This is a genomic window from Shewanella sp. NKUCC01_JLK, assembly GCF_019345615.1.
GTDB classification, from domain to species: domain Bacteria; phylum Pseudomonadota; class Gammaproteobacteria; order Enterobacterales; family Shewanellaceae; genus Shewanella; species Shewanella oncorhynchi.
The window spans coordinates 1-57,671 of the sequence record NZ_JAHKRD010000005.1; the positions used below are offsets into that span (position 1 = coordinate 1).

Consider the following 57,671-nt stretch of genomic DNA (forward strand, 5'->3'; position numbering starts at 1 on the left):
GGCATGATTACCCCATATCAGCAGATAATTTGCTTTGTGCTGCGAAGAAACTAACTGAACTCTCATTAACTCATGGTTGTTGGGGTTATGAATTATGAGGGGATCCTACAGTGCTCGACCGCCCCGTCCATGGGTCGGACGGTCGTCTCGTCAAACACCACGGCGCACCTTTTTGGCATTTGCGTAGCCTGCAGGTTCAGAAGATTAGAGACTACGTTTAACGGTTTTACTTTGATTTTTTAGCGTTGTCTGTGCAGCGCTAAAAGCAAAAAATCTGTGGGTGTTCGGTCTTTTCGATGTATGATGTATATAGCATTTATTATCAATAACTTATTTTTTGACGGCTTGAGATAATAGGTTTGGAAAACGCGCATGCGCGTTTTTCCTGATGATATATCTAAACAAAAGCTGATAAGTTCCTTTTATTACAGTTAGTTAACCATGCGCGTTTTTACTGGTCTAATGAGGTAAACGCGCATGCGCACTATACAAAGTTAGGCTCTAGGTTCACGATATTTGAGTCTCATACAGAAACACTGAGTGCAGTAAAGGAGCACTTTAAATATGGTGGAGGACTTTACTGGAACCCAAAAATTCAGACCAGTGTAATCCTAGAAGTGACGGAAGCCTAACCAAGCTATGTCATTGACGTCAAAAAGTTACGTTCGCTTCACTTACTCCACTTTTTGCCGCAATTGATAGCGGCGTTATAAGCCAAATTGAATATGATAGATATATTGTTGTTTATTGTAGGAATCATAATCTACCTAGCCACGATTACATTTTTGGTTAAATTGCATAAATCTATGAATTTGCGCTTTGGATGGCCTAAACCACGCGGCATCGGCAACATTCTTATTTGCTACTTTATTTCTGCATTGTTCATCGTCACTGTTATCCCTATTGGAATATTTTTCCCGTTATGGCTAAACTCTGTCTTTCAAGCTATCCCTGACACCGAAAATACCAGAGTTTTTCTTTTGCTATCAGGGTGTATTGTTTTAGGTTATGTCATGTGGGCAAATTACAGGCATGAAAAATTGTTGTATTAATGTGGGATGCTTCTTACTAGAAATAGGAAGGCGGGTGACTGGGGAAGCAATGAAAATTAATATTAATTATTTTGTCGTCAGTTAGCTTTTAGTTAAGTAAATCATCTATCCAGTTATCGACAAATCCACCCATAAAAACGCCTGCTACTGCAGGCGTTTTGTTTATATTTATTCGTTTTGCTTTTACGCGCTAGAGCCTTAGAAAGCGGACTACTTTTTAATCCATTTGCCTTTGGCATCTTGCACATAGTTGCCTTTATCTGTGGCGGCTATGGCTTTTTCGCCTGCGAGTTTAGCAACATCAGCGGGGGAGAGTTTGTTCTTCTTGGCGATGGTTTCGTAGTGGGCGCGGCGTTTGTTATTTACGTCGTCCATCACGGCTTTGGCTTCGGGATTGGCTTGCACTAATCCTAAGTAGCCGTTGGCTTGTTCGCCTAAATAGCCCTGTGATTTAGCTTCTTGAAGTGACATGGCAAAGGCGCTTAGGCTTAAGATGCTGAGGGTTAATAGCAATAATAACTTTGTTTTTAGTCGGATTGATTTCATGGTGATTCCTCAATTCTTATTTAATTAGAACAGCTTATCGTCTGACAGGAGTTGGTCTAATTCCTTATCCACTTTGATCCGTATCTCATGTTCAATTTTCACATTGAGATTGATAACGATAGGTTTATCCGGCGGTTCTATTTTGACTGTGGGCGTACAGCCCTGCAATGAGGCTAGGGCTACCAATGCGATAAGTGCGCTTCGGGTACCTATGCTAATTTGCTGTAATTGAATTATCTTCACTGAGGTTTCCTTGTTACTTCACTGATTTTTCGATTCTGTCCTGCAAGTCATTACCAATTTGCAGACTTCTAAATAATTGCAGCATGTTCTCTTCGTGGGAGTAATTCAAGTGGATAGGGCGTTCAATCCCTTCACCGCGGCCTTTTACTTCGACGAGTAGTTTAGCATCACCAGCTTGGTCCATATCAAAACTGCTTGATAATTGGCTGTATTGTAAGTGTTCTAACGTTGAAAAGACAAAGTCTAGATACGGTTGGGATTGGCGCATCTGCTCAACGGCGGGGTTGCCTGAGATAGCGATGAGGCCGCCGGGTGCGCGCGCGGCTAATTGCCCGCCAGTGATCGACACTTTGCCGTTGATTAAATCGACGGGCAACACGCCATCGAATATGCCGTCGGCATAGATGCCAATTTGTGGTTGAATGCGCAGGACCTCTTCCAGACTCATGGCCTGCAGCAGCAGATAGGCATGGGATTTATCCTGCAATTTAAGATTAAATTCTGGCAGCAGAAACTGGCCGCTGAGCACTTTGCCTTTGGCGGTCATGGAAACATCGGTGTCACTTAAGCCTGTGAGTTGTTGTATCCAATTGTCGGGCAATTTCTCGGCATCTTTGCCAAGGACGATATCGGCTTCCACTTCAATATCAGTCAGTGGGAAGCCAGGATCAAATAAGTTAAAGGTCATCAGCGTCTGCGGGCAATTGAGCTTACTGAGGCTGCTAAAATAGCCTTTATCCTGCGGCTTGTTATGAGACTCTTTTTTATAAGATTGCCCCCAAGTGAACTCACATTGCGCTTGCAGTTTTCCCCCCTCAAAAATGATGTCTTTATAAAAGCCTTCAAGTTCTGTCATCGATTGAGTTATTTGCATGGCAAATTGGGTCTGATTGCGCCTTTGCGTTAGGTTAAACTGCGCCTGTAATTGGTTATTACCTGTGACATTAAGCTCAGATGGTAAGGGTTGGGTTTGATTGAGCAAGGCCAGCGCCTCGGTCATGCTAGTGTTGACTACCCATTGGCCCGTTAACACTAAGGGATTGTTCGAGGTGGCAAGGTTCAACTTGTGTTGGCTTTGCAGCTCAACTGTGCCCACTTGCCAATGCTCATCACCAAAGAGCGTGTTATTTTTCCAATCTAAGCTTTGTGCCAGCGTTAACTTGTCCAGCTTAAGTACGGTTTCTTTGCGGCTGCGGCCTTTGCTGCTGAGCTGTTTTTCGATATTTAGCTGACTGGCTTGCCATGCGAGTTGATTATGCCAAGTGGTAGCGAGCAGCGAGTCGAACAGCGCTTCGATATCGGGTTTAAGTTCGAATGACATGGCTTTTTGTAATGCAATCGAGAAACTGCCCGCATTCATATCGGTTTTCGTTATGATGCTAGTGCTCGCATTTTTATCCGCATTAGCCTCAGTGACTACATCATCTGTCACTAAAGTCTGTTTGGTCTGCGAAAAATACAGTTGCTCCAGTGCTAAGGTTAAAGGCGGTATGGCAAGGGTTAACCTGTTTGCGGTATCAGATGTGGGCACTGAGCTTTGCGCTGGACTGGCTTTTTGAATACCAGAACTCTGAGTATGAGTGCTTTGCTGCGAGCTTATGTTCAGCGGCGCGAGGGCATTTATCGCGATACTACCAAGGCTAAACTCTGCATGTTTAGCCGCATTTTTATTTTGCATGCTAATACGCTTAAGCTCACCCACGGCGAACTGTAGCGTGTTGCCAGTATTTTGTTTTGTTGATTGAGTCAGTTCAGTCGATTTGGTAGCGGCAGTGATAAATTGCCAATCGGTTGAACTTGGCGTCTGAACTAAGTTAAATGTGCCTGCTGTCGTTAACTGACTATTATTCCAGCTATAGTCCTGCGGCGGATTTGCCCACAATTCAGATAATTGCATTGAGCCTGTTTGCCTCGTACTAAGGCGCCAATCTGTTTTGAAGGACAGTGCTTCGGTTGATTTTGTGATTTCAACATTGGCCAAATCGACTTGGGTATCTAGCTTACTGCCTAAGGTTTTAAGCTTCACTTGAGGAAGTTTAATCGAAAGGGGATTAGCCAAGTGCACATCTTGCGGAATTTGAGTCAGCGGATAGTGCAGGGCTTCAGGCAATGTCAGTGCGATCCCTACTGGTGCATCTGTACTTTTGAGCCCCGATAGCAGCTTAGCGATTTGACTCGCTAGCGGATCAGGCACTTGCTCAGCTATCGGTTGAGATACTGGTTCAGATACTGATTGAGATGAAGGTTTAGCTAGTGATGCATTGAGCAGCTGCATCAATCGCTGTTGCTGGGCGGTATTGGGGCTCACAGCTAAGCTAAAGGGCTCTAGTTTTAGGTCAAGTTCGGCTAAATGCCCTGCAATCTTAAATGCGAGCTCAGGTTTTGGCGCAAGCTCGGGTTTAGGTGCAAGTTGCAGCGCTGCCAACTGATTAAAGGTCAGCTTTGGCTCGATTAACTGATGTTCACTGATAAGCTCGCCTGAGGTTAATGTGATACTGCTGTTGGATACCAATTGGCCTTGTAAATCAATTGCTAACGCTTGCCACTCTTTATCAAGCTCAGTTAACGGACTCAGTACACTGTCTTGCGCTTGCCTCAGGCTGATTTGATGTAAGCTTGCAAGCAGCGGCGCGAGCTGGATTTGACTCATGAGTTGCCATTTGTTGGTTTCGAGTGTGGCTTTAAGTGTGGCTATGCTTTCGCCTGCGTGACTAAACTCGCTGTTGATTTCCCCCGCACCGTTGAGGCTCAACTTGTCCATCACCAAACGATAGGCGGGTAAATCATTTTGGGTGTTGAGATGCTGGGCTTTGAGAATAAGACTGGTTTTTCCGATATCGATGAGTGGTAATGATTTGATATCTAAGACCAATGCGGGGCCTTGTTCATCGATGGCATTTCGATTGGGTAAAAACAGTGATTGCCCTAACTCGACTTCAATATTACCTGTGGATATTTGGGTGATTTTTTGAGTGAGGTAAGAGGCTTGGCTGAACTGTTTCAGTTCGGCAAAACTCTGTGGCCAGTCAAGTTTTAGCTGAATATTCAAATCATTAAGCTTGATATGGCTATCATGCACCCTCAGATTGGCAGAGGTAATTCGCCAATGTTCTAACTGACTTTGCCCTAATTCAATGTCAATCAGTTCGCTGTCCATACCTGTGAGGGCAAAATTTGCCGCCCGTATGATGAGTTGTTCAGCCTGGGTATTCACAATCCAAACAGTTAACGCCACGCCCGCCAAGATGCCCGTTAAGCTGGTCGCCAATAAGGTTTTTTTTAGGGGGAATTTACGGCGATTTTGCGCAGCAACATGAGTATCCGTTCCAAAATCTAAAGCACCACTGCGAGGGCCTGCAGATATCTCCGTTGCCTCGTGCTGAAGTGCCTTGCTATCAGAGGCATTGCCACGGCTTGGCTTGTTGTGGATTGGCATTGGGTTTGATATTTATCCTTTATTGAAAGAGCCCTGATCAAACTCGTGCTTTAGCAGTGCAAAAATACACGAATGTGTATATTTCATTGGCACTTTTAATTTGTTCGGTTACTTCGGAGCTTTTATATCGCGCACGAGCACCTGAGGCAGTTTAACACTCACGGGCTTAGCTGACTAATGTGAAAGGATCATTGAATAGACAAGCGCCTGCTGTCAATAGTTGAGGTTTTACAGGCTCTTGTACTTCATCTTTTATTCGAGCTAGCGAACTTTTGGTTAACTCACTCTTGGTGAGTGAATTGCGGCTAGCTAAATATCTGGGCGGCGATCACCACAATTCCGCAAAGTGTGGCGAGCATTAAGGCTAACTTTCCGCCCGCAACGCGGTAACCCATCGGCATATTGGCAGCGTCTCGCATCTGGCGTTGTGTCCACACCATGGTCACAGGTAAAAAGATGGCGAGGATCACCAGCGCAATCGCCGCGTAGCCTAGGGCGGCGATAAAACCTTGAGGGTAGAAGAGGGCAAAACCTAAGGGCGGTAAAAAGGTGATAGCCGCGGTTAAGCTTCGACCTGTTGCATTATCTTCTTGCCTTAAGCTTGAGGCCATAAAATCGAACAAACCTAAACTCACCCCTAAAAACGAGGTCGCAAGGGCGAGATCGGCAAATAGACTTATAGCGCTACTTAAGTATTCACTGTGCAGTACGCTCGCCAGTTGATTGATAAAGCTTGATAAACTCTGGTTTTCGAGCAATTGACTTTGGCTTAATACGCCTTGACTGCCCAGTTGCCACAAAAGGTAAATAACTAATGGCAAAGCCGAGCCAAACAACATGATCCTTCGCAGGGCTTTGACTTCAACGCCCAAGTAGCGCACCACTGATGGAATCGAACCGTGAAAACCAAAGGAGGTAAAAATCACCGGAATAGCCGTGATAATTAGGCCTTGGTTGAGCGGGAGTTCGAGCAAATGTGGGCTTTCAACCTGCGGCAGTAACAAGGCCAACATAAGCAATAATGCCAATAGCTTAAGGGCAAATAAACCGCGATTGATGAGATCCACACAGTGGGTTCCCATGCCCACAATGGCGCCAACCAGCAGGGTGAATAGGATTGCACCCGCCTGCGGTGGCAAATTTAGTCCTAGCCAAGTGCTCAGCTTTTGGTTCACTTGCTCACCGCCACCAGCAATGTAGGCGGCGCAGAGGGCGTACAGTAAAAACATCAAGGCGCTATTGGCGATCAACTGGCCCTTACGACCCAATAAGCGCTGCGCTAAGTGATTAAGACTGGCATCGCTGGGGGCGAATTGGTGGATTTCCACCATTAGCAGTGCCGTGTAGGCCATCAGCGCCCATAGGATGAGCATAATGGTGGAGGAGGTGCCAAAACCGAGTCCAGCCGATGCGATAGGCAAAGCCAACATGCCCGCGCCGATTGTGGTGCCGGCGATAAGCAGTAAACTGCCGAAAATTTTATTCTGTGTCATAACATGATCTCAAAAGCGTGTCGCAAGAAAAAGAGATAAAGACTTGATCCTAAAGCAACTGTCTTAAAGGATTTTGATGCGATTCAAGCACAAAATGATTTAAGCAAATGAGACAGTGGCGCTCAGCGGATCCGAAAGGATATGGCCACAATGGAAGGTCAGGCGAGGTGCCTATCTATGCCATTGCGGCTACAGATAGGGATAATAAAAGGGTGTGAAACACATAAAACTTGCCTTAGCGTGTGTTGAGTAAAAACGGATAAGTGTTTTGATGCTTTGCCTTAATAACCTAACGGCAACGGAGGTTACCATAGGGAACTGAACTGTACTTGTCAACCATTACAACAGTATTTTGATTATTTTTTGTCACAGGATTAAGGGGCAAGATATTCATTGCTCACACTGCGACAATGGCACTTGAGGGAATCGCGCGATAAAAAATGCCGCCGACTTGATTTAAGCGGGCGGCATTTTTAGCGGTAAAATCGATAGTAAGACATCAGGAACAGTAAGCAGATTATGCTTTGCTCTCTAGCGCCTTTTCATGTCTTGCCAGCAAATTTGCTGTGATGTCACTGAGGCTTAAGTTTTGATCTTCAAGCAATACCAGCAAGTGATAGATAAGATCTGAGGCTTCGTTAACCAGCTCTTCCTTATCGTGGGTCGCGGCGGCAAGGGCGGTTTCAAGGCCTTCTTCGCCAACCTTTTGGGCGATACGTTTTGTGCCGCGCGCAAACAAAGACGCCGTGTAACTGGAATCGGCATTTTGCCCTTTACGTGAGGTGATTAAGCTCGCGAGGTTGTTCAAGAAAGGGTGCGCATTGTCATCTAACCAGCAACTTTCGGTGCCTTTGTGGCAGGTTGGGCCGTTGGGGATCACTTGCACTAATAGGCTGTCGTTATCGCAGTCCTTATCGATAGCGACCAACCTTAGCGTATTCCCCGAGGTTTCACCTTTAGTCCACAAGCGCTGTTTTGAGCGGCTGAAAAAGGTGACATCACCTGTGCTCAAGGTTTTTTCCAGCGCGGCCTTATCCATATAACCGAGCATTAATACCTTGCCCGATAAGTGATTTTGGATAACGGCAGGAATAAGCCCATCCTGTTTGTCCCAATCCAGCTCGCTAAAATCCGATTTAGTGTGTGTTTGCGTTGACATAGTGTTCACTCTTAATTTGTTGATGCTTTTTAGCGACGTATTGTGGTTGCTAGCTCTTACTCATGCTCTTACTGTAGCGGTAGGCGCCATTAGCTCGCTATAAACGATTGACCGCGAGCGGCTAATTGCAATAGCTAGCGCCTAATCGCAATGCCTTCGGCCGCTAAATAGGCTTTTAACTCACCAATGTTGATAATCGCCTTGTGGAATACGCTCGCTGCCAGCGCCGCATCGACCTTGGCTTCAATAAACACATCACGGAAATGCGCCATAGTTCCTGCACCGCCCGAGGCAATTAACGGCACGTCGCAGATGGCGCGAACAAGACTTAACTGCTTGATATCATAGCCGCCGCGCACGCCGTCTTGGTTCATCACATTGAGCACGATTTCACCACAACCTCGTTTCTGTACTTCTTCAACCCAGTCTTGGGTGAACCACTGCGTATCCTTAGTTGCCGCTTCATCGCCGGTAAATTGCTTTACCTTATAGCTGTTGCTGGTGGCATCGAAAAAGGAGTCGATACCAATCACGATACATTGGCGGCCGAACTCGTCCTGCAGGCGCGAGATCAGACTCGGATCAGTTAAGGCGGGCGAGTTAATCGAAATCTTATCCGCCCCAAAGGCTAATAATTCACGGGCTTGGCTAATGGTTTTAATACCCCCTGCCACGCAGAAGGGAATATCAATCTGCTCGGCCACGCGGCTCACCCAAGATTTATCGACCACACGTTCATGGGCGCTGGCGGTAATGTCATAAAACACCAGCTCATCGGCGCCTTCTTCGGCATAACGCGCGGCTAAGGGCACGATATCGCCGACAATTTCGTGATTACGAAACTGCACGCCTTTCACTACTTTGCCATCTTTCACATCTAAACAGGGGACTAGTCGTTTGGCCAGCATTGGATTGCCTCCGCCACGTTAAACTGATTGATAAGCAAGGCTTTACCGATAATGATGCCCGCAGCACCGCTGTCTCGCACGGCGCTCACATCATCAAGAGTTGCAATACCGCCGGAGGCTTGCCAAGCGATGTTGGGGAAGCTTGCTGCAATTTCTTGATAAAGCGCGGTATTGGCGCCCGTTAAGGTGCCATCACGGCTAATGTCAGTCACTAGCGCATGCTTTAAGCCGACAGTGCTAAAGGTTTCTACAAGGGATTCTAAACTCTTACCGCCGCCACTTTGCCAACCGGATACGGCGACCATTTTCTCGCCGCTCTGGTTGATATTGACATCGAGTGCGAGGCAAATCGCTTCGCTGCCGTACTTGATAAACCATTGTTTAACTAACTCAGGTTCTTTCACCGCAAGTGAGCCAATTACCACACGTTTTACACCGATAGCTAATAATTCAGTGACTTGTTCTTCAGTACGAATACCGCCGCCCACTTGAATATTGGCGTTTAGTCCTGCCACTAATTCACTGATAAGGCGAGTTTGGCGTTTAGCGGGATCCTTCGCGCCGGTTAAATCAACGATATGCAACCAGTTAGCGCCTTGTGCCTCGTAGGATTGCAGCTGCGCCAAAGGACTTAAATCAAAGGTGGTCTGCTGGTCGTAATCGCCCTGATAGAGGCGGACGACATTGCCATCAATTAAATCAATCGCAGGAATAATCATAAGCTCATATCCTTGATTGATTTGTTTATAAGTAATTTATTAATAAATACTTTTTTAATGAGTAATTTATTCATTGGTCAGCCTTCTTTACACCAGATTGGCCATCAGCAGAGTTGCTTTGCAGCGCTTTGTTCATCAGCGCTTTGTTCATCAGCGCTTCGTTCATCTGTAACTCGTCCATCAGTAAAAAGTTACGCAGAATTTGCGCACCCACGGCGGCACTTTTTTCGGGGTGGAACTGCACGCCCATAAAGTTGCCTTTGCCGATGGCGGCGCTAAAGTCTTCACCATAGGAACATTGGGCTAAGGTAAATTCACTCAACGGCGCGCGGTAACTGTGGACGAAATACACATAACTGCCATCTTCAATGCCCGTAAACAGCGGGTGAACGTTAGGGATTTTGGCTCCTTGTGAGTTTGTCGTAAGCTTAAGTTGGTTCCAGCCCATGTGCGGTAAAGGTAGGCTTTCAGCTTTGAGCAACTGCGTATCCAGCTCGCAAATGTCGGTCGGGATTATGCCTAAGCACTCGCAATCTTGACCTTTTCCGCCGCGCTCCTTAGAAATTGCCGCCAACATTTGCATGCCAAGGCACACGCCCAGCACAGGTTGAGTCAGGCCTTGAATGAGTTCGACCAAGCCTTTTTCATGTAAGGACGCCATGGCGGCTCCCGCCGTACCCACACCCGGCAGCACCACACGTTTTGCTGCTTTGATTTTGGCTTTATCGTCTGTGACCAACACCTTAGCGCCTAAACGCTCGAAGGCGAAACGTACTGAGTTTAAATTGGCACAGCCCGTGTCTATGATGACGGTTTCAGCATCTGGTGATGCATTTGCTGTTAATTGCGGGCTAGCTGTTAATAGAGTGTCTTGTTGCATCCTAACCTCTTAAACGATTTATGCTGATGCCTTAAAGCACGCCTTTGCTCGATGGCAGAATATCGCCTTCAACTTTAATTGCTTGACGTAGCGCGCGGCCGAGTACTTTAAACAGGGCTTCAACCTTGTGGTGATCGTTATCGCCTTCGGTCGACACATGCAGCGTACAGCGCAGGCCATCGGCAAAGGAGCGGAAGAAGTGCGGTACCATTTCAGTGGCCATTTCGCCGACGTGCTCACGCTCAAAATCGGCCGAGAATTTGATAAAAGGGCGGCCAGAGATATCCAGCAGACATTCACCCTTGGCTTCGTCCATCGGCAGACTAAAGCCGAAACGGGCAATACCGCGTTTGTCGCCGAGCGCTTGGCGCAGGGCATCACCTATGGCCAGCGCAGTGTCTTCGACGCTGTGGTGATCGTCGATTTCCAGATCGCCATCGACTTTCACATCCATTCTAAAATTACCGTGGGTAGCAATTTGATCGAGCATGTGGTCGAAAAAGCCAATGCCAGTGTCGATTTTGCCTTTAACAGGGCTGTCGAGATCCACTGTCACGCGTATATCGGTTTCTTTGGTGGTACGCACGACCGTGGCGGTGCGGCCTTTATTCAGCAGTGAATCGGCGATGGCGTTCCAGCCCAACGTTTCGCGTTGATATTTCAGGCTTTTAATGCCCATGGCATTGCCGAGTTCCACATCGGTCTCGCGATCGCCAATCACCGCCGATTGGGTGAAATCGATGCAGCCTTGGGTGAGATAGTCTTTTACTAGCCCAAGCTTAGGTTTACGGCAGCTGCAATTTTCATCATTAAAGTGCGGGCAAATCACCACATCTTCAAAGTTAACCCCTTGGCTTTTGAGGATTTGCATCATCATATTGTGGGGCGCGTCGAAATCTTCCTGCGGGAAAGACGGTGTGCCAAGGCCGTCTTGATTGCTGACCATGACTAAACGAAACCCAGCCTTTTGCAGACGTAGCAAAGCGGGGATCACCTGTGGCTCGAACACTAATTTCGCTAGACTATCGACCTGTTTGTCGGTGATGGGCTCTTCAATCAAGGTGCCATCGCGGTCGATAAACAGAATTTTTTGTGCAACGTTCGGGATAAATTGTGGGTTCATGGCTCTACCTTCAAATTCAATTCGTTTAGCTAATGCTTAACCTGATTTAACTTTCAGCGCCGCATTCGCTTTTTATTAGTTTTTTATGATCAGAGATTTATTATCAGTGACTTATTATTCGTTTTCTGATGACTGCTCAGTGCGTTGCGATTCAAATAAATTCACTAACACATCGGTATCCGCCTTTGAACTAAAGCTAAAGCGGATAGCTTTGGCAAGCCTTGGGTCTTTGTAAGCGCGGGCGACAACACCGCTGCCTTGCAGTAACGCAGCGACCTTGGCGACATCATCAAATTCAGCCAGTACATAATTGCCGTTAGGCTTAAGCACGCGGGCGCGGGACTCTGAACTATTCGATTTTGAACAATATGCGCTGATCGCCACTGTGAGTCTGGCACCTTGTTCATTCAATTGTGCGACTTGCACTTTCATCCTTGCAACGCCTGCGCTCGATAGCGCCTGGGTGGCGACTTCACTCACGGGCAGCGGCACTGGATAGGGGGCAATCACGCGCATAATGATTTCGACCACTGCCTCGTTTGCCAGCATAAAACCACAGCGTGCGCCGGCGAGAGCAAAGGCTTTTGACAGGGTGCGCAGTACCACCAGATTCGGATAGCTTTCCAGCAAATCCGCCACACTGTATTCGGGGCAAAACTCAATATAGGCCTCATCGATCACCACAAGCGCATCGGGCAGGGCTTTGATTGCTTGCTCGATAATGGCTTTGTCGATCACAGTCCCGGTTGGATTATTGGGATTGCAGATAAACACCAGTTTTGCGCCGCGAACGTCCTCGGCATAGCTTGTCGGTAAGCCATATTCTGCACTGAGATTTAACGCTTTAACGCCCACATTAAAGGTGTTCGCGCTGATGGCATACATGCCGTACGTCGGGCCAAAGCAGGCAATGCTGTCGACGCCTGGTATACAAAAGGCGCGAATTAACAGTTCAATCGCTTCATCGGCGCCGCGGCTGGCAACTATCTTGCTGGCGCTTACGCCGCTGTATTCGCTGTAGGCACTGATAAGTTGCGGCGGTTGGCATTCTGGGTAACGATTCAATTTTGATAAATCGAGCGCTGCCGTATCGACATTATTGAACGGCGATTCGTTGGCATTGATCCAAATATCACCACGGCCGCCCAGTCTGCGGGCACTCTGGTAGGGCGTTAAATCCAGTAATTCAGGGCGCGCTAGGCGCTCAGCTAACGTTAGCGGCGCCGGTGCTAACGTCGATGCTAATGCTACGGGTTCTGCTGTCTTTTCCATGCTGCTCACTTGGCTCATTTTCTTCACTCACATCTCATTAAGCGGATCATTTCTCTAGGCTAGCTAAACGTACTGCGACGGCATTTTTGTGCGCATCGAGCAATTCGTTACTGGCTAACGTCATGACCGCTTGCCCCAATCCGATTAAGCCCTTAGCACTGAGTTCCTGCACGGTAAAGCGGCGGCTAAAGTCGGCTAATGACAGGCTCGACACGGCGCGGCTGTAACCGTAAGTCGGCAGCACGTGGTTGGTGCCACTGGCATAATCGCCAACAGATTCAGGTGTATAAGCGCCTAAAAATATCGACCCCGCGGCGCGAATATTTTTCAATACCTCACGGGGAAAGCGCGTTTGGATGATCAAGTGCTCAGGCCCATATTGATTAGAAACCTGCGCGGCTTGCTGCATATCGTCAACAACAAAAGTGCGACTGCTGAGGAGCGCCGTTGCCGCGATATCACAACGCGGCAGTGCAGCGAGCTGTCTTGTCAGTGCGTCATTCACGCCATCGGCGATAGCTTGCGAATCCGTTACTAAAATCACTTGTGAATCAGGGCCGTGCTCAGCTTGTGAAAGCAAATCGGCGGCGATAAATTCGCAATTGGCGTCGCTATCGGCAATCACCAACACCTCAGAAGGACCAGCCGGCATATCGATACACACAGTGCAGCGGCCATCCTGTGACACTAAGCGTTTAGCTTCAGTCACGTAGCGATTACCTGGGCCAAAAATCTTATCGACCGTGGGAATCGTTTCTGTGCCAAAGGCCAGTGCCGCAATGGCCTGCGCGCCACCCACTTGATAAATTTCAGTGATCCCGCAGGCATTGGCGGCATAGATAATGGCATCGTTGATCGGCGGTGGGCTGACCAATACTCTTTGTTCGCAGCCGGCGATCTTGGCGGGCAGGGCGAGCATCATCACGGTAGAAATTAATGGCGCGCTGCCACCGGGGATATATAAACCCACTTTTTCAATCGGTTCGCTACGTAGCTCGCAGCGTACTCCCGCCTCGGTTTCCATATCAATCGGACGAAATTGCTGGGCGCTGTGAAACACATCTATATTCGCCATGGCTTTGGCGATCGCCGCTTTCAGCTCTGGTGATACCCGTGCGCTTGCTGCAGCAATCTCGGCTTCACCCATGCGCAGCTCGCCACTTCCTTGTCCATTTAATTTTTTGGTCGCGCTATTGAAGCCATCAAACTTTTGATTAAATTCGGCAATGGCGGCATCACCCCGCGTTGCCACTGCATCGATAATGGCGCGAACGCTTTGCTCTAAGCCGCTGTCACCAATTAAAGGCGAGCGTTTCAGCGCCGTTTTTTGCTCGGCGGTTGATAAGGTTGACCAAGTTAGGATTTCCATACATTACCCCATCATTTTTTCGATTGGCATCACCAGAATCGAGCTGGCACCGAGTGCGGTCAGCTGTTCCATAGTATCCCAGAACAAATCTTCGGTACTGACGGCGTGGATAGCAACGCGGTTAGTATCATCATTTAATGGCAATACGGTTGGGTTTTCCGCGCCGGGCAGCAGGGCGACGATTTGATCTAAGGTCTCGGTTGGCGCGTGCAGCAGGATATATTTGCTCTCACGGGCGCGGATAACGCCATTGACGCGGGACAGAATTTTGTCGATGAGTGCTTGTTTAGTCGGTGTTTGGGTTTGGGTCGATTGAATGATGCAGGCCATAGAGCGGTAAATCACTTCAGTTTCGTATAAACCGTTGGCCTCTAAGGTGGCGCCCGTTGACACGAGATCACAAATCCCATCGGCAAGGCCGGCACGCGGGGCGACTTCAACCGAGCCTTTTAACATACAGTCGCGATAAGTTATGCCTTTTTGTTGCATAAAACGGCGCAGAAGGTTCGGATAAGAAGTGGCGATGCGTAATCCTTCTAACGAGGAGGCATCGGCGTAACTGAATTCTGTTGGTACGGCTAACGAAAGGCGACATGATCCGAAATCTAACTGACGCAGTTTGAGACAATCTGCGGGTTTGTTCAGAGTTTGACGCTCGATTTGTTCTTCTTCGAGCACGTTTTCACCTATGATCCCCATATCGACTACGCCGTCCATCACTAGACCTGGGATATCGTCATCACGAACGCGCAGTAAATCGATAGGCATATTGTCAGCATGAGCGATAAGGCGTTGTTCATTAATGGAAAATTTAACACCACAGCTTTTTAGTAGCTGCTGAGAATCAGTAGAAAGACGGCCAGATTTTTGGATGGCGATGCGTAAACGGTTCGATTCAGTCATAGTGTTATCTCGCTCAAAAGTATCAAAATTAAAAGATTCAAAAGTGTGTGTTTAATCGGTTTAATACGCCTTGCCATTCAATGGGCTCTAGCTAAGGTCTTTAGTTAAGTGCTCTTTGCTAACGTATTGATAATTTATTAAATATCTAAAGTTGCTTATTTAAATTAAAACCCAAATTAACGCCTAAATGCAAAAACCCCCGGAATTCCTTCCAGGGGTTTATGATCATCTTGAATCAGTCCGCCAGAAGGATATAGTCCTCCGGCAGTGAGCGTCCGAAGGCTACCGCATATGGTGGTGATGGTGGTGGATAGCGTTCAGTAGTTGGCTCATTTTACTTTCTCGGTATTTAACTTTATTGACTTAACTGCTCGAAATACAGTGAAGCGCTGAATTCGTTGTTACGGACGTCTATCCGTATAAGTGGATTTAAACTAACCGCTTTTATGAGCCTTTGCAACAGTCAATTTGAATTAAATGAGAATATTTATGCGTTTTTGTGAAAGGTAGAGGGTTATCGTTAAATAAAGTTATTGAGCATTTTTGTTGGGGGGATGTTGAAAGTGGATGGAAATGTGTTGGAAGTCGTGCAGGGGAACTGTAACTTGAGTTGTGAGCATTTGCTGATATTCATTAATACAGGCTTGCCATGGTGTTCACTCACCGACTCGCAGCCAGTCCGTCCTTGGATGCTCGACCGCCCCGTCCATGGGGCGGACGGTCGTCTCGCTAATCACCATGGCCTACCTTTTTAGCATTAGCATAAACTATAGGTTTTAAGGAGACACGCAGCACGCTTTTGGACAAAAGCGCGGAAGATCTATTACTCACAATCGTCTAGTTCACATTACGATAAGTAAGTATGGCGAAGGTCAAAAAACGTAGACATTGCTGAGGTCAATTCTAACTAGATGGCCAAATTAACCGTACCACTACAAACAATGGGTGGCTTAGAAAAACTTGAATAACATCGATTGTTAGATGTGTTCATTTATGATGAATGTATAAAACGGCGTAGTTTCATCCTCGATTAACTCACGTACTGAATTAAGCTGTAATCGTTTTGATACCGCTTTAAAAAAGCGCAAAGCCAGTTCATTTTCTTTGAACGTAGCGACCAGTATTGGTGTGCTAATCTGCTCAAATATTTGACGGACTACTTCGAGCGCAATCCAACCACCGCGATATTTAGGAAGAATAAAGAGGTCAGCCAGTTCCCAGATAAGCCTTTTTTCATCTTCAACCCATTCTAGTAGAACAAAGCCTATCAATACTTCATTTACCCAAATGAGGTAGGCTTTTGCCTCTTGTGAGTTAACATAGGATTCAAGATCTGAGGCTGTAGAGCCATCATATAACCCATCAATGCCTATATCTTCTTTACTCCAAGATGTTGAATCAAAATAATAAAGTTGGAGCAGACGTTGTAGCGTTGTGGTGTCACTTGTTTTTAAATTGATAAGACTAACGTTTGACATCATTCATCCTGATTACCTGCGTCTTAGTATTGATGCTTGGGCACTGAAACATCCTGTTATCGAGCGTATATAATGGTATAGAGTTTTGCTTTGCTGAGGTAGCTTATTTATTTCAAATGGTTAGTGGCAGGCTGAAATCGACAGAAGTTTGCGAACCGTTACAGCTAGCGCACATGCTTTGGCGGATGCTAGCAAATACCGACGTTTAAATTGGCGTTAATTACGCGGCTAACTTGTAGTCTTATCTCAAATCAGCATAATGCTTCGAGCTGTTAAGCTTAACGCTATTGTTTACGGCAGTGGCATGCGGTACTAACCATTGTTTGTGCTTATAAAGTTTCACTATGCATTCGCTCAGTAATTTATTGTGTGGACTTGCAGTACTGTTTTCACTGACGTTCCTAACACCTTGATAAAGGATTGATTCTCCCTTTGACTCGCTCCCGCCAACCGACATCAAAGCATGTTTCCTCTAAAGAAACTGTCGCTAAGCCTTCTGCTTTAAAAGGCGCCGCTGCGGTGAGTCGACTCGCGTCCGAAGTGCAACGCGCATTTTTGCCCGATGGAGTATTGTCTAAACATATTCAAGGATTTAGTGCGCGAACAAGCCAGATGCAGATGGCACAGGAAGTGAGTGAGGCGATAGCGGCGAAGGGGAATGTAGTAATTGAGGCGGGTACGGGGGTAGGTAAAACCTTTGCGTATTTGATCCCCGCGATATTGAGCGGTAAGCAAGTCATCGTCAGTACGGGCAGTAAAAACTTGCAAGAGCAGTTGTTTTTTAAAGACTTACCCGCGCTGGTCGCCATGTTGGGGATTGAGCCTAAACTGGCTCTACTAAAGGGCCGCAATAATTATCTGTGCCAGTGGCGACTCGATAAGCAAATGAGCGAGGCGACACATATCGATGCGCGTTTGTTGGATGATTTGTTGAAAATCAATCAGTGGGCGAGCACCTGTAAAGATGGTGATATTGGCGGTTTAACCTCAGTGCCTGAGAATTCTTCGGCGCTGCCACTTGTGGTCAGCACTAAGGAAAGCTGTATTGGTAAGCGCTGCGATTTTTACGATGCCTGCTTTACCCGCAAGGCGCGCAGCCGTGCTCTGGATGCTAAAATCATTGTGGTTAACCACCATTTATTTTTCGCCGATAGCGTACTGAAAGACACGGGCTTTGCCGAGTTATTACCCGATCCTGATATGGTGATTTTCGATGAAGCGCATTTATTACCCGATATTTGCGTTAACTATTTTGGCCAGCAATGTTCGAGTCGTACTATCGATGATTTCATTCAAAAGCTACTCGCTATTTATCAGACTGAACTCAGTGATACTGGGCAACTCGCCCAATTTTGCCAGCGTTGCCTCGCTAAATTAAGTGATTGGCATAATCAGTTATATTCCTGCGGCGAATCCGATTGGCGTTTAGTGCTGGGCAATAAAGCGCTCGCAGGGGCGTCATGGGATTTATTAGCGGAATTAACTGCGCTGCAGAATTTATTAATGGCCCATATTGGCCGCAGTGAATTGTTAGATGATATCGCCATTAAGTTGGCTGAGCTGAATAACAAGCTCAGTGTGTTTTTTAACTGCGATAATAATCTGGCGGCCTACAGCATCGAATTTGGCAGTCGCTTTGTGGTGCTACGAATTTCACCAATCAATATTGCCCGTGAGTGCCAACAGTTATTTGTGCCCGAAACCAGCTGGATATTTACCTCGGCAACTTTGCAGGTTAACCGCAGTCTTGTTCATTTTGCCCGAGAAATGGGTATCGTCGATGCGCAGCAAAGCATTCTCGACAGTCCCTTCGATTATCCCCGCCAAGCGGTATTTTGTGTGCCTAGACAACTTGGGAACGTGACCAATCAACAGCAAGCGTTAAAGCAGCTGGTGGATGTGTGCGTGCAAGCGATAGATGCGGCGCAGGGACGGACTTTTATTTTATTTACCAGCCATAAAATGCTCGAACAAGCGGCGCTGGCATTGCGAACTCGCACTCAGTATCCGCTGCTGGTACAAGGCCAAGCGGGTAAACAGAGTCTGCTGACTAAGTTTCGCCAACTCGGCAATGCGGTATTGCTCGGCACCAGTAGTTTTTGGGAAGGGGTGGATGTGCGCGGCAAATTGTTAAGCTGCGTGATTATCGACAAATTACCTTTTGTGTCGCCCGATGAGCCCCTGTATCGCGCCCGAGCCGACAATGTGAGTCGTCAGGGACTCGATCCTTTTACTGAAGTGTCGTTACCGCAGGCGATTATTGCGCTGAAACAAGGTGTTGGGCGTCTCATTCGCGATGAAAAAGATCGCGGTGTGCTGATCCTTTGCGATAATCGCATTGTGAATCGCTACTATGGCCAAGCTTTTTTAAACTCGCTGCCGCCGATGGCACGCACCCGTGACCTAGAAAAGGCATTGGCGTTCTTGAGAACAATCCCCTGAGATTCGTCTATGGTTTACCTAGCATACTTAAATTTGTCCTATTTGCCGGATATGGGATTCTGAGCTAAGTATTGAGCCGTTACACATATTGTAAGGATATAAAAACGGAGGTAAAAATTGCCACCTGTGAGCAATAGATGGCAAACACCCTTGGAGGTTGGGTCAAGTGGCATCCTGCCTAATGGTTCCATTCAAAATAAATAATTCTTCGGCCTTTGGTTTTAGATTTTTAGTGAATTAATGGCATTCTTTGCAAGCATCTGCTGGTGCTTTTTCTTGATGAGCGATATGGCAATTGGTGCATGTTAAAACGCCATCATGTTTAGTATGAGCTTCACCTGCGAGAGTTTTCATTTCTCCATGGCATGATACACATTGCTGATTTTCAAAAACATAATCCGCTGAAGGTTTTTTATCTTTATGGCAGGATTCACAGTCAGATCTTTCAGAATGACTGTCGGCAAGTGATACCGCCATTAAATTAGTTGAAAAGCACAGTGCGCACATTAGCATCATCTTTTTAAGCATGTTATTTTCCTTTTTTATTGTTGGTTAAATCATCATTCTGAAGCGAGTAAATCATATATCTAGCTATGAAATATATAACTTGAAGTTGGAACTGTATTTTTCTCGTTGTTTTATTAGTGATATAAACGGAAAGATAATATCGCTTTTGCTTGGTGCGTAAGTTTAATAATCGATAATTTTACACCTCAAGCTTTAGCAGTCTTGCGTGTGTATAATAGTTTTTTAATATGACAAAACCTTGATCGTTATCAAAGGTTAACGGGTGAGTTATTTTTTAGCGTTAAAGTATGATCAAGGTTATATTGCGGAATGTAAAAGACTAATGATTTAAATCTGGATTGTGTAATTTATATTTTTGATGTTTATTTAAAAATTCTATATTTTAGAAAATATATTTATTTTACTTTTTCTAGCCGAATGTGTGACATTTATTTTGGTCTTAAAACAATAGGCGAAGCCAAAACGGGCTTCGCCTATGATGTTTAATGTTGAGTAGCAGAGCTATAATTACACATTAATTTCTGGCTTGTAGAGCTTAGAAACTTGCAGTTACCCCAGCATAAATACTGCGACTCTTTTGAATATAATCAAGGTCGGTGGCAACTTGGTCACGTTCAGAATCCGTTAGGTTAGTCACGCCAAGCTTCAGTTTAAACATAGGATTAATTTGATAATTCGCACCTATATCGAGCGAGCCATAACCCTCTGATTTGACATTGGCTCGCAAATACTGCTCGCCAGTATAATGGTAGGCGATAAAGGTGGATAAACCATCGAATGCCTGCCATTGCAGTTTTAGGTTATAGCTGTCGTCCGGTGTTAAGGTAAAAGGCGCGCCATTTTGCTTATCTTCGGCATTGGTTTTACTGTAATTACCGTTTAGGCTGAGATCTTGAGTTAAATTGTACCAAGCTTGTAATTCCCAACCAGTGATCTTGGCTTCGTTAACGTTTTGGTAAGTTAATACTGTACCAGGGACTCTATTCCAAGTTTCGGTGATAATTTTATTTTCTACATCGTTATGGAAGTAGGTGACCGAGCCACCAAAATCCGTGGTTTGATATTGGGTCGATAACTCATAGTTCACTGAGGTTTCGGGTTGAAGATCAGGATTTCCCGCAACGGTACAGGCGCCACGACAAGCGGGGATAATATAATCGGCTTGGGATTGCGCCATATTTGGCGCTTTAAAGGCTTTGCCGCCACCACCTTTAATGACCCATTCAGAGCTTAAGTTATACACTAAATACAAGCGTGGGCTAAATTCGGTGCCGTACACATCGTGGTGATCGACGCGCCCACCTAAGGTGATATTGAGTTCGCCTAAGCTAAATTCATCTTGTAGATACAATGCCGATTGGCTGTCGTCTAAGGTGCCATCACCTAAAATATTGCGGCTATTTTCGAGCTGGGTCCAACGGTATTCTGCACCGCTGGTTAACATGTGATCGCCAAGCAGGACAGTGGTTTGACCGTCGAGATTGTGGTTGGTTTGGGTGATATTACCTATCTCGGCGATTAACGCTGAGTCGTCAGTCACCTCAACATTTTCATAGTAATAGCGCAGGCGAGTGTCGCCCCAGTTCCAGTGGCCATTATGGGTCAGACCTGAACTTATCCGCTCCGCTTGTTGGTTATTGGTGAGAATCGTGCCGTAGTTATTCCAATCAGACTCGCGTTCATCGTTGGCGTAACTTAAGTCAAATTGCAGATCTTGCTGGTTATCAATCAGCCATTGTAAATTGGCGAGGGCGCTGATTTCATCTCTGTCTTCTAGCGCATCAATAGTGGGTTTTAAGTCCGAGCGCCATGCATCGCGTTTATTGCTGTCGACGATTAAGTTTGCCAGTAATTTATCTTTGATCAGCGCGCCACTGCTGTAGAAATTGTACTTAGTGCTATCGCCACCCTTGCCACTGGTAGGTGCATCGTATTGCACGCCAACGCTGGTTTGCCAGTCTTCAGTCGGTTGACGCAGTATGACGTTAACCACACCGCCTAAAGCTTCTGAGCCGTATAGGGATGACATAGGCCCACGCACAACTTCGATACGTTCAATGGCAGACATTGGAATAGAGGACAAGTCAAAATCGTTGCCATAACCAGAGGTTAATGCTTCGCGGGAGTTAATGCGGCGGCCATTAATCAAGATTAAAGTGTAATCTGAATCTAAACCTCGCAGGCTGATCTCATTGCGGCCATAGGGCGTGCCTTCGCTGATGTTCACACCCTGTAAATAACGGACTGCGCTAGCAAGATCGTCTATGACTAGCGCTTCAAGTTCACTGCGGTTAATCACGGACACTGAAGCGGGCGCCGAAAGCTCCGAGTGTTTAGTTTGTGTTGCTGTGATCACCATGCGTTCCATTTCTGGCGTGGTATCTTGCGTATTTGCAGCACTAGCCCATGCTGCAGGTAATAACAAACATAAACCAATAGCGCGTGATAGCTGGCTCAACATAGGTGTCTGTGTTGCATGAGATAGATGCGAGGTTTGGCGAGTGCGACGGATAAAGCGGGGCATATCATTCTTCCTTCGGTAATTTTGGCGAATGATAATTATTCTTAATTATAGCTTCAAGCTTGGATGTCTCTCTTTTGTGTAAAGGCAGTGTAAATTTTTAGTGTTTAATAACAGCGTGATAGCCCGTATATTCGACGTGTTGCTCGCTGGCATGGTCATCCTGATTGAGTGTATTGAGCATAAGGCACTGAGTATGACGATCTGAGTCTGACTGTCGTCGGATAAATCACTAAAAAATAGTGAGAATAATCAGAAACTATCACCGCACAAAACAGCATAACGTAATATTAAGCCATATCGATATGATTAATATGGATATTTAAACTGGCATAAGCTTTGCTGGCGATGTGACTTTATGTTTCGTGGTGCATTCATGTTTGTGACGTGAATAGTCGCCATACAAAATGTATTGCCAATATTTACGGAGAGAATATGAATCCAGTATTTTATAGCTTAGCCACAGTCGCTGTTTTAACTTTGTCACTCGCCACTACCGAACCTGCTGTTGCCACAGATGCGCCCGCATTAGCTAAAGCAGCATCAGTTAAAACGGCAGGGGCTCCACAAGCTGACATTGCGCAGCCCGCAGCTGCACTTACAGACACTTTATCTACCCAAATTGCAGCGGTGGATTTTGCTGTGTTCGACAGTTTCAATAAGTGTTCAGCCCCTGCTGAACTCAAGAAACACGCGGCGTTTTTCACTGAAGATGTAGAGTTTTACCACGACACGGGTGGCGTGACGTGGAACCGCAAGGACATGATCGCTAATACCGAAAAATATGCCTGTGGCCATTACCGCCGCGAGTTAGTTGCGGGCACGATGAAAGTGTTTCCGGTGAAAGAGTTTGGCGCGATAGAGCAAGGCGTTCATCGTTTTTGCAGCTTTGAAACCGGCAATTGTGAAGGTCTAGCCGACTTTGTCATTGTGTGGCGCAAACAGAACGAACAGTGGAAAGCTACCCGAGTGCTGAGCTATGGGCACAGAACCGCCGAGGCCAAAACGGACTAAACCACTCAACCAAAGCTAGCTTTTAACAAAAAGCTAGTCTCTAACAAAATGCAGTAGTCGATTATTGGCGGGCATAGCCACATCTTGCTTCAGCGTTAAGCCTTGCTCGCTGGCTAAACTGCAAATCCATTCAATATCGCGAATGCCGCTGGCGGGATCCCGCTGTTTTAAAAAGGCATCAAACTGGCGATTGCTGTCACTGCTAAATTCGCCTTGGTAGTTAAAGGGGCCGTAAATGCACAGGGTCTTGAGTTGGGGGAGATACAGACCAAGGCCAGTAAAAAACGCTTCAACCATATTTTTGCTCATAATATGCAAAGTGTTTGCAGTAAATACGCCATCAATATCAGGTGTTAATCCCTCCACTGGCCATGACACAGTGACATCAAGGGTAAGTGGTAAGCGTAGGTTTGCCGCTGCATTGGGTAGCTTGCCTTCATGCATACACCTTGCGGTAATGACCTCAATATATTCAGCTTGATCGCTGGTTTGCCAGATTAGAAGGGGAAGATTTGCTGCAAAATACACAGCATGTTGCGCTGTGCCACTGCCGATTTCGAGTACATGTTGGTTGAGTGAGAATGCTTGTGTTAATACCGCTAAAATCGGCGCTTTGTTGTTTTCACACGCTTGGGAAAACGGCAATTGGACAAGTGGCTGGGTAATTGGCATTAGTGGCATAATGGACTCTAGGTTGCTGAGATAAAAAGAGGATGACGCCGCACAAGCCTATCTTAAACCAGCAAAAAGTATAAGGCTTAAAAGATAAAATCAGCCGCGCCTTAACATTCGGAGTCTCTATCTTAGGTACCTTAATTTTAGAGCCTTAATTTTAGTGCCTTAATTTTAGGTACCGCCATTTCAGAAGCTTCCATCTCAAGCACCTCCATTTCAGGTTCTTCAAGAGGAGCCTGCAGCCAGCTCAACTCCCTTTGTCATGTCCTGCAAATAGTTATCGCAATTCACTGTTGACCTCGATCTCAACTCAGATATACTCACAAATTCTGAACGCTTGTAAAAAATATAAAACAACGTCGGTATAATGCCGCGTTAAAACGAGTGTCCTAAAACTGAGTGTCCAGAAGAACTGAGAGCCCAGAACTAAGACTTAACACTCACTTTCAGCCATCAACTTTCAACATCAAGGAATGACTATGCCAACAGAGCGTTGCGCCTCCTACTACAATGCCACCATTGACCAAGAGTCAGATTATCCTTCGCTTGAAGGCGACATTCGAGTCGATGTGGCGATTGTTGGTGGCGGTTTTACCGGCGTGGCAACGGCGTTGGAATTATCTGAGAAGGGCTACAAAGTGGCGCTTATTGAGGCCAATAAAATTGCGTGGGGCGCGACCGGACGCAACGGCGGGCAGGTGACGGGCAGTTTGTCCGGCGATGTTGCGATGACAAAACAGCTGCGCCGCCAAATTGGCAATGAAGCTGAAGATTATGTGTGGAATTTACGTTGGCGCGGTCATGACATTATTAAAAACCGGGTGGCCAAGTACGGCATAAACTGTGATTTAAAGTTTGGTCATATCCAAACTGCTTACCAGCCAAAGCACATGCACGAGCTTAGGGCTATGCATAATGAGGCGCAGCGCCGCGGCATGGGTGAATTTATGACGCTGGTATCCGCCGATGAAATGCCCGCCTATTTAGGCTCGCCCTTGTATCACGGCGGCTTGGTCAATCGGCGCAATATGCATTTACACTCTGTTAATCTATGCCTTGGTGAAACCCGCGCGGCAGCAGGTCTTGGGGCATTAATCTTTGAACACTCACCCGTACTTGATATTGAAGAAGGCGATGTGGCGACTGTTGTCACTGCCAAGGGAAAAGTGCGCGCCAACAGTGTGCTGATCGCCGGTAATGCTTACCATAAACTCGCCCGTCCAAAACTGCGCGGTATGTTATTTCCTGCGTCCTTAGGCAATTGCGCCACTGCGATTCTGCCCGATGATATCGCTTTGCAAATCAATCCGCAGGATTTAGCCGTGTACGATTGCCGCTTTGTACTGGATTACTATCGCCTGACCGCGGATAAACGGCTGATGTTCGGCGGCGGCACTAACTACAGCGGCCGCGATCCTAAAAATGTGGCGGCGGAATTACGGCCCGCAATTGAACGTACGTTTCCACAATTAAAGGGCATTAATATCGAATTTGCCTGGGCCGGAATGGCAGGAATTGTGATTAACCGTATCCCGCAGCTCGGCAAAGTGTCGCCTAATGTGTTCTATTGCCAAGGATATTCTGGGCACGGAGTGGCGACATCGCACATTATGGCCGAGATCATGGCCAATGCGATGGACGGGCAATTACGTGAATTTGATTTGTTTGCCGCCATGCGCCATATCCGCATTCCTTTAAATGAATGGTTCGGCAATCAAGCGTTGGCGTTAGGCATGTTGTATTACACTTTGCGGGAAAACTGGCGCTAGTTTGCGCCGTGTTGTCTGCTACCAATCAATCTGCTCAAACAGTATTTAATCCTGTTCGATGAGCTTTTCGGCAAGGTAATCGACCAATACACGGATCTTAGCCGACAGGTGGCGGTTTTGCGGATAGAGTGCCCAAATGCCTTCTTTGGCTTCGCGGTGACTGTCAAGGAAGGAGAGCAACCGTCCGGTTTGAATATCTTCTTCAATATAATAATCAGGCAGTTGAACTATCCCTATGCCCTTTAGTGCCGCATCCCTTAATGCGTATCCACTGTTACAATTGAGATTGCCGCGGACTTTAATATTGCGCTCGCGGCCATTTTCTACAAAGCGCCAGTAATTATGATTACCGATCAAACAATTGTGCTGGCTAAGTTCTGATAAGGTATGGGGCTGACCGTATTTTTCCACATAGCTTGGTGAGGCGGCGACATAGTGGGTACGGCTGCTGAGCGGTTTGGCCATCAAACTCGAATCTGCGAGTTTTCCGAGGCGAATGGCCAGATCATAACCGCCTTCAATCAAGTCCAAGGTGCGATTGGTCAAGTCGACGCTAAATTCAACGCTGGGATATTGCACCATAAAATCATTGAGTAATGGCATGATAAATTTCTCGCCATAGGCGACGGGCGCCGTGAGCTTGACTAAGCCTTGGGGTGAGTCCTTTAGGTTTGAGATGGCGCGCTCGGCTTCTTCTAACCCCGTTTGTAATTGGCGGCAGTGACGATAATAAATCGTGCCTTCTTCGGTTAACGACACTTTGCGGGTTGTGCGGTAAAAGAGTTTTGTGCCGAGGCGGTTTTCTAAGGTGCTCACTTGGCGGCTAACGTGGGCGGTGGAGATATTCAGCCGCTGCGCCGCTAGGGTAAAACTTTCGGCCTCAGCCACCGCGACAAATTCAGAAATGCCGTCCCAGAGATACATTGTTGTTACTCAGTAAAAATGAATTGCTTGAATACTAGATTGTCTCTCGCTGAGAAACAAATACAATCCTCCTATTCAGTAGCATCAGTGCAATGGTCGCAAGAATTTGCTTGGCCTGAATTGAATTTATGATACACCAATGACTTACTCCTATTACCTATTCAAGGGACGTAACAATGTCGAACGAAAAACCGCAGTTTATTAAATCAAAGGCCGCTGTTGCTTGGGGGCCAGGAGAACCACTTAAGATTGAAGAAGTGGATGTGATGTTACCTAAAGCGGGCGAAGTCTTAGTGCGCATTGTGGCTACAGGCGTGTGTCACACGGATGCCTTTACTCTGAGCGGCGACGATCCAGAAGGGGTATTCCCGGCGATTCTTGGCCACGAAGGCGGCGGTATCGTTGAGCAAGTAGGCGAGGGGGTGACCAGTGTACAAGTGGGCGATCATGTGATCCCACTTTATACCCCAGAGTGCGGCGAGTGTAAGTTCTGCCTATCGGGCAAAACTAACCTGTGCCAAAAAATTCGCGCGACCCAAGGTAAAGGCTTAATGCCCGATGGCACCACGCGTTTTTATCTTGATGGCAAGCCTATTTTCCATTACATGGGCTGCTCGACCTTCTCTGAATATACTGTGTTACCTGAAATCTCATTGGCTAAAGTCAATAAGAGCGCACCATTAGAAGAAATTTGTCTGCTGGGTTGCGGCGTGACCACTGGTATGGGCGCTGTGATGAACACGGCCAAAGTGGAAGAAGGCGCAACCGTGGCGATTTTCGGCCTCGGCGGTATCGGTTTATCGGCGATTATCGGTGCTACTATGGCCAAAGCCAGTCGCATTATCGCGATTGATATCAACGAATCTAAGTTCGAGTTAGCCAAAAAACTCGGCGCGACCGATTGCATCAACCCTAAATTACTCGATAAGCCTATCCAAGAGGTGATCGTTGAAATGACCGATGGCGGCGTAGATTACTCATTCGAGTGTATCGGCAACGTCAACGTGATGCGCAGCGCCTTAGAGTGTTGCCATAAGGGCTGGGGCGAGTCGGTGATCATAGGTGTTGCCGGTGCTGGACAAGAGATTTCAACCCGTCCATTCCAATTGGTGACTGGCCGCGTTTGGCGCGGTTCTGCCTTTGGCGGTGTGAAAGGGCGTTCTGAACTGCCACACATTGTTGAGCGTTACATGGCGGGTGAGTTTAAGCTCGATGATTTTATCACCCATACTATGGGACTTGAGCAAATCAATGAAGCGTTCGAGCTGATGCACCAAGGTAAGAGCATCCGTAGCGTGATCCATTTTGATAAATAAGCGATTTTGCACGCTAAGTTGATGCTTCAGCTTGATGTGACAAACCGGCAGACAGGTGCAAATCTGTCTGCTGTGTTGCCAACTGAGCAGATGACTAACGCTAAGACAAGCGCTAAAAGATTGAGCTTAAAAAGGACTTGTATGACCATAGAAAATATCAGTTGTAACAAGAGCTTCGGCGGTTGGCATAAGCAGTATCGCCATCAATCTCAGTCGTTAAACTGCGAGATGCGCTTTGCCATTTATCTGCCGCCTGAGGCGGTGAATAAACCTGTGCCTGTGCTGTATTGGCTTTCAGGTCTAACCTGTACCGATGAAAACTTTATGCAGAAGGCGGGTGCACAGCGCATGGCAGCAGTACTTGGGATGGCGATTGTCGCCCCTGATACCAGTCCTCGCGGTGACGATGTGCCCGATGCGGCAGATAAAGCTTACGATTTAGGCTTAGGCGCGGGTTTTTACCTCAATGCGACAAAAGCACCTTGGAATCGTCATTACAAAATGTACGATTACATAGTCCATGAGCTGCCTACCTTGATTGAAGCGCATTTTCCTGTCACTACCCAGCGCGCCATCTCCGGCCATTCAATGGGCGGTCATGGTGCTTTGGTGATTGGTCTGAGTAATCCACACAGATACAGCTCAATTTCGGCCTTTAGCCCGATTTCGAATCCAAGTAATGTACCTTGGGGTATTAAAGCCTTTAGCGAGTACTTAGGTGAAAATCGTGAACATTGGTGTCAGTATGATGCCTGTGAGTTGCTTAAGCTCGCGATTAGCGAAGTGCCAGTACTGATTGACCAAGGTGAAGCTGACAGCTTTTTAGATACCCAATTGATGCCACAATCGCTGGTGGATATCGCCCATACCAAGGGTTATCCCTTGGATGTGCGGATGCAAGCGGGGTACGATCACAGCTACTACTTCATCGCGAGCTTTATTGAAGAGCACCTTAAGTTCCATAGCTTATACTTTAAGCCTTAAATAGCCGATTCAGCAGTCACGCCGATGAGCTAAAACAAAAATGCCGCAACTTTGTGAGTTGCGGCATTTTTTATGGTGCGATTTAAGCAATTAGCGAAAGTGAATTAACACTCAGCACTTAGCACTCAACAATGTTGACTGCTAGGCCACCTTTGGCGGTTTCTTTGTATTTACTGCGCATATCTCTGCCGGTGTCCATCATGGTTTTGATCACTTTATCTAGTGAAACCTTATGGTTACCGTCACCGCGTAGGGCCATACGAGAAGCGTTGATCGCTTTGATCGCGCCCATGGCATTACGTTCGATACAAGGCACTTGCACTAGGCCGCCCACAGGATCGCAGGTTAGACCTAAGTTATGTTCCATGCCGATTTCAGCCGCGTTTTCAACGTGCTCAACCGTACCGCCCATGATTTCAGTCAGTGCGCCAGCGGCCATAGAACAGGCCACGCCCACTTCACCTTGGCAACCGACTTCGGCGCCCGAAATTGAGGCATTTTTCTTGTACAAAATACCAATTGCAGCGGCAGTTAATAAATAACGGGCGCAGACATCGATATCCACTTCTTGTACGAAGGTATCGTAATAGCATAATACGGCAGGAATAATTCCCGCAGCACCGTTTGTTGGCGCAGTGACGACGCGATCACCGGCCGCATTTTGCTCGTTGACCGACAGGGCGAATAAATCGACCCAATCCATAGCGGTTAATGGATCGACATTGTTACGGCCTTCGGCTTTCAAACGACGGTACAGTGCAGGTGCACGACGACGCAGTTTTAGGCCGCCAGGTAAAATACCTTCCTTCTGATAACCGCGTTCGATACAGGTTTTCATCGTCTGCCAAATATTCCACAGCTTGGCTTTGACTTCATTTTCAGTGGCTAAACTCAGTTCGTTCGCCATCATTAAAGAAGAAATGCTGAGACCTTGCTCGCCGCATAATTCCAGTAAGTGAGCCGCACTCACAAAATCAAAAGGAGCCGATTCAATTTGTGAGGCTGGTGATGCATTACGTTGGCTAATTTCATCTTCATCTAAAATAAAGCCGCCGCCCACTGAGTAGTAAGTGCGATCAAAAATGCATTCCCCTTTACAGTAAGCGTACAAGGTCATGGCGTTAGCATGCGCAGGTAGTGTTTTGCGTCTGTGATAGGTAATGCCTTGCTCACGGGTAAACTTAACCACTTTGCCACAGTGCAGCGTTAAGGTTTCGTCCTTGGAGACGTGTTCTAAAATACCGTCGATACTGTCAGTGTCCACGGTTTCGGGATCTTCGCCCATTAAGCCTAAAATCACTGCTTTGCCCGTGCCGTGGCCTTTGCCTGTTTGGCCGAGGGAGCCAAAGAGTTCGGCTCTTAATTCATCAATCTGGGTCACGAGTCCTGAGTCAGTCAGGTTTTGCATAAATATTTTGCCCGCTTTCATTGGGCCGACGGTATGTGAACTCGATGGACCTATGCCGATCTTGAACATGTCAAATACGCTAATCATGATAGAAGTCCTGTTGTGTCTTGTTTATTATTTTAGTCTGAGTGCATGGGATTGCTCGCTCTGCAGATTGAAGCACGCTAATCTTGCGCGTGTACTCTGGTCAGTGGCGGCGTTCTTTCATGCGAAATCTGCTTGTGTGATACTCTAACGCCAGTATCCCATAGATTAGTGTGACAATTCACATTAGTTTTTTTTATTCGTAATAGTTCGGATAAGCTGAACTTAATTGGGACTTTTTTACAGGCCATTTTATGGTCAAGAATACAGGCTTCGACAGCGCTACAAGAGTAGGTGGCTCGCTTTTTTTAGCTTTTTTGTGAGCGTGGACTACTTATGGCTTGAGTGGTTATTTTTTGAGTATTAATGAATATTTTTAGGGAGAAGTATGAGCTATTTAATGTTGGATTTACTGTCGTTGGACGTCAGTGAGGCTGAGTCTGAGATGCTACGCCATCCACAGGTGGGTGGTTTAATCCTATTTTCCCGCAATTTTTCGAGCCGTGATCAGTTGCTCCGTCTGGTACAACAGATACGCCAAATCCGCCCAGAAATATTAATCGCCGTCGATCACGAGGGTGGCCGAGTACAACGTTTCCGTGATGGTTTTACTATTATTCCCGCCATGGGCGACATTTTACCCGCAGCAAAGGGTGATATGGTATTGGCCAAGCGTTGGGCCTGTGAGCTCGGTTTCTTGATGGCGATTGAATTACTGGCTTGCGATATCGACTTAAGTTTCGCGCCCGTGTTGGACTTAAACGGCGTGAGCCAAGTCATCGGTAAACGCAGCTTTAGCCCAGAGCCCGCCGAGGTCATTACACTGGCCGAAAGTTTTATTGCTGGCATGGCCGCAGCTGGCATGGGCGCTGTGGGTAAACATTTCCCCGGACACGGCAGTGTGGTGGCGGATTCGCACTACGAGAAACCCATTGATGAACGTGATGCCGAGGCCATTTTTGCAAAGGATATCCTGCCGTTTAAAGAATTGATCGCAAAAGAGAAATTATTAGGCGTGATGCCCGCGCACGTGGTTTACCCTAAAGTCGACCCTAACTCTGCGGGCTTCTCTGAATACTGGTTAAAACAAGTGCTGCGTAAAGAACTTGGCTTTAACGGGGTGATTTTCTCTGACGATCTCGGCATGCAAGGCGCAGGATTTGCGGGCGATTACCGTGCAAGGGCCAGCGCCGCCTTAGCCGCAGGTTGCGACATGATTTTAGTGTGTAATGACAATGCGGGCGTAATGTCGCTACTCGATGGCTTTACTTGGCCTGCGAGCGCGCCACAGTATCCTGCGAGTTTACTTAAACCCAATGCCGCGCAAACGGCAGCGGCGCTCGATAATACGGCTCGTTGGGAAAATGCCAAGCAGCTTGCCGAGCAAATTTGTTTGGCTCAACAGGCGAAAGTTTGATGTAGCGCAAGGTGTGAGATCACTCTTTTGCTAGGGTTAGTTAATTCACTGTAATCAAAAATGATTAAAAGGCCTTGATATGATTTTCTATCTTCATGGATTTGATGCTACTAGCCCAGGTAATCACGAAAAAATGCGTCAGTTGCAATTTATTGACCCTGATGTGCGTTTGATCAGTTACAGCACTTTGCACCCTAAGCACGACATGCAACACTTGCTCAAGGAAGTCGCTAAGCAAATGCAGCATAGCGACGATCCCGCGCCGTTAATGGTTGGCGTAGGACTCGGCGCTTATTGGGCCGAGCGGATTGGATTTTTAAATGGTCTTAAATCTGTGCTGATTAACCCTAATTTGCACCCAGAAAATAATATGCAGGGCAAGATTGACCGCCCAGAAGAATATGCCGATATCGCCAATAAGTGTGTGTTGCAATTTCGCGAAAAGAATACCCACAAGGCCATGTGCATATTTTCTGTGAATGATGAGATGTTCGATAATCAGCAACTCGCCAGTGAATTAAGCGCCTATTATTCGATTGATTGGGATGACGTTCAACCCCATAAATTCCCCCAGCTCGCTGCCCATCTGCCCAAAATAAAAGCCTTTAAGTTGGCTTGATTTATATCGATTGAATAAAAGTATCACTCCTCTTTTTATATTTAAGAGGGGAGTGGATTTATCTCATCGGCTATTCCGCCTTATGGTTTTGGCTTTCGTACTTCAAACCGCGCACATTGTGAGTGTGACTAGATTAAGTAGAATTTTAGTGTTGGCTGATATCCCCGCATATAGGCTTGCCATGGTATTTACTCACCGACGCGCTGCTAGTCCATCCTTGGATGCTCGACCGCCCCGTCCATGGGGCGGACGGTCGTCTCGCCAATCACCATGGCTCACCTTTCGTGCATTCACGTAACCTGTAGATTAAAAAGACATACGCAACACACTTTTGGACAATTTCCGAGTTAGAGCCTTAACTCTAACTCGTCAGTTTCGGATAAAAATTTCTATGGGTTAACGCCGCCAGAAGCGGCGAGTTTACGAGTCCGACTTGCTGGCCTTGTTAGCCGATGCAACTTGGTACACTGTAGATATTGAACCAGAATTGCGGCTTATTATAGCTTTTCTTTTTAGTGCTCTTTCTAAGATAACCTCGGCGGTTGCATGTGCCAACGGCGAATCAATTCTGCTCGAACTACCAAAGATAAAGTAAAATGGGTATCGAGGATACCTTTCATGTCGATGCATAATGAAGTCGACAAAATGTTCAAGAGTGAAGGTATCGCTGTGTAAGCTATCAATGAAGCTAGCAAAGAGTCTGTTTTGAACTGACTCAGTTTTCAAGCTTTCCTGCCGCTCTTTAGTTAGCTCCTCCCTTCTCCATGTAATAACCCAAAACACAACAGCAAAAATCAGCATGTAAAGCCATGTGATATTTGTGGACATACTATCGAAATTAATGAACTTACTTAGCACTGGATGTTCTTTTACTGTATTTGGAAACATCCAAATGGCTGAAATAGCGACAGTGATAGCTGTTAGCGCAATTCTTGGAGTTTTAAGCTTTGAATGATATCTTCCAATGCTTCGGTTAATTTCAGAGGATAATAGAGTATCTTTACTTGAAGCCTCGTTCTGTGCGGCTACCATCGCGGTTACAGCTTTAGTCAAATCTGTTACTGCAGAAATTGTTACTAAATCAGTATTGTTTTTATTAATGTTGTCAATGTAGGAAATGGCTTTATCGAGTTCATGGTATTTCCTCTCGCTATCTTCATCAACAAAGCTACCACCATTCTTATCAGGATGATGCGGTGTTTGCATTATTCTTAGCTTCGATCTCAGCTCATCCATTGAGTCTTCTTCAATGCCAAATTGATCCATTATCATTTTAACTGAAGAAAAAGTAGTGCTCATAAATATCCTTTGTACGGCTAACGCCGCAATAAGCGGACTAGAATAGTGGGTTATAATGTGTAGCGATGTGAAACGTAACCCGCTGTTTTAGTTCCGTTTAATTGCCTTGCTAGGCATTTTTTGCCAGTAAGTAGACCTTAAAACCTGACCAAGAAGAACACTGGTTTTGTCATAGTCATCTGAATAGCTTGAGTAATACGCACCAGCTTCATATTGATCTTTAGCAAGTAGGAACTTTGTACAATTTCCTTTTAATGACATCAGGTTGCCCCTTAACTCATCATCAGAAATTCGTTGAATTAATATAGAAACTTTTGCACTCGAACTTCTATTTAGCTCACTTAATTCATCTGGGATTAAGCTCCCCCAATGTTCAGTTTTTTCAAAGTGAACACGGTCATGCCTATGTATTTGAGAACAAGTACGAATATATTCTAAAAGTTCAACTTGTAGCTCAAGAATAGTCTGTCGTTGAAAGGCATTGGCTAATTCCTCTCTTTCATGCTGAATAGTCTTATTTTTTAAATTATAAGAGCTCCAGTTCGTAATTGCAGTTGTAGCAATACTTGCAAGAGCACCAACAATTGTACCAATAAAACCCCATGTAACTGCTTCCATAAATGCTACTACCTCGTGAATGCCTAACGCCAAAATAATGTGCGCCAAGATGAACATTCCAAACCTACCGCACTTTAAACCAAAAATTCCGCACTTACTGCGTCACATTGATTTTTTTTGTTAAATTAAAATATTCGCATACCTTCATAATGCTTCATACTACTAGGTTCAATGCCATCAGCCATCGATGACAATATACTAATTAACCTACTGTTGACATTTTTACTTTCATCGTCTAAGTGTTTACCCAATAAATCATTTAAATTTCTACAAAAATCAGCTCTTGTGAAAGGGATCGGTAACTCATCATTTATTCTAGCTTTATTCATTACATTAAGGTCATTAGATAAAACATTGAAATTATGTTCATTTAATATTTTATTTTTTCTTAATTGTGTTAGTTTTCTTTTAGCTTTATTGATATTGTTGTTTTTCAAGCAAGCTAGACACCACTTCCAAACTAGTATCGGGTCTAAATTTTTAGATGTAAAATCTAATAACTCGGAGTATATTTCAACTCTCATTGAAGGTAAAAGCACACTTATAAGTGTCGTTCGGTCACGATGATAGTAAAAATCTCTCTTTTTTAATTCATCAATTATTATAAACTGATATAATCTTATGGCTGCATCAACTGCTTTTTGAGATTCACTATCTGTAATCGCCACATCGGGATTGTAATGAGAAGCTTTATCCCCAAAGTTTTTTATTAAGCTTAAAGAATCTATAATACCTTTATCTATCTTTCCTTTTAATTTTGAAATTAAATATGATAGCGATTCTTTTTTATACGTTTCATCTTCAAATTGATCTTTTAAAAACTCTTTTATTAGCATTTCTGCATACCAACGAGCTGTATTGGCTTTTGTTTCATTAGATAAGTCTTTTGATAAAAGATCTCCGATTCTATGACTAGCTTTTGATGGATATAATATTTTTTCTTTCATAAATGACCAACTTGAAATTTTAATTTAACAATTTATTCGTGCGCATGCGCGTTTATCACGTTAGACCAGTAAAAATGCGCACAGTTAACTATCTGTATGTAAAGAAGTTATCAGATTTTTTACAAATACACCATCCGGAAAAACGCGCATGCGCGTTTTCCAAACCTATTATCTAAGTTCCGCTTTACATAACTAATTAATTTTAAATAGTTTTAGATGTTAATGATTGAGATAGCGCGCACAAAGATTGACTTAAAAACACTCAGAGCTACGCATTTTTTAATACGACTGTCTAACGCTCCAGTTTCGGCCACTTATGGTGAATTGCTGAAAGCAGAAAATAGATGAGAATTTGTTGGGGAAATGAGGTAGCAAGTTTGTGGTCAAACGCCCCGTGTTAACTCACTTTGGGGCAATAGCTTTTTAGCTAAACGAACAGCAGAAGTGTTAGTTAAGATTGGCATTGCTGTACCTGTGACTATCTAAAAGGATATTTTAGTCGTGCATTAAGGTGTTGCGCTGGACAGGCAAAATAGCCAAAGCATTTTATTTACTGGGTATGAAAGGGCATAATGCGGCGCTTACTATTTGTTTGAGATACAAGGAATAACCATGAAGTACTTGGTTAGCGTAGTTGCATGCTGTTTATTATCGGCCTGTTCTTTTGGGGATGCTGATGTTGAGTTTACGCCTGAAAAAGGGGAAGAGCGCTCGTATCAGCTGTATAGCACCACTAACATCACTGTAGACAATGGTCAGCGTACCGAAACGGTTAACGCCACGTCACATCAATTGCTGCGTTATAAGGTCCTCGAAACAGGCAAAAACAGTCGGTTTCAAGTGCATGTCGATTATATGAACATGCGCGATGGCCAAGGGAGCGGCGTCAGTAGTGGCCAGCGGGCCGATCGTAATCCAGAAATGCACGCTATTTTCTCGCAGGGGTTTGAATTTTCTTTAAATCTAGACGATGGCAGCGTTAAAGAATTCAGTGCATTGAACAAACCTGTATGGCAGGCGCTGTTGGCTGAACGCGGCGCAGAGCTTGAGCAGGAACTGAAAAAGCTCTTTAGCTCATCTGCCTTCCTTAGCACCATACCCGCCAAAGCGGGGGCGGTTGTCGCGCTTCCTACCTATCAAGGCCACGCCAATGCCAAGCTTACTGTATTGCAAGTCACTGATACGCATGTATTAGCCAAAGTTGAAAGTGGCGGCGAGCAAGCCAAAATATACGGTCAGCTGATGTTAGAACGTGAGCGGGGTTGGTTAGCGCAGTTAGCCTTAGTGGCAGAAGCGCCGTTTGAGCGCTACGGCTATAAGGGCACAGTGCGCAGCAACGTTATTATGTTGCCGCAGGAGCGCCAGTTGGGCGATCTGACGCAGCATTTAGATTTTTATGATTTCCCAGTATTTGAGTATCAAACACAACCTGACGTTGTGTTGGATAACGTCAATAAGACCTTAACCCAAGATGCTGTATTTGCCTATGATGCGGGCTACTTTTACCAGCAAGATGATTTATTAAAGCTGACTTATCAGTATGACTTTTCAGGTTTTAAACCTGAAGGCGGGTTTAGCTTAACCGATATCACAGCACACAGTGCGGATGGCACAGTACTGCCGCTGCAATTGAGCAAGGTAGGCAGTTACAGTTATCCAGAACAGGGTGGTTTCCATCAGTCTGAGCAGCAGAATTTGCTTATCGGTTGGAATGCGCCGAATGACCTCTTAGCTCAGGTTGCTGAGTTTCGCGCGACTGCCCATTATCGCAGCGCGAAATTGGTTAAACTTAACCTGACCCCCGATCCCAGCAAAACGGTGGCCTTGCAGTATGAAGATATACAGCTGGAACTCTCGCCAATCCCAGATAAACCATTCAGTTATTTGCTGAAATCGCGAGGCAGCACTGACAAATCTTGGTTATACCGGCGCTTTGACGGTGCCGAAGGCGCTATGGTGAAATATCTTTCACCGCCGCCCACTGGGCCGGATTGGTTAACCCCGGCAGAGCAAAATATGCTGGCGTTGGCCTCATCGACACAATATGAATCGATCACACAGTTTACCTTTCCCGCAGCGCCGCCCACGCTGACACTCTATGTGAATACTGTGGTTGACAGTGGTGAACTGACTAAGAACATTCGTTTTATTCCGACTCAAGATTACGCGCAAAATGTCGCCTATCCGCCGGCGCAGCAACAACTGCTTTATAGTGATGATATGTATGCGTCCTATGTTAATCAGCCGCAAGTTACTGCACCTGAAGACCCCGCCTTACTTGAGCCGCAAGTCGTGGCCAAATACGGCGTCAGTTTGCTGTTAACTTCCGAGCAGGCAGCGGTGTGCACGCTCAGTGTTGTCGATGCACCTAAGGTCAACGGGCACACACTGCAATGGATAAACACAAGCACTAACAACACGGGTTTTGGTGGAGGGCTGGATAAGTTTGTGCTGTACCAACTGACTAGCGCCGATGGGATCCGCCGCAATTTTTACGACATCAATGTCAGCAGCACTTTGGCCTGTACCGGGACGCCCAAATGGCAAGCGCTAGCGTATCAACCCGAGCAAAGCTGGTTGATTGATATCACTCAGTTGCCGAATGTTGATGCCCATCAAACTGTGGCCGACTTTATGCGGCGCTATCGTTTTTTAAATGCGCAAAATTTACAGCTAGCTCCTGCTATTCAAGGTGACAGCAGTGATTTTTATCAGCGTCCGTTGCAGCAAGTATTACGTGAGGAACGCTGGTTTGTACTGGCGGGGCGCGCAGCACAGATAGAGCAGCTGACGATAAGCGGCGAACCGGTCAATAAACAGTGGGTTAATACCTTCCCTGCGTTACCTTAAGGAGCAGAATATGAGAGTCTTATTACTATTATCTGCGCTACTTATGTCGTTTAATCTGTCGGCTGAGCGAATTTTACTCGACGAACTATGGCGGCTTAGCGATGTGCCTGGTGAAGCCATTTATTATCAGGAGCAAGCACCAACAGAGAAAGATGGCGTGTGGCCGCTACAACTCTTTTATCTGAAGACGGATAAACCCGTTTTTAAGGGCAGCGTCAACAGTTCCAATTTAGCCGAGAGTTTTATCGTTGGTGATTTCGAGTTTTTCTACCCCGATGGTCAACTGTCTCGCAAGGGCAGTAGCGATGCACAAGGGCGTTATCAAGGCACGCATCTGCATTATTGGGAAGACGGAGCGCTCTCGGGAGAGTACCACTACCAGCATGGCCAGTTGCATGGAGATCAGAAAAGTTACCATACTAATGGTCAATTAAGGGAGCTTCAGCATCGTGTGAATGGTGCTGAATTAGGATTATCGCAAAGTTATTTTAACAATGGCCAGTTGCAAACACGCGTAACCTACGGCGCTAACGGTATGGAAGGCCTATATGAAAGCTTTCATAACAATGGTCAGCCGGAGCAAACCGTTAATATGGTGGCGGGAAAAAGAGAAGGCGAGCGACTGTATTGGACAAAAGAAGGCTGGTTATACACTAAAGAGTTTTATCTTAAGGGGAAAATACACGGCGAAGTGTTGATTTACCGAGCTGCCGATGTGCTGCAAGAGATTAAACACTATGAGCATGATAAACAGGTGGGAAACCAGCAGCGTTTTGATGAACAAGGGCGGTTAGCAGAGCTGCAAAAGTATGATAAGGATGGTCGTGAAATTCAACATATTACCTATGATAATGCCGGTAACGTTGCGACCCAAACCGACACGCAATACCTCGCTAAAGGTCAGACTAGCACTGAACAGCGCTTCGATTCTGCGGGTAAGTTAACTTATCAATATCAGCAAGATACTGCAAAAGACTGGAGCTTACGTCAACGTTTTGATGCAGCAGGTGAGCTGATTGAACGTGATGAACAACTCAAGGGACGATACGATGGCTTGTATATCGGTGCAGGCTGGAATGGTTATATCAGGCGGATAAACTACCGCAAAGGTCAAATGCACGGTGCATATCGAGAAGACAAGGCCGAGGACGGCGGCTTTGTCAGCGGCCAATATCACTTTGGGTTAAAGTCCGGCAAGTGGGTCACAAAAAACGCGGATACGACGCGCAATGAGCAGTTTAACCAACAAGGTGAGCTGAGTGGTGAACAAACAGAAATCGCAGCCGATGGCACGATAATGCGCCGAGAGTTTTATAAAAATGCTAAGTTACATGGCGCGTATTTACTGCGTGGCTTTGATAAACAACTGCAAGCCCAAGGTCAGTATGTTAACGGTCAGCGCGAAGGCCAATGGCTGCTGCAAGATGAAAGCAGCTACAGCATGGTTAAGCTCTGGCATGGCAACTATAAAGCAGGACACGAAGTGGGTCACTGGCAAGCCTTTTCCGCCAATGGCCATTTATTAGGGCGGGCCCAGTATGATGATCAAGGTCAATTGCAAGGCAAAGGCTATAGTTTTAACGAAGATGGCAGCCTGCTGCAAAGTGATGAGTATCTTGATAATCAACTGCACGGCAGGTCGGTGTACTACTTTAATGGTGAACCCTCATCCGAGTATCGCTATCAAAATGGTCTGATGATCAGCGAGTAGCACTTCATCACCTACTCACACAATCAAGCAAAAACCGGCTAATTAGGCCGGTTTTTTGCTTTTTTGCATCTAGTTTGCTTGCCTTGCTTTATCGTCAGGCATACGCGCCGCTTGTCATTAGAGGGCTCACTTCTCAAACCCTCGTTTCGCGTTTACTAACTTGCCAGAACAAACACAATCTCAGCATCAAACGTCAATACGCCTTTATACTTCTTCGGCTATCACAGGGGATGTTTTTAAACATGAACAATGCAGATGGGTGTACGAGCTGATTTTCAGCTAAAAGCATTATATTCATTCGGGATGGATAGTTTTACTTTTCAAACTCTTGAAAATAATTGTTTATTGTGTAAAGTAGCGACCCTTGCTATTTTGTAACAAAATGATACAGAGTTGCTGTTTTATTTGTCCATTTATTGGATATCCCTTTGCGTATGTCGCCCGACACAGCTAGCAGCAGTCTTGTTAGCTGTTTTTTTTGCCTAAATTTAAATATTGTTTGTTTTTTGCTCTACAAATCCATAGGTTAACACTTAGCCTTTGGATAATTGCGGCTATGCTTATTTCTATAACAAGGTTCCGTGAAAAAGGAGCGTGAGATGAAGCGAGTATTAATTAATTTGACGGGAAAAGTGCAAGGTGTTGGTTGCCGTCATGCGACCTTGACTAAGGCCAGAGCCTTGGGCGTGACAGGATATGTAACCAATTGCCGCGATGGCAGTGTTGAAGTACTCGCCCAAGGCAGTGACATTGCTGTTAATGCTTTAATTGCTTGGTGCGAAGTAGGTGTGCCCTGCACTGAGGGATTAACCGTAACGGTAGGAGAAGACGAGGCTGATGATATCTACCTCGATTTCTCCATCGTTCAGTCTTAATTTAAACGTACCGTGTTAACTTAACTGCACCGTTTTAACTTAAGAATTGTGCGGGTTGTGCGTTTGTTCAGTATTGGCCAACAGTCTGTATTGATTCGGCATTCTGATTATTTTGCATTGCACTGGGTTGCGCCATCTTGCGGATTTGGATCACCATGCCCATTTCGGGATGATCTAAATAATGGATTTCTTCACTCTTCACGCGGCGGTTTTGCTCCAAAGGTACAGACATTAAAAATGGTGTCATGACTTTGGGCGCCGTGAGTGTTGCGCTGGTATCGGCCGCATCACTGGGTACGGCTGGCATTAATTTTCTGCCTTCTTTGCGCAAGTGCAATGCGGTTTCAATATATAAATAGTGGCTTAAATAGATATTCAGCGTGCCATCTAATTCCCATACTGGTGATACAGCAGGTGCAAGCATTGGTGTGCCATCGGCATTAGTCATAGGCTCTGCTTGAGCTTGCTTAATGATTTTTCTGCCATCGAAGTGATAAGTACCTGAGAAATCTTTACCCGCAAATAAGCGTATGGGTACTGAGCCACTCTTACCACGCATAGGTTGTTGCCAAGCCATGTGCAGTAAACTGCGCGTGCCACGTTCGCGGGATATGCTATTAATAATGCTCGCGAACTGACTTTGGCTGCGGGTTAACAACACTGGGCTGCCATTGGCTGTAGGATAACTGATCTGTGCGCTGCTGATTTCTGATGGGATCACCGGCGGGTAACGATATTCCACACTCGCAGGCGCGGCAGGCATAGGTTCTGACGTCGAGGTACCGTTTAAGGTTTCAGCGCAGTGGCTATTTGCATCGGCATCAAAGACCAGTGTGCAAGGCGCAGATGCGCTGGGTATCGGCGTGATTGCTTGTGCGATAGCGGGGGAGATTAAGTCTATTGCGTTATCGGTTTTCGTCTTGTTCGGCGCATCAGGCCATTGTTCACTTGACTGGCTTTGGCGTTCAAACACATAGACTTCAACCTCGAACCAAGCTTCTGCTTGGACGACCTGACTGTGTGATAGTGCAATGAGTGTAGCGATAGAGACCGCGAGTTTACGTAACACTATTTATCTCCAAGACGATGTTGCGATAATTGTTCTAGCAAGAGTTTCACTAAAGCGAGCCTGTCTTTACTGGTTTCGGCTGCAAGGCTGAACTTTAACTTATTCGGTCCTTCCATTCGATAGATTTGTGGCTGGCTTTGGAGTAATCCAATAATAAACACAGGATCTATGACATGATCATCACTAAATTCGATGCTGCCACCTTTACTGTGCACTTCTATTTTAGTCGCACCTAAGCGAGTCGCCTCATGTTTATAGAGGGTCATTTCCATTAAGTTACGCGTCGGTTCAGGTAATAAGCCAAAACGGTCGATCAATTCGACTTTTAACTCATCCAGCGCCGCCTGTGTTTCGCACCCTGCGATGCGTTTATAGAGCGACAGACGAATATTTACGTCGCTCACATAGGCTTCAGGCAGCAGGGCGGGGATACGCAGTTCAATTTCGCATTGCTGATTGAGCATTTGCGCCAGTGACGGTTCTTTGCCTTGTTTTAAGGCTTTTACTGCCGCTTCGAGCATTTCCATGTACAAGCTAAAACCAATTTTCGAAATATGGCCACTCTGTTCATCGCCCAAAAGTTCACCTGCGCCGCGGATCTCTAAATCTTGGGTCGCCAGCATAAAGCCCGCACCGAGATCTTCAAGAGCATCAATAGCTTCTAAACGTTTGCGCGCATCTGGGGTCATACGTTTGGGATGCGGCGTCATCAAATAAGCGTAGGCCTGATGGTGCGAACGCCCGACGCGGCCACGCAATTGGTGTAATTGTGCCAGACCAAAGGTGTCGGCGCGCTCAATGATAATGGTGTTGGCACTCGGGACGTCGATACCGGTTTCGATAATAGTGGTACAGACTAACACGTTGAATCTTTGATGGTAAAAGTCTGACATTACCCGTTCTAGATCGCGCTCACGCATTTGACCGTGGGCAACGACGACTCGCGCTTCAGGCAATAAATCGATAATGCCTTGGGCACATTTCTCAATACTTTCAACATTATTGTGCAGGTAATACACTTGGCCGCCACGGAGAATTTCCCGCAAAATGGCTTCGCGCACAGTCGCGGGATCCGATTCCCGTACAAAGGTTTTCACTGCTAAACGTTTGGCGGGCGGGGTGGCGATAATTGATAAATCGCGCATACCCGACATGGCCATGTTTAAGGTGCGCGGAATAGGCGTTGCGGTCAGGGTTAAGATATCCACGTTGGCGCGCAGCGCCTTGATTTTCTCTTTCTGACGCACACCGAATCTATGTTCTTCGTCGATAATCAATAGGCCTAAGTTTTCAAACTTAGCCTCAGATTGCAGTAACTTGTGGGTACCGATAACGATATCGACTTTGCCTTCTTCCAATTGCTGCAGCACTTGAGTCTGCTCTTTGGCGGTACGAAAGCGTGACATCACTTCAGTGACCACGGGCCAGTCGGCAAATCTGTCTTTAAAGTTTTCATAGTGTTGCTGGGCAAGCAGTGTGGTCGGAACTAGCACGACCACTTGTTTGCCAGCGTTGACGGCCACAAAGGCGGCGCGCATGGCGACTTCGGTTTTACCAAAGCCCACATCGCCACAGACTAATCTGTCCATTGCGGTCGGCGATTGCATATCGGCTAACACGGCGATGATGGCGCTTTCTTGATCGACGGTTTCTTCGAAGGGGAAGCCGCGGGCGAATTGAGCGTATTCTTCTTCATCAATTGCGCAGCTTTCGCCGGGACGCGCTTGGCGACGGGCATAGACATCGAGCAGCTCGGCCGCAACATCGCGGATTTTTTCAATCGCCTTTTTCTTGGCTTTAGCCCACGTCTCATTGCCGAGTTTATTTAAGTGGGCGTCTTCATCGGCGCCAACACTGTAACGGCTGATGAGATGCAATGAAGACACTGGCACATACAGTTTGTCACCGCCAGCGTATTCTAATTGCAAGTATTCTGCGACCAATCCACCCGTATCTAGGGTGACTAAGCCCCTATAAAGTGCAACGCCGTGTTCTAAATGCACTATGGGCTGGCCAACTTTGAGTTCGGCCAAGTTTTTAATCAGAGCATCATTACTGATCTGACGCTGTTTCTCACGGCGGCGTTGCTGGGAAATTCGATGGCCGAAGAGTTCAGTCTCACAAATGATACTGATACTATCTTTGGCGCTGATCTGCAGCAAACAACCGCGTGACAGCGGCGACACGATAAGGCCTAACTTGGTATCACTTTGAATAAATTCATCAAAATGGTTAAACAGTGCAGGTTTTAACTGAATTTTAGCGAGTAATTCAAGCAGCGCTTCGCGGCGACCCTCGGACTCAGCGCTAAACAACATGCGTTTGGCGCTGCTGGCATAATCTTGCAGCGCTAGCAGCGGTTGCTTTAATTTATGATTGGCGCTGATGTCGGGCAGGGTGCTGGCGGCAATAACAACCGCTTTCGTTGTTTCAATGCCATCTGTTGGCACTTGCATTTGATAACGTGGCAGCGGTTTAAAGGCGGCAAATAACTCTTCTATGAGTAAATACAGCTCTTTAGGCGCCAGTAATGGCCGCAGTGGATCGACGCGTCTGTCTTGATAGCGATGTTCGACTTCTTGCAGATGCGCACGCGCCGACTTTTCGATATCGCCTAAGGTGACGAGTTGAGTGTCCTTGGGCAAGTAATCGAATAGGGTGGCGGTGTCATCAAAAAATAGCGGCAGGTAGTTTTCGATCCCCGCCGGCATCAAGTTACGGCTCACTAGCTGATAAACCGATTCCGGCTCTTTGACTATGACCTCGAAACGGCGGCGGTATCTTTGCCTAAAACCTTCGATGGCCGAACTGTCGGTTGGGAATTCCTTCGCGGGCAATAGGCGAATCGAGTCGACAGGTTGCAATGAGCGTTGGGTTTCTGGATCAAAATGGCGAATGGTTTCCACTTCTTCATCGAATAGCTCGATGCGCAGTGGCATATTCATCCCCGTTGGGAAGATATCCAGAATCGAACCGCGAATGGCAAACTCGCCATGTTCATATACTTGCTCCACCGAATGGTAGCCAGTGTCGGTTAAATGCTGGCGTACATCGTGTAACTTGTAGCTATCCCCCTTTTTGAGCACAAACACGTTTGCGCTTAAATAGGCCTTAGGTGGCAGGCGTATCATCAAGGTGGTGACGGGTACGATAACGATATTTTGCTCAATCTGAGACAGCTGCGATAGCGTTTCGAGTCGCTGGGAGATTAAATCCTGATGGGGCGAAAAACTGTCGTAGGGCAAGGTTTCGCGGTCAGGGAATAATCTGACCTTAATGCCTGTTTTACTGAGCAAATAACTCAGCTCTAACTCTAAGCTTAAGGCACTTGGCGTGTCACTGGTGACGACTAAGGTCGTTCCCTTATGTTGACGCGCTAAATTGGCGAGTGTAACGGCTTGGCAAACGCCGCCCACGGTGGACAGAGTCTGAATTTGAGTGCCATTTTTGACGGCTGGCGGCGTTAGGGCTGATATGTGAGTCATTGGCGTGCGATAAACTGATTCATTCACAAAGAGTTGCAGACATTGTAGAGACTTGATGGCATAGGTGCCAGAGAAAAGTCAGCGGCTATTGACGCTCGTCTCTGGCGAGTTTGCGTAACTTGAGTTGTTTCTGTTGCACATTGAGGCTAGCTTTGACTAATTGCTCCACGTCAGATTCAAGAATTTGACTGAATTCAAAGTCGGTTTGCCATTGTAGATGTTCAGGTTGAGTATGTTGTTCTGTTCTGTCATTACGACTCATATCGCCTTCGGCTTGTGCTATTTTTTGTGCTTGAGTGGCGATGACTTTGCCAAAACAGAGAATGGCAACTAATTCGTCGTGAATAAACAGAGTAATTTTATAGTGGGAGCCAATGTCTAAGGCTGTTGGGGTGAGTAATCTTAGGCCACTGCCACCAAATTGGTTACCAAAGCATTTTTCGCCCTCTTGGGTTTCTTTTTCTAATACATGTTGCAGCACTAGATCTACTTTGCGGGATTGCAGCTTTAAAAAATCCACGACAACTTTTGCCTCGTTATCTAAATGGCGCAGCTGTAGCAAGCAGTTAGCTTCGAGTGTTTTGACTTCGCTGAGCAGTTGAATGCCTAATGATTGCATTGATCTCAGTGCCATTTCTGAGGGTAATGGCTGGGAACTCGGCCATTGGCTTAGGTAGGCGGTAAAGTGGTGAGGCACACTAAAATACGGATTGGTGTCAGTGAACAAGGCTTGCCTCTTTATTTATAGGACCAATACCCCTATTATCGTGCCCATCTTCATGATTTAGCAAGTTCAGCACACAGGACGCAACCCTCTTTCAATGAATCCAGGATTCCCTTTCTATATTGGTTACCGTTATTGGCGGGCCAAAAAAGCGAACGCGTTCGCGTCGTTCATTACCTTATTTGCCGTTTCTGGCATTTTTTTAGGCGTTGCAGCCCTGATCGTTGTCAGTTCAGTGATGAATGGCCTTGAAGGCCAACTTAAGCAACGTATCTTAGGTGCAGTACCGCAATTAACTATTTATAGCGAAGCGCCGTTAGTCGATTGGACTGAGCAGGCGAGTGCGCTTAAAGCCTTACCGGGTGTGTTAGGCGTTACACCGAGCGTGTCGACGCAGGCCATGGTGCAATCTGCGTCGAATATTCGCGCTGTGCAGGTTTATGGGGTGTTTCCCGAATTAGCACAAAAGTTATCCTCCGTTGCGCAGCATACTTACTCAGGTGCATTTGAACAGTTGGCGAGTGGCGACTTCAAGGTGATTTTAGGATCTGAGCTCGCACGGCAACTCAAAGTCGCTCCCGGTGATACGGTACGATTATTGAGTGGCGATGGTGTGGTGTACTCCCCATTAGGCCCAGTTCCGAGTCAACGTAAGTTCTTGGTATCTGGCATTTTTGAAATGGGCTCTCAGGTTGATGCTGGCGTTGCATATATCCATTATCAAGATGCAAAGCGTCTAATGCGTCAACCGAGTGAGGCTATTGATCAGCTTAGACTCTATTTAACCGATCCCTTTAGCGCGCCCGCTTTAGCGTCTAAAGTGCAGGATGTTCTCGCTAAACAAGATATTAAGGTAACAACCAGCGATTGGCGCGATACCTATGGTCACTTGTTTGGTGCGGTAAAAATGGAAAAGAACATGATGTCGCTGATGCTGAGCCTGATTGTGGCCGTGGCCGCATTCAATATTGTTTCGGCGCTAGTGATGATGGTGGTCGATAAAACCACGGATGTGGCAGTGCTAAAAACCCAAGGCGTAACCACGCCCGCCGTGATGGGCATTTTTGTGGTGCAGGGTTCGCTCAATGCAGTACTTGGTTTAGTGCTTGGGCTCGCGGTAGGTATACTTATCACTTTGAATCTGAATGGCATTATGACGACATTAGGCATTTCGATTTTAGGTGCGGGACAGAGTTTACCAGTAAAACTGGAGTTGATGCAGTTGTCAGTGATCGTGATAGGCACGCTATTGGTCACCTTGTTGGCGACCTTATATCCCGCGCTGCGTGCGGCCAGAGTGCAACCTGCAACTGCGTTGAGATACGAGTAAACTCGTGAGCTTTTACGAATAGTCGTCACCCATGGGTATTCATCCGTGAGTGATGGTTTGCTAAGATGAAAATAATTTAATGCATTGATTTAATGAAATAAATTGATGCCAAAGCATGTTTAAGAGAGAACTTCAATGCAAGACGTGTTACTGCAAGTGCAGAGTGTCAGTAAGAGTTACCATGATGGCGCCGTGACCACGCAAGTGTTGTCTAATGTCGATTTGCAGGTGTTTAAGGGCGAACAGTTGGCGATTGTCGGCAGCTCAGGCTCAGGTAAGAGTACGCTGCTGCATATTATGGGGACTTTGGATGAGCCAACCGCGGGCAAAGTCTTGTTGCTAGGCGAAGATTTATACCAAGTGTCTAGTGCGCGTCAAGCGCAGATCCGCAATCAAGATCTCGGCTTTATCTATCAATTCCATCATTTATTGCCTGAATTCACTGCGCTAGAAAACGTCGCTATGCCGGCATTTATTCAAGGTAAAGATCGTAAACAAGCGCTCGGCGATGCCAAAGTCTTATTGGAGCGGGTAGGGCTAGGCCATCGCATGACCCACATTCCCGCCGAACTATCGGGCGGCGAACGTCAGCGTGTCGCTATCGCAAGGGCGTTGATTAATAAACCTAAGTTAGTGCTGGCCGATGAACCTACGGGTAATTTAGATGCTAACAGTGGCGATGCGGTTTATGAGTTGATCCGCGAGCTGGCCGATCAGTTAGGTACGGCGTTTGTGGTGGTGACCCATGATCATAAATTGGCTGCCCGTATGGACCGCCAACTGATGATGAAAAACGGTTACTTGCAATTAGCGGCGGAAACCCAAGTATGAAAGGACCGTTAGCCCTATCCATTGGTTGGCGTTTTTATCGCGCCCGCCAATCCAACAGTTTTATTAGTTTTATTTCCTTTGCATCGACTGCCGGTATCGCTTTAGGTGTGGCGGTATTGATCATAGTTCTGTCTGCAATGAATGGTTTTGAGCGAGAGCTAGAGCAAAGATTACTGGGTGTAGTGCCACAGGCGGACATTGTCGGGGTGGACGAACCTATCGTCAATTGGCAGAGTGTTGCGCAAGGTGCGCTACAAATTGAAGGTATTCGTGGTGTAGCCCCCTTTATCCGCATGCAAGGTTTAGTGCAGAAGCCAGGTGGTTTTCAAGGCTTAGCCGTGGTGGGTATTGATCCGAAAGAAGAAACGAAGGTTTCAACTTTGTCACAGTTTATGAGTGATGCAAGCTGGCAGAGTCTGAGCCAAGATGAGAATCATATCGTCCTTGGCGAGAGTTTATTGACTAAGTTGGGGCTTGAGGTGGGTGATACGCTGGCCTTATATGTACAGGATATCGATCCAGACGCGGCAGGCAGTTTACGTGCGGCGAAGAGCCATCGTTTTGTGGTGTCAGGCACCTATCATCTGGGCGGTGAGCTTGAACTGACAACCGCTTATATTCCATTGCAATACGCGGCGCAGATCTTGAACATGAATAACGGTGTAACGGGTGTGCGTATTAGCGTCGATAAAGTGTTTGATGCACCAGTAAAAGTGCGCGAACTCGGTTATGCGCAAAAGCAGTCTGTGTATATCAGTGACTGGACCCGTACCCAAGGGCATTTATATCAAGATATTCAGTTAGTTCGCACTGTGATGTATTTAGTTTTAGTGTTGGTGATTGGTGTGGCCTGCTTTAACATTGTCTCCACCTTAGTCATGGCGGTGCGGGATAAAGCGTCCGAAATTGCGATTTTGATGACCATGGGCTTGAGTCGTTTGGCTGTGATGGGGATTTTCATGGTGCAGGGCGCGTTAAACGGTCTGCTTGGCTGTGGTCTTGGCGGCATTATCGGCGTGAGTGTGGCGCTGAATTTAAGTGCGATTGCGAGCTCAGTTGAGCAGTTACTCGGTATTCAACTGCTCTCGGCCGATGTTTACTTTGTCGATTTTTTACCGTCTGAGTTACATGTTTCGGATGCAGTACTGGTGATTGTGATGGCGTTTGTGATGAGTTTAATCGCGACTTTGTATCCCGCTTGGAAGGCGAGCCAAATTGCACCAGCACAAGCGTTAGCGGGTAGATAACTGGATAAATAGCTGTTCGTCCTGTTAGCCGATTTGGGCTGAAATCAGTGCAGATGTTTTCAGGACACTCCTTTCTTCCCAATGACTATTGCTTAATTACTATACTATTTCTAAATACGATATTGTGGTGACTGAGGACTTGATGACTCGAATACTTAAGGCTTTAGAATGAAAACCACATAAACAAAAAAGCCAGTGGGTGCTCTTAAAGAGATTACCACTGGCCTTTTTTGTATCTGTTTTATGCGTTTATTTAAAGCTAAGTGTTAATCTTGATTAACGCTTTAAGCCTTCGTTCAATAATGGACGCATGATCTTCACTAATTCTGTGGTCACCTTAGGCGAGCCAGCAACTATGTTGCCCGAAACCAAATAGTTATGGTTGCCAGTAAAATCAGTCACTGTACCGCCCGCTTCGCGGCAAATCAGATCGCCAGCAGCGATATCCCATGGCTTTAAGCCGATTTCGAAGAAACCGTCCAAACGACCCGCGGCAACATAGGCTAAATCTAATGCGGCAGAACCTGCGCGACGTAAGTCAGCACATTGGCCGAAGACTTCGCCGAAAATAGCCATGTAAGTTTCAGTGTGTTGACGCGCCTTGAATGGGAAGCCAGTACCAATCATAGTAGGCGCTAATTCATTCACGTTGGTAACACGCAGACGGAAATCATTGAGTTTGGCGCCTTTACCACGGACGGCGGTAAAGAGTTCTTCACGGACAGGATCGTAAACAACGGCAACTTCAGTCTTGCCTTTGTATTGCAGAGCGATAGAAACCGCGAAGTGGGGAATGCCTCTAACAAAGTTGTTAGTGCCATCCAGAGGGTCGACTATCCAAACATAGTCTTTATTCTCACCGCGGTTTTCGCCTTTCTCTTCACCCACGATAGTATGATCAGGGTAAGATTTACGAATTTGGTAAGTAATTGTCGCTTCTGCTTCCTTGTCTACACTGGTAACAAAATCGTTGATACCTTTTGAACTGACTTCGATACGGTCAAGTTCAGTATAGGCGCGCATAATAGTTTGGCCGGCCGCGCGGGCAGCGCGTACAGCAATCGTCAGCATCGGATGCATTGCAATCCCCTGGATGTTAAAGAACGTTAAAATAGCGGGCGGTATTATACTCGATTTGATAGTTATATCAAATACCGATTTTCATATAAGCATTCGGCAATGGCTGTGATAATATTCGTCCCCAACGTTTTATGAATTAAATTAAGTTGTTTCATGCTAAGTAATATTCGAGTGGTTTTAGTGGGGACTTCGCACCCCGGCAATATTGGTTCTACTGCCAGAGCGATGAAGACTATGGGTCTGTCTACTCTGTATCTTGCAGAACCCCGGGTTGAGCCCGATGGTCATTCCATAGCATTAGCCGCGGGTGCATCGGATATTCTGAAACATCTTGTGAAAGTGGATTCACTTGCTGAAGCGATTGCCGATTGCAGTCTAGTGATTGCAACCAGCGCGCGCAGTCGCACTTTAGATTGGCCCATGTTAGAGCCAAGACAAGCTGGGGTGAAATTAGCGACCGAGGCACTTAAAGGCCCTGTTGCGATTGTGTTTGGCCGTGAAAACCATGGTTTAAGCAATGAAGAGCTGCAACAGTGCACTTATCATGTGGCTATCCCTGCAAATCCAGAGTACAGCTCGCTTAATCTGGCGCAAGCCGTACAAATCATTTGTTATGAAACCCGCGTTGCCCATCTCGCGCAAAAAGACGTTGCCGAAGAAGAGCTGACTGAGTATCCCTTGGCTGCCGATCAGGAACGTTTTTTCGCACACCTTGAAACGACACTGTTATCAACTGGATTTATCATAAAGAACCATCCTGGACAAGTGATGATGAAACTTCGCCGCTTGTTTAGTCGTGCACGGATTGAGAGTCAGGAAATGAATATCCTCAGGGGTATTTTGACGTCAATTGAGAAAGTGGCGGGTTCTAAAGAAAAATAGCCAAACCTTAATAATTAACACTAATCGCGAAGGATAAACAATGGGCGTGATAGCTAGGCTAAAAGAAGATATTGAATCTATATATCACCGTGATCCTGCGGCGCGTAGCGCGTTTGAGATCTTGGTTAACTATCCAGGCATGCATGCCATTTGGTTGCATCGGATAAGCCATAAGCTATGGAAGCGCGATTGGCGCTTAACGGCACGTTGTTTATCGACGTTTTCCCGTTGGTTGACAGGAGTTGAAATCCATCCTGGGGCAACCATAGGTCATCGATTTTTTATCGACCACGGTATGGGCGTTGTGATAGGTGAAACGGCTGAGATTGGTGATGATTGCACCCTTTATCACGGTGTCACGCTTGGTGGAACCACCTGGCAGGCGGGGAAACGTCACCCTACGTTAGCCAATAACGTGGTGGTGGGCGCAGGGGCAAAAATCCTCGGTCCTATTACCATGCACGATGGTGCGCGTGTGGGTTCGAATTCTGTTGTGGTGAAAGATGTGCCCAAAGATACCACGGTTGTGGGGATTCCTGGGCGCGTGGTGGCTACACCGTCACCGCAATCGAAAGAGAAAACTGAACGCCGCAGCGCGATGGCAAAAAAATATGGCTTCGATGCGTACGCGGTATCACCGGATAATCCCGATCCGGTGGCCAATGCAATAGGGCAGATGCTCGATCACATGCATTTGATGGACTCGAAAGTTCAAGAGTTGTGTCAAGCCATTCAAGGGCTGGGTGGCAATGTCTGCACTGAAAAACTGCCAGAGCTTGATATGGGCGAGTTTAATGATGCAGAAAAAGCGGCAGCGGAAAAACGCCATAGTGCATTAGATGAGTTTGATCCGAGTATCTAAGTTTCAAGAAATGGTTCAACTTAGCGGTCTAACTTGCTTAAGGGCTGACCCTTACAAGGGTCTCGTTTAGCGTTTTACTTTAGCTTATCCTGTTGTAAAGGCGCATATTGCGATCAAACCAGAGTTTGATCGCGCCATAGTACCGAGATCACTTTTATCCTGCGTTTATATCGTGCTAGATGTCGATTAATTGGCGCTCTAGCATTGAATCTTAAGCCGGAAACAGGTTAAATACCCCACCCAGATGAAAGGGTATTGGTTATGCGCACACTCAATACTTGAGTGTTTTAGTAGGTTTTAATACTTGACTGAATTACTCGGGTATGTTGAAATAAAGCATACCTCTTCGGGAGCTATGGTAGTTATGAAACTTACATCAAAAGGTCGTTATGCAGTAACCGCTATGCTAGATGTGGCAATCCACTCAGCATCGGGACCAGTTCCCTTAGCGGATATCTCTGAAAGACAAGGGATTTCGCTTTCCTATCTGGAACAACTCTTCGCTAAGCTAAGAAAACACGGTTTAGTGGCCAGTGTACGTGGACCGGGCGGTGGTTATCGCTTAGGCCTAGAAGCCAATGATATTTCAGTCGGCATGGTTGTCCATGCTGTAGACGAGTCTGTCGATGCGACTCGTTGCCAAGGACTTGGCAATTGTCAGAGTGGAACTCGCTGCTTAACCCATTCACTTTGGGGCGATTTAAGCAAACAAATTTCCGATTTTTTAGATGGTATCAGTCTTGCCGGCTTGATGCAGAAGCGAGATGTGCAATTTATCTCACTTAAGCAAGACACTATGCAAAAGGAACAAAGAGTCAGTTTATAGCGGCACTTTGTTATATATAAAAATAATTTTTGTACGTTGTATGTAGCCTCTACCAGAGACTGCTCAGTACGGAGTGTGTTATGAAGCTTCCTATCTATTTAGATTATGCCGCCACCACGCCTGTTGATCCTAGAGTCGCGGAAAAGATGTTCCAATGCATGACAATGGACGGCATCTTTGGTAATCCGGCCTCACGTTCACACCGCTACGGCTGGCAAGCCGAAGAAGCGGTGGATATTGCTCGCAACCAAGTTGCCGAGTTAATTAACGCCGATCACCGCGAAATTGTGTTTACCTCTGGCGCGACGGAATCGAACAACTTAGCGATAAAAGGTGTTGCTCATTTCTATCACAAGAAAGGCAAGCACATCATCACCAGTAAGACTGAACATAAAGCGGTTCTCGATACTTGTCGCCAATTAGAGCGTGAAGGTTTCGAAGTGACTTATTTAGAGCCTGCGGCTAACGGCATCATTCCTATGGAACGTTTAGAAGCAGCGATGCGTGACGACACTATCCTTGTCAGCATCATGCACGTGAACAACGAAATCGGTGTTATCCACGATATCGATGCAATCGGTGAGCTATGCCGTTCAAAGGGCATTATTTTCCACATGGATGCGGCGCAAAGTGCAGGCAAAGTGCCTATCGATGTGCAAGCCACTAAAGTGGATTTGATCTCGATTTCTGGTCACAAAATGTATGGTCCTAAAGGTATCGGCGCCTTATATGTTCGCCGTAAGCCTCGCATTCGCTTAGAAGCGCAAATGCACGGTGGCGGTCATGAGCGTGGTATGCGCAGCGGTACGTTACCAACGCATCAAATCGTAGGTTTAGGTGAAGCTGCTGCAATCGCAAAAGCGGAAATGGCCTCTGATGACGCGCGTATCGGTGCATTACGTGACAAATTATGGAATGGCATCAAGCACATTGAAGAAACCTATATCAATGGTGATGCGATTGACCGTGTTAGCGGTAGCCTCAACGTCAGCTTCAACTATGTTGAAGGCGAGTCGTTAATGATGGCACTGAAAGATTTAGCGGTTTCATCGGGTTCGGCTTGTACCTCAGCCAGCCTAGAGCCTAGTTACGTATTACGTGCACTTGGCTTAAATGATGAAATGGCACATAGCTCGATTCGTTTCTCAATCGGCCGTTTCACAACCGAAGAAGAAATCGATCACGCTATCGAAGTAATTACTCAATCTATTGATAAATTAAGAGAAATGTCTCCTTTGTGGGAAATGTTTAAAGATGGGATCGACCTGAACCAAGTTCAGTGGGCACATCATTAATTCTGACCTTTACAATAGATAATTTTGGAGCAGTACCATGGCTTACAGTGAAAAAGTGATAGATCATTATGAGAATCCACGTAACGTTGGTTCTTTTGATAAAAACGATCCTTCGGTCGTGACCGGTATGGTAGGCGCGCCTGCTTGCGGTGACGTGATGAAACTTCAGTTGAAAATTGGTGCTGATGGCATCATTCAAGACGCTAAGTTCAAAACCTACGGTTGTGGTAGCGCGATTGCGTCTAGCTCACTGGTAACTGAGTGGGTTAAAGGCAAGACTATCGAACAAGCTGCGGCGATCAAAAACACGGATATCGCTGAAGAATTGGCATTGCCACCAGTGAAGATCCACTGTTCAATTTTGGCTGAAGATGCCATTAAAGCTGCTATCGACGAGTACAAATCGAAACAAGCTAAGTAACATCTGGAGTTAAGATGGCGATTACAATGACCCCAGCGGCAGCCGATCGTGTCAGATCTTTCTTAGTCAACCGAGGCAAAGGTGTAGGCCTGCGTCTCGGCTTAAGAACATCAGGCTGTTCTGGTATGGCTTATGTACTTGAGTTCGTTGATTCTTTAAATGATGACGATGAAGTGTTTGATATCGAAGATGTGAAAATCATCATAGATGCCAAGAGCCTTATCTATCTTCAAGGGATCGAGCTGGATTTTGTTAAAGAAGGGCTGAATGAAGGCTTCCAATTTAATAATCCTAACGCAAAAGGTGAGTGTGGTTGTGGTGAGAGTTTCACTGTTTAACCGCTAAAGTTGACGCATGAATTATTTCGAGCTGTTTAAATTTTCCCCTGCCTTCGATATTGATACCGCCTTACTTGCAGAACGCTATCGCGAACTGCAATGGGCGGTTCATCCCGATAAATTTGCCAATGATACTGATCAGCAAAAATTGCTGTCGGTGCAGCGCACGGCGCAAGTCAATGATGGTTTTCAAACCTTAAAAGATCCCATTCGCCGCGCCGAGCATATCTTGTCGCTGCGTGGTATTGAATTAAGCCATGAAACCACGACAGTGAAAGATACTGGCTTCTTGATGCAGCAAATGGAATGGCGCGAGGCGTTGGAAGATATACGCGATAGTGCCGATCCTCAAGCGAGTATTGACGAGCTATATCAATCTTTTGCGCAGTACCGCGCGCAACTCACTCAGCAATTGACTCAACTGTTAACCAGTGAGCAGGCTGAAGATGCATTGTTAGCGGCAGATCAAGTTCGCAAACTCAAATTTATGGCAAAATTACACGACGAGTTGACCAGAGTCGAAGACGCTCTGTTAGATTGATTTTCCGTGTTTATGTTACTTTGCTGGCTCAAGTACGCTTGAGTTAGCATTATTAAGTTGGATATATATGGCCCTTTTGCAGATAGCTGAGCCCGGTCAAAGTGCCGCGCCGCACCAACATAGACTTGCCGTTGGCATCGATTTAGGTACGACCAATTCTTTGGTGGCGGCCGTTCGAAGTGGAGAGACGGCAACCCTGCCGGACGAACTTGGACAGCATTCATTACCTTCTATCGTGCGTTATACCCAAGATTCAGTCGAAGTCGGCGCACTTGCGGCGTTGAGTTCGGCGCAGGATCCGCAAAACACGATCGTTTCGGTAAAGCGTTTTATGGGCCGCAGCCTAGCGGATATTAAAGCTGGCGAGCAATTATTGCCCTACGAGTTTGCCGAAAGCGAAAACGGTTTACCTTTATTTGTGACTCCCCAAGGCCAAGTGAATCCCGTGCAAGTGTCTGCGGAGATTTTACGCCCGCTGATCGCCCGCGCTGAAAAAACCTTAGGCGGCGAACTGCAAGGTGTGGTGATCACTGTGCCTGCGTATTTCGACGATGCTCAGCGCCAAGGCACAAAAGATGCCGCAGCTTTGCTGGGTGTTAAAGTGCTACGTTTGTTGAATGAACCGACGGCTGCTGCGATTGCCTATGGCTTAGATTCTAAGCAAGAGGGCGTGATTGCCATCTATGATTTAGGTGGCGGCACTTTTGATATTTCTATTTTGCGCTTGAATCGTGGTGTATTTGAAGTGTTAGCCACTGGTGGTGATTCAGCGCTTGGCGGCGATGATTTCGATCATTTACTGCAAGCACATATGCAGCAAGTGTGGCAGCTTAGCGACATCGACTCACAATTAAGTCGTCAGTTGCTGATTGAATCGCGTCGAGTTAAAGAAGCCTTAACTGATGCAGCAGAAACTGAAGCGAAAGTGATCCTTGCCGATGGTACTGAACTGACGCAAATCGTTACTAAAGCTGAATTTGATGCCATGATTGCGGCATTGGTGAAAAAGACGATTGCCAGCTGTCGCCGTACCCTGCGTGATGCGGGCGTGACGACGGATGAAGTGCTTGAAACTGTGATGGTTGGCGGTTCAACGCGCGTGCCATTAGTGCGTGAACAGGTCGAAGCTTTCTTCGGTAAACCACCGCTGACATCTATCGATCCCGATCGTGTTGTCGCCATTGGTGCGGCCATTCAAGCCGACATTTTAGTGGGTAACAAACCCGAATCGGATTTGTTATTGCTCGATGTGATCCCTTTGTCATTAGGCATAGAGACCATGGGCGGCTTAGTGGAAAAAGTGGTATCGCGTAATACCACGATTCCGGTTGCACGGGCGCAGGAATTTACCACCTTTAAAGATGGTCAAACGGCCATGGCATTCCATGTGGTGCAGGGCGAGCGTGAGCTCGTTGCCGATTGCCGCTCACTGGCGCGTTTTACCTTAAAAGGTATTCCGCCGTTAGCCGCTGGCGCTGCGCATATTCGTGTGACTTTCCAAGTGGATGCCGATGGTTTACTTAGCGTGACCGCGATGGAGAAGTCCACCGGCGTGCAGTCTAGTATTCAAGTTAAGCCGTCTTTTGGTTTATCGGATACTGAAATTGCCACTATGCTGAAAGATTCGATGAAGTATGCTAAAGACGATATCGGTCGTCGTATGCTGGCCGAGCAGCAAGTGGAGGCGGCGAGGGTACTCGAGTCTTTACATGCCGCGTTAGCGAAGGATGGCGATTTGCTGAATGCCGATGAGCGTGCTCAGATCGATGCTACTATGGCCAATGTGGCGCAAGTTGCCGCGGGCGATGATGCCGATGCGATTAAGCTCGCGATTGAAAAACTGGATGAGCAAACCCAAGATTTTGCTGCCAGACGTATGGACAATTCTATTCGAGTGGCATTCAAAGGCCAGTCGATCGACAACATATAGGTGATGTAATGCCCCAATTAGTCTTTCTTCCCCATGCCGAGTTGTGCCCTGATGGCGCTGTGCTTGAGGCGAATGTTGGTGAGACCATTCTCGATGTTGCGCTGCGTAATGGCATCAATATCGAGCATGCCTGTGAAAAGTCCTGTGCTTGCACGACGTGTCACTGTATCGTGCGTGAAGGCTTTAATGATCTTGAGCCAAGTGATGAGCTAGAAGATGACATGTTAG

At 46.4% G+C, this 57,671-nt stretch carries 48 protein-coding genes (1 of these 48 running past the window's edge); 23 read left to right on the forward strand and 25 right to left on the reverse strand.

All coding sequences use genetic code 11. The features are described 5' to 3' along the window. Nucleotides 1–1,262: 1,262 nt before the first annotated feature. The 12 genes from KO537_RS06685 to hisG form a co-directional block, all read right to left on the reverse strand. On the reverse strand, nucleotides 1,263–1,598 hold the full coding sequence (locus KO537_RS06685) for a YdbL family protein (protein ID WP_219234092.1): 336 nt from the start codon (nucleotides 1,596–1,598) through the stop codon (nucleotides 1,263–1,265). Nucleotides 1,599–1,622: 24 nt separating this feature from the next. Then, on the reverse strand, nucleotides 1,623–1,841 hold the full coding sequence (locus tag KO537_RS06690; RefSeq protein ID WP_028759774.1) for a YnbE family lipoprotein: 219 nt from the start codon (nucleotides 1,839–1,841) through the stop codon (nucleotides 1,623–1,625). Nucleotides 1,842–1,854: 13 nt separating this feature from the next. Then, nucleotides 1,855–5,277 (reverse strand): YdbH domain-containing protein, encoded by a 3,423-nt coding sequence (locus KO537_RS06695; RefSeq protein ID WP_219234093.1) that lies wholly within the window; start codon nucleotides 5,275–5,277, stop codon nucleotides 1,855–1,857. A gap of 305 nt (nucleotides 5,278–5,582) precedes the next feature. Beyond that, a complete protein-coding gene (locus KO537_RS06700; protein WP_219234094.1) occupies nucleotides 5,583–6,770 on the reverse strand; it encodes an aromatic amino acid transport family protein in 1,188 nt (395 codons plus the stop codon). Nucleotides 6,771–7,287: 517 nt separating this feature from the next. Then, entirely contained in the window at nucleotides 7,288–7,929 is a 642-nt protein-coding gene (hisIE, locus tag KO537_RS06705; protein WP_219234095.1) for a bifunctional phosphoribosyl-AMP cyclohydrolase/phosphoribosyl-ATP diphosphatase HisIE, read from the reverse strand. A 134-nt stretch (nucleotides 7,930–8,063) separates the two neighbouring features. Further along, on the reverse strand, nucleotides 8,064–8,837 hold the full coding sequence (gene hisF / locus KO537_RS06710; protein ID WP_006081894.1) for an imidazole glycerol phosphate synthase subunit HisF: 774 nt from the start codon (nucleotides 8,835–8,837) through the stop codon (nucleotides 8,064–8,066). Next, nucleotides 8,819–9,556, reverse strand: a complete 738-nt coding sequence (hisA, locus tag KO537_RS06715) for a 1-(5-phosphoribosyl)-5-[(5-phosphoribosylamino)methylideneamino]imidazole-4-carboxamide isomerase (RefSeq protein WP_219234096.1) — start codon at nucleotides 9,554–9,556, stop codon at nucleotides 8,819–8,821. Before hisA ends, hisF begins: the two co-directional genes overlap by 19 nt. A gap of 70 nt (nucleotides 9,557–9,626) precedes the next feature. After that, the gene (gene hisH / locus KO537_RS06720) at nucleotides 9,627–10,436 is read right to left on the reverse strand and encodes an imidazole glycerol phosphate synthase subunit HisH (protein ID WP_219234097.1); all 810 of its coding nucleotides are present in this window, start codon (nucleotides 10,434–10,436) and stop codon (nucleotides 9,627–9,629) included. Between the two features lie 31 nt (nucleotides 10,437–10,467). Continuing rightward, nucleotides 10,468–11,559, reverse strand: coding sequence for a bifunctional histidinol-phosphatase/imidazoleglycerol-phosphate dehydratase HisB (gene hisB / locus KO537_RS06725; RefSeq protein ID WP_028759780.1), 1,092 nt, complete (start codon nucleotides 11,557–11,559; stop codon nucleotides 10,468–10,470). A gap of 114 nt (nucleotides 11,560–11,673) precedes the next feature. After that, on the reverse strand, nucleotides 11,674–12,849 hold the full coding sequence (hisC, locus tag KO537_RS06730; RefSeq protein WP_219234182.1) for a histidinol-phosphate transaminase: 1,176 nt from the start codon (nucleotides 12,847–12,849) through the stop codon (nucleotides 11,674–11,676). Between the two features lie 28 nt (nucleotides 12,850–12,877). After that, nucleotides 12,878–14,200 carry a histidinol dehydrogenase gene (gene hisD, locus KO537_RS06735; RefSeq protein WP_173244601.1) on the reverse strand — a complete coding sequence of 441 codons (1,323 nt, stop codon included), beginning with the start codon at nucleotides 14,198–14,200 and terminating at the stop codon, nucleotides 12,878–12,880. Between the two features lie 3 nt (nucleotides 14,201–14,203). Further along, on the reverse strand, nucleotides 14,204–15,103 hold the full coding sequence (hisG, locus tag KO537_RS06740) for an ATP phosphoribosyltransferase (RefSeq protein WP_006086295.1): 900 nt from the start codon (nucleotides 15,101–15,103) through the stop codon (nucleotides 14,204–14,206). A 575-nt stretch (nucleotides 15,104–15,678) separates the two neighbouring features. Here hisG and KO537_RS06745 point away from each other — a divergent pair. Next, complete coding sequence (locus tag KO537_RS06745) at nucleotides 15,679–15,858, forward strand: hypothetical protein (protein WP_173244604.1); 180 nt, start codon at nucleotides 15,679–15,681, stop codon at nucleotides 15,856–15,858. A gap of 222 nt (nucleotides 15,859–16,080) precedes the next feature. Here KO537_RS06745 and KO537_RS06750 read toward each other — a convergent pair whose 3' ends face one another. Next, on the reverse strand, nucleotides 16,081–16,581 hold the full coding sequence (locus KO537_RS06750) for a GNAT family N-acetyltransferase (protein ID WP_158683085.1): 501 nt from the start codon (nucleotides 16,579–16,581) through the stop codon (nucleotides 16,081–16,083). Nucleotides 16,582–17,013: 432 nt separating this feature from the next. On the opposite strand from KO537_RS06750, the gene KO537_RS06755 reads away from it, so the two are divergent. Beyond that, nucleotides 17,014–19,023: an ATP-dependent DNA helicase gene (locus KO537_RS06755; protein ID WP_173244607.1), complete on the forward strand. Its 2,010-nt coding sequence runs from the start codon at nucleotides 17,014–17,016 to the stop codon at nucleotides 19,021–19,023. Between the two features lie 237 nt (nucleotides 19,024–19,260). Here the strand turns inward: KO537_RS06755 and KO537_RS06760 are convergent, their stop codons facing one another. Together KO537_RS06760 and KO537_RS06765 are read right to left on the reverse strand one after the other, a co-directional pair. Next, complete coding sequence (locus KO537_RS06760; RefSeq protein WP_028759787.1) at nucleotides 19,261–19,551, reverse strand: cytochrome c3 family protein; 291 nt, start codon at nucleotides 19,549–19,551, stop codon at nucleotides 19,261–19,263. Between the two features lie 535 nt (nucleotides 19,552–20,086). Further along, on the reverse strand, nucleotides 20,087–22,075 hold the full coding sequence (locus KO537_RS06765; protein WP_219234098.1) for a TonB-dependent receptor: 1,989 nt from the start codon (nucleotides 22,073–22,075) through the stop codon (nucleotides 20,087–20,089). A gap of 432 nt (nucleotides 22,076–22,507) precedes the next feature. On the opposite strand from KO537_RS06765, the gene KO537_RS06770 reads away from it, so the two are divergent. Further along, nucleotides 22,508–23,086 (forward strand): nuclear transport factor 2 family protein, encoded by a 579-nt coding sequence (locus KO537_RS06770; RefSeq protein WP_219234099.1) that lies wholly within the window; start codon nucleotides 22,508–22,510, stop codon nucleotides 23,084–23,086. Between the two features lie 33 nt (nucleotides 23,087–23,119). Here the strand turns inward: KO537_RS06770 and KO537_RS06775 are convergent, their stop codons facing one another. Further along, nucleotides 23,120–23,767, reverse strand: coding sequence for a DUF938 domain-containing protein (locus tag KO537_RS06775; protein WP_219234100.1), 648 nt, complete (start codon nucleotides 23,765–23,767; stop codon nucleotides 23,120–23,122). A 473-nt stretch (nucleotides 23,768–24,240) separates the two neighbouring features. Here KO537_RS06775 and KO537_RS06780 point away from each other — a divergent pair, with 473 nt between their 5' ends. Beyond that, nucleotides 24,241–25,530: an FAD-binding oxidoreductase gene (locus tag KO537_RS06780; RefSeq protein ID WP_219234101.1), complete on the forward strand. Its 1,290-nt coding sequence runs from the start codon at nucleotides 24,241–24,243 to the stop codon at nucleotides 25,528–25,530. 45 nt (nucleotides 25,531–25,575) lie between these two features. Here KO537_RS06780 and KO537_RS06785 read toward each other — a convergent pair whose 3' ends face one another. Continuing rightward, a complete protein-coding gene (locus KO537_RS06785) occupies nucleotides 25,576–26,454 on the reverse strand; it encodes a LysR family transcriptional regulator (RefSeq protein ID WP_219234102.1) in 879 nt (292 codons plus the stop codon). Nucleotides 26,455–26,630: 176 nt separating this feature from the next. Here KO537_RS06785 and KO537_RS06790 point away from each other — a divergent pair, with 176 nt between their 5' ends. Both KO537_RS06790 and fghA read left to right on the forward strand, forming a co-directional pair. Next, nucleotides 26,631–27,770 carry an S-(hydroxymethyl)glutathione dehydrogenase/class III alcohol dehydrogenase gene (locus tag KO537_RS06790; RefSeq protein WP_219234103.1) on the forward strand — a complete coding sequence of 380 codons (1,140 nt, stop codon included), beginning with the start codon at nucleotides 26,631–26,633 and terminating at the stop codon, nucleotides 27,768–27,770. Between the two features lie 141 nt (nucleotides 27,771–27,911). After that, nucleotides 27,912–28,754, forward strand: a complete 843-nt coding sequence (fghA, locus tag KO537_RS06795) for an S-formylglutathione hydrolase (protein WP_219234104.1) — start codon at nucleotides 27,912–27,914, stop codon at nucleotides 28,752–28,754. Between the two features lie 118 nt (nucleotides 28,755–28,872). Here fghA and KO537_RS06800 read toward each other — a convergent pair whose 3' ends face one another. Continuing rightward, nucleotides 28,873–30,249, reverse strand: coding sequence for an L-serine ammonia-lyase (locus tag KO537_RS06800; RefSeq protein WP_219234105.1), 1,377 nt, complete (start codon nucleotides 30,247–30,249; stop codon nucleotides 28,873–28,875). Nucleotides 30,250–30,634: 385 nt separating this feature from the next. Between KO537_RS06800 and nagZ the strand changes: the two genes are divergently transcribed. Together nagZ and ycfP are read left to right on the forward strand one after the other, a co-directional pair. Beyond that, nucleotides 30,635–31,663 (forward strand): beta-N-acetylhexosaminidase, encoded by a 1,029-nt coding sequence (gene nagZ, locus KO537_RS06805; RefSeq protein ID WP_219234106.1) that lies wholly within the window; start codon nucleotides 30,635–30,637, stop codon nucleotides 31,661–31,663. A gap of 79 nt (nucleotides 31,664–31,742) precedes the next feature. After that, entirely contained in the window at nucleotides 31,743–32,282 is a 540-nt protein-coding gene (gene ycfP, locus KO537_RS06810) for an alpha/beta hydrolase YcfP (RefSeq protein ID WP_219234107.1), read from the forward strand. A 420-nt stretch (nucleotides 32,283–32,702) separates the two neighbouring features. On the opposite strand, the gene KO537_RS06815 is transcribed toward ycfP, so the two are convergent. The 3 genes from KO537_RS06815 to KO537_RS06825 all read right to left on the reverse strand — a co-directional run bounded on the left by KO537_RS06815 (nucleotide 32,703) and on the right by KO537_RS06825 (nucleotide 35,146). Beyond that, nucleotides 32,703–33,581, reverse strand: coding sequence for a J domain-containing protein (locus KO537_RS06815; protein WP_219234108.1), 879 nt, complete (start codon nucleotides 33,579–33,581; stop codon nucleotides 32,703–32,705). A gap of 87 nt (nucleotides 33,582–33,668) precedes the next feature. Continuing rightward, nucleotides 33,669–34,199: a hypothetical protein gene (locus KO537_RS06820; protein ID WP_219234109.1), complete on the reverse strand. Its 531-nt coding sequence runs from the start codon at nucleotides 34,197–34,199 to the stop codon at nucleotides 33,669–33,671. Between the two features lie 125 nt (nucleotides 34,200–34,324). Continuing rightward, nucleotides 34,325–35,146, reverse strand: coding sequence for a hypothetical protein (locus KO537_RS06825; RefSeq protein WP_219234110.1), 822 nt, complete (start codon nucleotides 35,144–35,146; stop codon nucleotides 34,325–34,327). A 612-nt stretch (nucleotides 35,147–35,758) separates the two neighbouring features. Here KO537_RS06825 and KO537_RS06830 point away from each other — a divergent pair. The 3 genes from KO537_RS06830 to KO537_RS06840 all read left to right on the forward strand — a co-directional run bounded on the left by KO537_RS06830 (nucleotide 35,759) and on the right by KO537_RS06840 (nucleotide 40,582). Further along, nucleotides 35,759–37,996 carry a hypothetical protein gene (locus tag KO537_RS06830; RefSeq protein ID WP_219234111.1) on the forward strand — a complete coding sequence of 746 codons (2,238 nt, stop codon included), beginning with the start codon at nucleotides 35,759–35,761 and terminating at the stop codon, nucleotides 37,994–37,996. Nucleotides 37,997–38,006: 10 nt separating this feature from the next. After that, on the forward strand, nucleotides 38,007–39,707 hold the full coding sequence (locus KO537_RS06835) for a hypothetical protein (protein WP_219234112.1): 1,701 nt from the start codon (nucleotides 38,007–38,009) through the stop codon (nucleotides 39,705–39,707). Nucleotides 39,708–40,306: 599 nt separating this feature from the next. Further along, complete coding sequence (locus KO537_RS06840) at nucleotides 40,307–40,582, forward strand: acylphosphatase (RefSeq protein ID WP_028759808.1); 276 nt, start codon at nucleotides 40,307–40,309, stop codon at nucleotides 40,580–40,582. Between the two features lie 67 nt (nucleotides 40,583–40,649). On the opposite strand, the gene KO537_RS06845 is transcribed toward KO537_RS06840, so the two are convergent. From KO537_RS06845 to KO537_RS06855, 3 genes are all read right to left on the reverse strand, one after another. After that, a complete protein-coding gene (locus KO537_RS06845) occupies nucleotides 40,650–41,651 on the reverse strand; it encodes a peptidoglycan binding protein CsiV (RefSeq protein WP_219234113.1) in 1,002 nt (333 codons plus the stop codon). Continuing rightward, nucleotides 41,651–45,136 carry a transcription-repair coupling factor gene (gene mfd, locus KO537_RS06850; protein ID WP_219234183.1) on the reverse strand — a complete coding sequence of 1,162 codons (3,486 nt, stop codon included), beginning with the start codon at nucleotides 45,134–45,136 and terminating at the stop codon, nucleotides 41,651–41,653. The genes KO537_RS06845 and mfd overlap by 1 nt, the downstream gene beginning before the upstream one ends. Nucleotides 45,137–45,221: 85 nt before the next feature. Then, a complete protein-coding gene (locus KO537_RS06855; protein WP_212601065.1) occupies nucleotides 45,222–45,863 on the reverse strand; it encodes a hypothetical protein in 642 nt (213 codons plus the stop codon). 94 nt (nucleotides 45,864–45,957) lie between these two features. On the opposite strand from KO537_RS06855, the gene KO537_RS06860 reads away from it, so the two are divergent. The 3 genes from KO537_RS06860 (at nucleotide 45,958) to lolE (ending at nucleotide 49,268) form a co-directional block, all read left to right on the forward strand. After that, complete coding sequence (locus KO537_RS06860; RefSeq protein WP_219234114.1) at nucleotides 45,958–47,190, forward strand: lipoprotein-releasing ABC transporter permease subunit; 1,233 nt, start codon at nucleotides 45,958–45,960, stop codon at nucleotides 47,188–47,190. Nucleotides 47,191–47,325: 135 nt separating this feature from the next. After that, the gene (gene lolD, locus KO537_RS06865) at nucleotides 47,326–48,021 is read left to right on the forward strand and encodes a lipoprotein-releasing ABC transporter ATP-binding protein LolD (protein ID WP_198572278.1); all 696 of its coding nucleotides are present in this window, start codon (nucleotides 47,326–47,328) and stop codon (nucleotides 48,019–48,021) included. Beyond that, nucleotides 48,018–49,268 (forward strand): lipoprotein-releasing ABC transporter permease subunit LolE, encoded by a 1,251-nt coding sequence (gene lolE, locus KO537_RS06870; protein WP_198572277.1) that lies wholly within the window; start codon nucleotides 48,018–48,020, stop codon nucleotides 49,266–49,268. Before lolD ends, lolE begins: the two co-directional genes overlap by 4 nt. Nucleotides 49,269–49,544: 276 nt before the next feature. Here the strand turns inward: lolE and suhB are convergent, their stop codons facing one another. Next, nucleotides 49,545–50,348 (reverse strand): inositol-1-monophosphatase, encoded by an 804-nt coding sequence (suhB, locus tag KO537_RS06875; protein WP_028759815.1) that lies wholly within the window; start codon nucleotides 50,346–50,348, stop codon nucleotides 49,545–49,547. 153 nt (nucleotides 50,349–50,501) lie between these two features. Between suhB and trmJ the strand changes: the two genes are divergently transcribed. The 9 genes from trmJ to fdx form a co-directional block, all read left to right on the forward strand. Beyond that, nucleotides 50,502–51,230, forward strand: a complete 729-nt coding sequence (gene trmJ / locus KO537_RS06880) for a tRNA (cytosine(32)/uridine(32)-2'-O)-methyltransferase TrmJ (RefSeq protein WP_028759816.1) — start codon at nucleotides 50,502–50,504, stop codon at nucleotides 51,228–51,230. 40 nt (nucleotides 51,231–51,270) lie between these two features. Next, the gene (gene cysE, locus KO537_RS06885; protein ID WP_028759817.1) at nucleotides 51,271–52,092 is read left to right on the forward strand and encodes a serine O-acetyltransferase; all 822 of its coding nucleotides are present in this window, start codon (nucleotides 51,271–51,273) and stop codon (nucleotides 52,090–52,092) included. Between the two features lie 364 nt (nucleotides 52,093–52,456). Then, nucleotides 52,457–52,918: a Fe-S cluster assembly transcriptional regulator IscR gene (gene iscR, locus KO537_RS06890; protein WP_006081858.1), complete on the forward strand. Its 462-nt coding sequence runs from the start codon at nucleotides 52,457–52,459 to the stop codon at nucleotides 52,916–52,918. A gap of 80 nt (nucleotides 52,919–52,998) precedes the next feature. Next, entirely contained in the window at nucleotides 52,999–54,213 is a 1,215-nt protein-coding gene (locus KO537_RS06895) for an IscS subfamily cysteine desulfurase (RefSeq protein WP_028759818.1), read from the forward strand. 37 nt (nucleotides 54,214–54,250) lie between these two features. Continuing rightward, a complete protein-coding gene (gene iscU, locus KO537_RS06900) occupies nucleotides 54,251–54,634 on the forward strand; it encodes a Fe-S cluster assembly scaffold IscU (RefSeq protein WP_006081856.1) in 384 nt (127 codons plus the stop codon). Nucleotides 54,635–54,648: 14 nt separating this feature from the next. Then, complete coding sequence (iscA, locus tag KO537_RS06905) at nucleotides 54,649–54,972, forward strand: iron-sulfur cluster assembly protein IscA (RefSeq protein WP_006081855.1); 324 nt, start codon at nucleotides 54,649–54,651, stop codon at nucleotides 54,970–54,972. Nucleotides 54,973–54,988: 16 nt separating this feature from the next. After that, nucleotides 54,989–55,513, forward strand: a complete 525-nt coding sequence (hscB, locus tag KO537_RS06910; RefSeq protein WP_219234115.1) for a co-chaperone HscB — start codon at nucleotides 54,989–54,991, stop codon at nucleotides 55,511–55,513. Nucleotides 55,514–55,580: 67 nt separating this feature from the next. Further along, nucleotides 55,581–57,443 (forward strand): Fe-S protein assembly chaperone HscA, encoded by a 1,863-nt coding sequence (gene hscA, locus KO537_RS06915; RefSeq protein WP_028759820.1) that lies wholly within the window; start codon nucleotides 55,581–55,583, stop codon nucleotides 57,441–57,443. Between the two features lie 8 nt (nucleotides 57,444–57,451). Next, on the forward strand, nucleotides 57,452–57,671 hold the 5' portion of the coding sequence (gene fdx, locus KO537_RS06920; RefSeq protein ID WP_006081852.1) for an ISC system 2Fe-2S type ferredoxin. It continues 119 nt past the right edge of the window; the window shows 220 of its 339 coding nt (coding positions 1–220); its start codon is at nucleotides 57,452–57,454; the stop codon falls past the right edge of the window.

Bases quoted from the DNA above. Each gene is read 5' to 3' on its own strand.
- KO537_RS06685 (WP_219234092.1), bottom strand. From the start codon at position 1,598: ATGAAATCAATCCGACTAAAAACAAAGTTATTATTGCTATTAACCCTC.
- KO537_RS06695 (WP_219234093.1), bottom strand. From the start codon at position 5,277: ATGCCAATCCACAACAAGCCAAGCCGTGGCAATGCCTCTGATAGCAAG.
- KO537_RS06700 (WP_219234094.1), bottom strand. From the start codon at position 6,770: ATGACACAGAATAAAATTTTCGGCAGTTTACTGCTTATCGCCGGCACC.
- hisIE (WP_219234095.1), bottom strand. From the start codon at position 7,929: ATGTCAACGCAAACACACACTAAATCGGATTTTAGCGAGCTGGATTGG.
- hisF (WP_006081894.1), bottom strand. From the start codon at position 8,837: ATGCTGGCCAAACGACTAGTCCCCTGTTTAGATGTGAAAGATGGCAAA.
- hisA (WP_219234096.1), bottom strand. From the start codon at position 9,556: ATGATTATTCCTGCGATTGATTTAATTGATGGCAATGTCGTCCGCCTC.
- hisH (WP_219234097.1), bottom strand. From the start codon at position 10,436: ATGCAACAAGACACTCTATTAACAGCTAGCCCGCAATTAACAGCAAAT.
- hisB (WP_028759780.1), bottom strand. From the start codon at position 11,559: ATGAACCCACAATTTATCCCGAACGTTGCACAAAAAATTCTGTTTATC.
- hisC (WP_219234182.1), bottom strand. From the start codon at position 12,849: ATGAGCCAAGTGAGCAGCATGGAAAAGACAGCAGAACCCGTAGCATTA.
- hisD (WP_173244601.1), bottom strand. From the start codon at position 14,200: ATGGAAATCCTAACTTGGTCAACCTTATCAACCGCCGAGCAAAAAACG.
- hisG (WP_006086295.1), bottom strand. From the start codon at position 15,103: ATGACTGAATCGAACCGTTTACGCATCGCCATCCAAAAATCTGGCCGT.
- KO537_RS06750 (WP_158683085.1), bottom strand. From the start codon at position 16,581: ATGTCAAACGTTAGTCTTATCAATTTAAAAACAAGTGACACCACAACG.
- KO537_RS06760 (WP_028759787.1), bottom strand. From the start codon at position 19,551: ATGCTTAAAAAGATGATGCTAATGTGCGCACTGTGCTTTTCAACTAAT.
- KO537_RS06765 (WP_219234098.1), bottom strand. From the start codon at position 22,075: ATGCCCCGCTTTATCCGTCGCACTCGCCAAACCTCGCATCTATCTCAT.
- KO537_RS06770 (WP_219234099.1), top strand. From the start codon at position 22,508: ATGAATCCAGTATTTTATAGCTTAGCCACAGTCGCTGTTTTAACTTTG.
- KO537_RS06775 (WP_219234100.1), bottom strand. From the start codon at position 23,767: ATGCCACTAATGCCAATTACCCAGCCACTTGTCCAATTGCCGTTTTCC.
- KO537_RS06780 (WP_219234101.1), top strand. From the start codon at position 24,241: ATGCCAACAGAGCGTTGCGCCTCCTACTACAATGCCACCATTGACCAA.
- KO537_RS06785 (WP_219234102.1), bottom strand. From the start codon at position 26,454: ATGTATCTCTGGGACGGCATTTCTGAATTTGTCGCGGTGGCTGAGGCC.
- KO537_RS06790 (WP_219234103.1), top strand. From the start codon at position 26,631: ATGTCGAACGAAAAACCGCAGTTTATTAAATCAAAGGCCGCTGTTGCT.
- fghA (WP_219234104.1), top strand. From the start codon at position 27,912: ATGACCATAGAAAATATCAGTTGTAACAAGAGCTTCGGCGGTTGGCAT.
- KO537_RS06800 (WP_219234105.1), bottom strand. From the start codon at position 30,249: ATGATTAGCGTATTTGACATGTTCAAGATCGGCATAGGTCCATCGAGT.
- nagZ (WP_219234106.1), top strand. From the start codon at position 30,635: ATGAGCTATTTAATGTTGGATTTACTGTCGTTGGACGTCAGTGAGGCT.
- ycfP (WP_219234107.1), top strand. From the start codon at position 31,743: ATGATTTTCTATCTTCATGGATTTGATGCTACTAGCCCAGGTAATCAC.
- KO537_RS06815 (WP_219234108.1), bottom strand. From the start codon at position 33,581: ATGAGCACTACTTTTTCTTCAGTTAAAATGATAATGGATCAATTTGGC.
- KO537_RS06820 (WP_219234109.1), bottom strand. From the start codon at position 34,199: ATGGAAGCAGTTACATGGGGTTTTATTGGTACAATTGTTGGTGCTCTT.
- KO537_RS06825 (WP_219234110.1), bottom strand. From the start codon at position 35,146: ATGAAAGAAAAAATATTATATCCATCAAAAGCTAGTCATAGAATCGGA.
- KO537_RS06830 (WP_219234111.1), top strand. From the start codon at position 35,759: ATGAAGTACTTGGTTAGCGTAGTTGCATGCTGTTTATTATCGGCCTGT.
- KO537_RS06835 (WP_219234112.1), top strand. From the start codon at position 38,007: ATGAGAGTCTTATTACTATTATCTGCGCTACTTATGTCGTTTAATCTG.
- KO537_RS06840 (WP_028759808.1), top strand. From the start codon at position 40,307: ATGAAGCGAGTATTAATTAATTTGACGGGAAAAGTGCAAGGTGTTGGT.
- mfd (WP_219234183.1), bottom strand. From the start codon at position 45,136: ATGACTCACATATCAGCCCTAACGCCGCCAGCCGTCAAAAATGGCACT.
- KO537_RS06860 (WP_219234114.1), top strand. From the start codon at position 45,958: ATGAATCCAGGATTCCCTTTCTATATTGGTTACCGTTATTGGCGGGCC.
- lolD (WP_198572278.1), top strand. From the start codon at position 47,326: ATGCAAGACGTGTTACTGCAAGTGCAGAGTGTCAGTAAGAGTTACCAT.
- lolE (WP_198572277.1), top strand. From the start codon at position 48,018: ATGAAAGGACCGTTAGCCCTATCCATTGGTTGGCGTTTTTATCGCGCC.
- suhB (WP_028759815.1), bottom strand. From the start codon at position 50,348: ATGCATCCGATGCTGACGATTGCTGTACGCGCTGCCCGCGCGGCCGGC.
- trmJ (WP_028759816.1), top strand. From the start codon at position 50,502: ATGCTAAGTAATATTCGAGTGGTTTTAGTGGGGACTTCGCACCCCGGC.
- cysE (WP_028759817.1), top strand. From the start codon at position 51,271: ATGGGCGTGATAGCTAGGCTAAAAGAAGATATTGAATCTATATATCAC.
- iscR (WP_006081858.1), top strand. From the start codon at position 52,457: ATGAAACTTACATCAAAAGGTCGTTATGCAGTAACCGCTATGCTAGAT.
- KO537_RS06895 (WP_028759818.1), top strand. From the start codon at position 52,999: ATGAAGCTTCCTATCTATTTAGATTATGCCGCCACCACGCCTGTTGAT.
- iscU (WP_006081856.1), top strand. From the start codon at position 54,251: ATGGCTTACAGTGAAAAAGTGATAGATCATTATGAGAATCCACGTAAC.
- iscA (WP_006081855.1), top strand. From the start codon at position 54,649: ATGGCGATTACAATGACCCCAGCGGCAGCCGATCGTGTCAGATCTTTC.
- hscB (WP_219234115.1), top strand. From the start codon at position 54,989: ATGAATTATTTCGAGCTGTTTAAATTTTCCCCTGCCTTCGATATTGAT.
- hscA (WP_028759820.1), top strand. From the start codon at position 55,581: ATGGCCCTTTTGCAGATAGCTGAGCCCGGTCAAAGTGCCGCGCCGCAC.